This window comes from Streptomyces sp. NPDC002044 (assembly GCF_040296725.1).
Taxonomy (GTDB): domain Bacteria; phylum Actinomycetota; class Actinomycetes; order Streptomycetales; family Streptomycetaceae; genus Streptomyces; species Streptomyces antarcticus.
Map to the genome: position 1 here is coordinate 1 of NZ_JBEOXU010000027.1, position 56,122 is coordinate 56,122.

Annotated in this window: 53 protein-coding genes (1 of these 53 cut by a window edge); 24 read left to right on the forward strand and 29 right to left on the reverse strand. The window is 73.3% G+C overall.

Annotated elements, in window-relative coordinates; translation table 11 throughout:
• The 3 genes from ABT106_RS09955 to ABT106_RS09965 all read left to right on the forward strand — a co-directional run.
• Positions 1-593: serine hydrolase (locus tag ABT106_RS09955; RefSeq protein WP_351274878.1), on the forward strand; the 593-nt coding region annotated here is incomplete at its 5' end.
• Positions 594-696: 103 nt separating this feature from the next.
• On the forward strand, positions 697-1,479 hold the full coding sequence (locus tag ABT106_RS09960) for an SDR family NAD(P)-dependent oxidoreductase (RefSeq protein WP_351274880.1): 783 nt from the start codon (positions 697-699) through the stop codon (positions 1,477-1,479).
• Between the two features lie 2 nt (positions 1,480-1,481).
• Positions 1,482-2,255 carry a TylF/MycF family methyltransferase gene (locus ABT106_RS09965; RefSeq protein WP_351274882.1) on the forward strand — a complete coding sequence of 258 codons (774 nt, stop codon included), beginning with the start codon at positions 1,482-1,484 and terminating at the stop codon, positions 2,253-2,255.
• 87 nt (positions 2,256-2,342) lie between these two features.
• Here ABT106_RS09965 and ABT106_RS09970 read toward each other — a convergent pair whose 3' ends face one another.
• On the reverse strand, positions 2,343-2,855 hold the full coding sequence (locus ABT106_RS09970; protein WP_351274883.1) for a hypothetical protein: 513 nt from the start codon (positions 2,853-2,855) through the stop codon (positions 2,343-2,345).
• 134 nt (positions 2,856-2,989) lie between these two features.
• Entirely contained in the window at positions 2,990-4,309 is a 1,320-nt protein-coding gene (gene codA / locus ABT106_RS09975; protein WP_351274885.1) for a cytosine deaminase, read from the reverse strand.
• 62 nt (positions 4,310-4,371) lie between these two features.
• Between codA and ABT106_RS09980 the strand changes: the two genes are divergently transcribed.
• Positions 4,372-6,291, forward strand: coding sequence for a S9 family peptidase (locus tag ABT106_RS09980; RefSeq protein WP_502979290.1), 1,920 nt, complete (start codon positions 4,372-4,374; stop codon positions 6,289-6,291).
• Positions 6,292-6,349: 58 nt separating this feature from the next.
• Positions 6,350-7,165 (forward strand): SURF1 family protein, encoded by an 816-nt coding sequence (locus tag ABT106_RS09985; protein WP_351274887.1) that lies wholly within the window; start codon positions 6,350-6,352, stop codon positions 7,163-7,165.
• 75 nt (positions 7,166-7,240) lie between these two features.
• Here ABT106_RS09985 and ABT106_RS09990 read toward each other — a convergent pair whose 3' ends face one another.
• From ABT106_RS09990 to ABT106_RS10020, 7 genes are all read right to left on the reverse strand, one after another.
• A complete protein-coding gene (locus tag ABT106_RS09990; RefSeq protein WP_351274889.1) occupies positions 7,241-8,356 on the reverse strand; it encodes a hypothetical protein in 1,116 nt (371 codons plus the stop codon).
• Positions 8,353-9,165: a SigE family RNA polymerase sigma factor gene (locus ABT106_RS09995; RefSeq protein ID WP_502979291.1), complete on the reverse strand. Its 813-nt coding sequence runs from the start codon at positions 9,163-9,165 to the stop codon at positions 8,353-8,355. The genes ABT106_RS09990 and ABT106_RS09995 overlap by 4 nt, the downstream gene beginning before the upstream one ends.
• A gap of 171 nt (positions 9,166-9,336) precedes the next feature.
• Entirely contained in the window at positions 9,337-10,410 is a 1,074-nt protein-coding gene (locus ABT106_RS10000; RefSeq protein ID WP_351274893.1) for an aspartate-semialdehyde dehydrogenase, read from the reverse strand.
• Positions 10,407-11,681 carry an aspartate kinase gene (locus tag ABT106_RS10005; protein WP_351274895.1) on the reverse strand — a complete coding sequence of 425 codons (1,275 nt, stop codon included), beginning with the start codon at positions 11,679-11,681 and terminating at the stop codon, positions 10,407-10,409. Before ABT106_RS10005 ends, ABT106_RS10000 begins: the two co-directional genes overlap by 4 nt.
• Before the next feature lie 167 nt (positions 11,682-11,848).
• On the reverse strand, positions 11,849-12,496 hold the full coding sequence (locus tag ABT106_RS10010; RefSeq protein WP_351274897.1) for a DUF5063 domain-containing protein: 648 nt from the start codon (positions 12,494-12,496) through the stop codon (positions 11,849-11,851).
• Complete coding sequence (gene recR / locus ABT106_RS10015; RefSeq protein WP_351274899.1) at positions 12,489-13,088, reverse strand: recombination mediator RecR; 600 nt, start codon at positions 13,086-13,088, stop codon at positions 12,489-12,491. Before recR ends, ABT106_RS10010 begins: the two co-directional genes overlap by 8 nt.
• A gap of 51 nt (positions 13,089-13,139) precedes the next feature.
• Positions 13,140-13,484, reverse strand: a complete 345-nt coding sequence (locus ABT106_RS10020) for a YbaB/EbfC family nucleoid-associated protein (protein WP_351274901.1) — start codon at positions 13,482-13,484, stop codon at positions 13,140-13,142.
• 255 nt (positions 13,485-13,739) lie between these two features.
• Here ABT106_RS10020 and ABT106_RS10025 point away from each other — a divergent pair, with 255 nt between their 5' ends.
• Complete coding sequence (locus ABT106_RS10025; protein ID WP_351274903.1) at positions 13,740-14,486, forward strand: SLATT domain-containing protein; 747 nt, start codon at positions 13,740-13,742, stop codon at positions 14,484-14,486.
• A 75-nt stretch (positions 14,487-14,561) separates the two neighbouring features.
• Here ABT106_RS10025 and ABT106_RS10030 read toward each other — a convergent pair whose 3' ends face one another.
• The 3 genes from ABT106_RS10030 to ABT106_RS10040 all read right to left on the reverse strand — a co-directional run bounded on the left by ABT106_RS10030 (position 14,562) and on the right by ABT106_RS10040 (position 17,476).
• The gene (locus tag ABT106_RS10030; protein WP_267721135.1) at positions 14,562-15,212 is read right to left on the reverse strand and encodes a putative DNA-mimic protein; all 651 of its coding nucleotides are present in this window, start codon (positions 15,210-15,212) and stop codon (positions 14,562-14,564) included.
• A gap of 133 nt (positions 15,213-15,345) precedes the next feature.
• Positions 15,346-16,011 (reverse strand): GntR family transcriptional regulator, encoded by a 666-nt coding sequence (locus ABT106_RS10035; protein WP_351274906.1) that lies wholly within the window; start codon positions 16,009-16,011, stop codon positions 15,346-15,348.
• A 97-nt stretch (positions 16,012-16,108) separates the two neighbouring features.
• Positions 16,109-17,476 (reverse strand): aspartate aminotransferase family protein, encoded by a 1,368-nt coding sequence (locus tag ABT106_RS10040; RefSeq protein WP_351274907.1) that lies wholly within the window; start codon positions 17,474-17,476, stop codon positions 16,109-16,111.
• Positions 17,477-17,783: 307 nt separating this feature from the next.
• On the opposite strand from ABT106_RS10040, the gene ABT106_RS10045 reads away from it, so the two are divergent.
• The 4 genes from ABT106_RS10045 (at position 17,784) to ABT106_RS10060 (ending at position 21,534) form a co-directional block, all read left to right on the forward strand.
• On the forward strand, positions 17,784-18,413 hold the full coding sequence (locus ABT106_RS10045; protein WP_351274909.1) for a type 1 glutamine amidotransferase family protein: 630 nt from the start codon (positions 17,784-17,786) through the stop codon (positions 18,411-18,413).
• Positions 18,406-18,918 carry a MarR family winged helix-turn-helix transcriptional regulator gene (locus ABT106_RS10050; protein ID WP_351274911.1) on the forward strand — a complete coding sequence of 171 codons (513 nt, stop codon included), beginning with the start codon at positions 18,406-18,408 and terminating at the stop codon, positions 18,916-18,918. Before ABT106_RS10045 ends, ABT106_RS10050 begins: the two co-directional genes overlap by 8 nt.
• A gap of 360 nt (positions 18,919-19,278) precedes the next feature.
• Entirely contained in the window at positions 19,279-21,063 is a 1,785-nt protein-coding gene (locus ABT106_RS10055) for a serine/threonine-protein kinase (protein ID WP_351274913.1), read from the forward strand.
• Between the two features lie 81 nt (positions 21,064-21,144).
• Positions 21,145-21,534 carry a nuclear transport factor 2 family protein gene (locus ABT106_RS10060; RefSeq protein ID WP_351274915.1) on the forward strand — a complete coding sequence of 130 codons (390 nt, stop codon included), beginning with the start codon at positions 21,145-21,147 and terminating at the stop codon, positions 21,532-21,534.
• A gap of 13 nt (positions 21,535-21,547) precedes the next feature.
• Here ABT106_RS10060 and ABT106_RS10065 read toward each other — a convergent pair whose 3' ends face one another.
• Positions 21,548-22,030 (reverse strand): HIT family protein, encoded by a 483-nt coding sequence (locus ABT106_RS10065; protein WP_351274917.1) that lies wholly within the window; start codon positions 22,028-22,030, stop codon positions 21,548-21,550.
• 273 nt (positions 22,031-22,303) lie between these two features.
• Between ABT106_RS10065 and ABT106_RS10070 the strand changes: the two genes are divergently transcribed.
• The 7 genes from ABT106_RS10070 to ABT106_RS10100 all read left to right on the forward strand — a co-directional run bounded on the left by ABT106_RS10070 (position 22,304) and on the right by ABT106_RS10100 (position 30,171).
• Positions 22,304-23,368, forward strand: a complete 1,065-nt coding sequence (locus ABT106_RS10070) for an alpha/beta hydrolase (protein WP_351274919.1) — start codon at positions 22,304-22,306, stop codon at positions 23,366-23,368.
• The gene (locus ABT106_RS10075; RefSeq protein ID WP_351274921.1) at positions 23,361-24,668 is read left to right on the forward strand and encodes an acyltransferase family protein; all 1,308 of its coding nucleotides are present in this window, start codon (positions 23,361-23,363) and stop codon (positions 24,666-24,668) included. The genes ABT106_RS10070 and ABT106_RS10075 overlap by 8 nt, the downstream gene beginning before the upstream one ends.
• Positions 24,669-24,678: 10 nt before the next feature.
• Positions 24,679-26,013 carry a histidine kinase gene (locus ABT106_RS10080; RefSeq protein ID WP_351274923.1) on the forward strand — a complete coding sequence of 445 codons (1,335 nt, stop codon included), beginning with the start codon at positions 24,679-24,681 and terminating at the stop codon, positions 26,011-26,013.
• Between the two features lie 5 nt (positions 26,014-26,018).
• Positions 26,019-26,690 (forward strand): response regulator, encoded by a 672-nt coding sequence (locus tag ABT106_RS10085; RefSeq protein WP_351274925.1) that lies wholly within the window; start codon positions 26,019-26,021, stop codon positions 26,688-26,690.
• An 88-nt stretch (positions 26,691-26,778) separates the two neighbouring features.
• Positions 26,779-28,146: a sensor histidine kinase gene (locus tag ABT106_RS10090; protein WP_351274927.1), complete on the forward strand. Its 1,368-nt coding sequence runs from the start codon at positions 26,779-26,781 to the stop codon at positions 28,144-28,146.
• Positions 28,143-28,802, forward strand: a complete 660-nt coding sequence (locus ABT106_RS10095) for a response regulator (RefSeq protein WP_351274929.1) — start codon at positions 28,143-28,145, stop codon at positions 28,800-28,802. Before ABT106_RS10090 ends, ABT106_RS10095 begins: the two co-directional genes overlap by 4 nt.
• Positions 28,803-28,947: 145 nt before the next feature.
• Positions 28,948-30,171: a cytochrome P450 gene (locus ABT106_RS10100; protein WP_351274931.1), complete on the forward strand. Its 1,224-nt coding sequence runs from the start codon at positions 28,948-28,950 to the stop codon at positions 30,169-30,171.
• A 195-nt stretch (positions 30,172-30,366) separates the two neighbouring features.
• Here ABT106_RS10100 and ABT106_RS10105 read toward each other — a convergent pair whose 3' ends face one another.
• Complete coding sequence (locus tag ABT106_RS10105) at positions 30,367-31,227, reverse strand: diacylglycerol kinase family protein (protein ID WP_351274983.1); 861 nt, start codon at positions 31,225-31,227, stop codon at positions 30,367-30,369.
• A 184-nt stretch (positions 31,228-31,411) separates the two neighbouring features.
• On the opposite strand from ABT106_RS10105, the gene ABT106_RS10110 reads away from it, so the two are divergent.
• Entirely contained in the window at positions 31,412-32,695 is a 1,284-nt protein-coding gene (locus ABT106_RS10110; protein WP_351274933.1) for an adenylosuccinate synthase, read from the forward strand.
• Positions 32,696-32,969: 274 nt separating this feature from the next.
• Positions 32,970-36,917: a hypothetical protein gene (locus tag ABT106_RS10115; RefSeq protein ID WP_351274935.1), complete on the forward strand. Its 3,948-nt coding sequence runs from the start codon at positions 32,970-32,972 to the stop codon at positions 36,915-36,917.
• A 75-nt stretch (positions 36,918-36,992) separates the two neighbouring features.
• On the opposite strand, the gene ABT106_RS10120 is transcribed toward ABT106_RS10115, so the two are convergent.
• Together ABT106_RS10120 and ABT106_RS10125 are read right to left on the reverse strand one after the other, a co-directional pair.
• The gene (locus tag ABT106_RS10120; RefSeq protein ID WP_351274937.1) at positions 36,993-37,223 is read right to left on the reverse strand and encodes a DUF397 domain-containing protein; all 231 of its coding nucleotides are present in this window, start codon (positions 37,221-37,223) and stop codon (positions 36,993-36,995) included.
• Complete coding sequence (locus ABT106_RS10125) at positions 37,220-38,071, reverse strand: helix-turn-helix domain-containing protein (protein WP_351274939.1); 852 nt, start codon at positions 38,069-38,071, stop codon at positions 37,220-37,222. The genes ABT106_RS10120 and ABT106_RS10125 overlap by 4 nt, the downstream gene beginning before the upstream one ends.
• Before the next feature lie 227 nt (positions 38,072-38,298).
• Between ABT106_RS10125 and ABT106_RS10130 the strand changes: the two genes are divergently transcribed.
• Entirely contained in the window at positions 38,299-38,673 is a 375-nt protein-coding gene (locus tag ABT106_RS10130) for a hypothetical protein (RefSeq protein ID WP_351274941.1), read from the forward strand.
• Here ABT106_RS10130 and ABT106_RS10135 read toward each other — a convergent pair.
• From ABT106_RS10135 to trpC, 5 genes are all read right to left on the reverse strand, one after another.
• Positions 38,598-39,476 carry an alpha/beta hydrolase gene (locus tag ABT106_RS10135; protein ID WP_351274943.1) on the reverse strand — a complete coding sequence of 293 codons (879 nt, stop codon included), beginning with the start codon at positions 39,474-39,476 and terminating at the stop codon, positions 38,598-38,600. The genes ABT106_RS10130 and ABT106_RS10135 overlap by 76 nt on opposite strands.
• A gap of 171 nt (positions 39,477-39,647) precedes the next feature.
• A complete protein-coding gene (kynU, locus tag ABT106_RS10140; RefSeq protein ID WP_351274945.1) occupies positions 39,648-40,913 on the reverse strand; it encodes a kynureninase in 1,266 nt (421 codons plus the stop codon).
• Positions 40,906-41,751 (reverse strand): tryptophan 2,3-dioxygenase, encoded by an 846-nt coding sequence (locus ABT106_RS10145; protein ID WP_351274947.1) that lies wholly within the window; start codon positions 41,749-41,751, stop codon positions 40,906-40,908. The genes kynU and ABT106_RS10145 overlap by 8 nt, the downstream gene beginning before the upstream one ends.
• A gap of 197 nt (positions 41,752-41,948) precedes the next feature.
• A complete protein-coding gene (locus ABT106_RS10150) occupies positions 41,949-42,362 on the reverse strand; it encodes a DUF3151 domain-containing protein (RefSeq protein WP_351274949.1) in 414 nt (137 codons plus the stop codon).
• A gap of 50 nt (positions 42,363-42,412) precedes the next feature.
• The gene (gene trpC, locus ABT106_RS10155; protein ID WP_351274985.1) at positions 42,413-43,210 is read right to left on the reverse strand and encodes an indole-3-glycerol phosphate synthase TrpC; all 798 of its coding nucleotides are present in this window, start codon (positions 43,208-43,210) and stop codon (positions 42,413-42,415) included.
• 639 nt (positions 43,211-43,849) lie between these two features.
• Between trpC and ABT106_RS10160 the strand changes: the two genes are divergently transcribed.
• Positions 43,850-45,028 carry an IS701 family transposase gene (locus ABT106_RS10160; RefSeq protein ID WP_351274951.1) on the forward strand — a complete coding sequence of 393 codons (1,179 nt, stop codon included), beginning with the start codon at positions 43,850-43,852 and terminating at the stop codon, positions 45,026-45,028.
• A 107-nt stretch (positions 45,029-45,135) separates the two neighbouring features.
• On the opposite strand, the gene ABT106_RS10165 is transcribed toward ABT106_RS10160, so the two are convergent.
• Positions 45,136-47,220 (reverse strand): helix-turn-helix domain-containing protein, encoded by a 2,085-nt coding sequence (locus tag ABT106_RS10165; RefSeq protein WP_351274953.1) that lies wholly within the window; start codon positions 47,218-47,220, stop codon positions 45,136-45,138.
• Between the two features lie 289 nt (positions 47,221-47,509).
• On the opposite strand from ABT106_RS10165, the gene ABT106_RS10170 reads away from it, so the two are divergent.
• Positions 47,510-48,208, forward strand: a complete 699-nt coding sequence (locus ABT106_RS10170; protein ID WP_351274955.1) for an FAD/NAD(P)-binding protein — start codon at positions 47,510-47,512, stop codon at positions 48,206-48,208.
• Here ABT106_RS10170 and ABT106_RS10175 read toward each other — a convergent pair.
• A complete protein-coding gene (locus ABT106_RS10175; RefSeq protein WP_351274957.1) occupies positions 48,185-48,565 on the reverse strand; it encodes a winged helix-turn-helix transcriptional regulator in 381 nt (126 codons plus the stop codon). The two genes, ABT106_RS10170 and ABT106_RS10175, sit on opposite strands and share 24 nt — an antisense overlap.
• Positions 48,566-48,666: 101 nt before the next feature.
• Between ABT106_RS10175 and ABT106_RS10180 the strand changes: the two genes are divergently transcribed.
• A complete protein-coding gene (locus ABT106_RS10180) occupies positions 48,667-49,074 on the forward strand; it encodes a RidA family protein (RefSeq protein ID WP_351274959.1) in 408 nt (135 codons plus the stop codon).
• 55 nt (positions 49,075-49,129) lie between these two features.
• Here ABT106_RS10180 and ABT106_RS10185 read toward each other — a convergent pair whose 3' ends face one another.
• From ABT106_RS10185 to ABT106_RS10200, 4 genes are all read right to left on the reverse strand, one after another.
• Positions 49,130-49,936, reverse strand: a complete 807-nt coding sequence (locus ABT106_RS10185) for an AfsR/SARP family transcriptional regulator (protein WP_351274961.1) — start codon at positions 49,934-49,936, stop codon at positions 49,130-49,132.
• Between the two features lie 308 nt (positions 49,937-50,244).
• Positions 50,245-51,003 carry a ScbR family autoregulator-binding transcription factor gene (locus tag ABT106_RS10190; protein ID WP_351274963.1) on the reverse strand — a complete coding sequence of 253 codons (759 nt, stop codon included), beginning with the start codon at positions 51,001-51,003 and terminating at the stop codon, positions 50,245-50,247.
• Between the two features lie 143 nt (positions 51,004-51,146).
• Positions 51,147-51,938: a glucose 1-dehydrogenase gene (locus tag ABT106_RS10195; protein WP_351274965.1), complete on the reverse strand. Its 792-nt coding sequence runs from the start codon at positions 51,936-51,938 to the stop codon at positions 51,147-51,149.
• 83 nt (positions 51,939-52,021) lie between these two features.
• Positions 52,022-52,762: an HAD family phosphatase gene (locus ABT106_RS10200; protein ID WP_351274967.1), complete on the reverse strand. Its 741-nt coding sequence runs from the start codon at positions 52,760-52,762 to the stop codon at positions 52,022-52,024.
• A 377-nt stretch (positions 52,763-53,139) separates the two neighbouring features.
• Between ABT106_RS10200 and ABT106_RS10205 the strand changes: the two genes are divergently transcribed.
• Positions 53,140-54,135, forward strand: a complete 996-nt coding sequence (locus ABT106_RS10205) for a ScbA/BarX family gamma-butyrolactone biosynthesis protein (protein WP_351274969.1) — start codon at positions 53,140-53,142, stop codon at positions 54,133-54,135.
• A gap of 192 nt (positions 54,136-54,327) precedes the next feature.
• Here ABT106_RS10205 and fbaA read toward each other — a convergent pair whose 3' ends face one another.
• Together fbaA and pyrE are read right to left on the reverse strand one after the other, a co-directional pair.
• Positions 54,328-55,350 carry a class II fructose-bisphosphate aldolase gene (gene fbaA, locus ABT106_RS10210; protein ID WP_351274971.1) on the reverse strand — a complete coding sequence of 341 codons (1,023 nt, stop codon included), beginning with the start codon at positions 55,348-55,350 and terminating at the stop codon, positions 54,328-54,330.
• A gap of 308 nt (positions 55,351-55,658) precedes the next feature.
• Positions 55,659-56,122, reverse strand: the 3' portion of a protein-coding gene (gene pyrE / locus ABT106_RS10215; RefSeq protein ID WP_351274973.1) for an orotate phosphoribosyltransferase. It continues 76 nt past the right edge of the window; 464 of the gene's 540 nt are visible here — the last part of the coding sequence; its start codon lies beyond the right edge, outside the window; the stop codon is at positions 55,659-55,661.

Sequence of the window (56,122 nt, forward strand, 5' to 3'; positions counted from 1 at the left end):
TCGGCCTCACCGACCCCGCCGACGCCGCCGGCGCGCACCTCGCCACCATGCTCGAATCCAAAGCCGAAGCCCTCATGAACGGCGAGGACCCCGGCACCGAGCTGGACATGCTGGTGGCCCTCGGCGACCCGGACTCGCTGACCTACCGGTCGATGATCGGCAGCATGTCGCTCGACGAGGCGCTCGACCCCGGGGTCGAGGACCCCTCGTACGGCGGCCTGGGCAGCGCCCAGTCCCTGGCCCGCCTCTTCGCCGCCCTCGTCGGCGAAGTCGACGGCGTCCGGCTGCTCACCCCCGGCCGCCTCGCCGAGCTGACCCGCCCGCACTCCCGCGGGAACTGCCGCGTCATCCTCCTGCCGAGCACCTGGGGCCTGGGCTTCATGCTGCCCGACAGCCCCGTCTTCCCCGCCTCCGCCGGACTGACGCCCCGCGCGTTCGGCTTCGACGGGGCGAACGGCACCTTCGTCTTCGCCGACCCGGACCACGACCTGGCGTTCGCCTACGTGCAGAACGCGGGCTCCCGCGTGATCGGCCGGATGAACGACCGCGCGCACCGCCTGGTGGAGGCCGCGTACCGGGCCGTCGGCCTCTGAGCGTCCTCAAGGGGTACTCCACCGCTCTCCATATGCCCTGCGAGGGGTCTTCGAGGGGTGTCTGTGACGGTGCAGCCATTGATCCGACGACCGGGGAGGAACCATGGCCCAGCCCGTACGCACCGCATTGGTGACCGGAGCCACCAGCGGAATAGGACTGGAAATCGCCAGGCGCCTCGGCCAGGCGGGAAATAGCGTCTACATATGCGCACGCAAGCCCGATGCGCTGGAAGAAACACTCACCCTGCTGCGTTCCGAGGGGCTGGAAGTCGACGGGCAGACCTGTGATGTGACGTCGCCCGATGACATTCGCTCGTTCGTGAAGGGTGCGACCGACCGGTACGGCCCCGCGGGAATTCTGGTGAACAATGCGGGCCGCTCGGGGGGCGGCATCACCCGCGACATTCCGGACGAGCTGTGGTTCGACGTCATCAACACGAATCTGAACAGCGTGTTCCTGATGACCAAGGAAGTGCTCAACCACTCCGGAATGCTGGAACAGGGCTGGGGCAGGGTCGTCAACATCGCCTCCACCGGAGGAAAGCAGGGCGTCCTGCACGGCGCCCCGTACTCGGCGTCCAAGCACGGCGTGGTCGGGTTCACCAAGGCGCTGGGCCTGGAACTGGCCAAGACCGGCGTCACCGTGAACGCGGTCTGCCCGGGCTTCGTGGAGACCCCCATGGCCGAACGGGTCCGGGAGACGTACGCGCAGCTGTGGGACGTGCCGGCGGACGAGGTGCTGGCACGGGTCAGCGCGCGCGTGCCGATCGGCCGCTACGTGGCGGCCGAGGAGGTCGCGGCGATGGTGGAGTACCTCGTCGGCCCCGCCGCCGGCGCGGTGACCGCGCAGGCCCTCAACGTCTGCGGCGGCCTGGGCAACTACTGATCATGGCCATTGGAGAGGACATCATGGAGCCGAACGCACACCTGTACCTGGACCTTCTGGAGAAGGTCGTCACCAATCTCGTCTACGGTGACGCGCCCATCGCGAACGAGTGGTTCCCCGAGCGGGACTTCCGCGAGGAGAACCGCGAGAACGGCTCGGACTGGCCGAGCACGGCCCACACCATGGTCGGGCTGAAGCGGATCAGGAACGTACGCGACGTACTGGACCAGGTGGTCGCCGATCAGGTGCCCGGGGACTTCATCGAGACCGGCGTCTGGCGCGGCGGCGTGTGCATCTTCGCGCGCGGGTACCTCAAGGCCCACGGCATCACCGACCGCACGGTCTGGCTCGCCGACTCCTTCGAGGGCATCCCGGACACCGGTGAGAGCGGCCACCCGATGGACCGGGAGATGGCGCTGCACCACTCCAACCACGTGCTCGGCGTCACCGCCGACACGGTCAGGGAGAACTTCCGGCGCTACGGCCTCCTCGACGACCAGGTCCGGTTCCTCCCGGGCTGGTTCAAGGACAGCCTGCCGGACGCCCCGGTCGAGCGGCTGGCGGTCATGCGGCTGGACGGCGACCTCTACGAGTCCACGATGGACGCGCTGGAGAACCTCTACGGGAAGCTGTCCCCGGGCGGCTTCGTCATCATCGACGACTACTTCATCCCGGCCTGCCGCAAGGCCGTGGACGAGTTCCGCGAGCGGCACGGCGTCACCGACCCGGTGGAGACCATCGACGAGTACAGCGCCTACTGGCGCCGCTCCGCGTAGGCCCCCGCACGGACGCGGTACGGGTCAGGCCACCTGCCGGACCGGCGGGTGGCCTGACCCGTCCCCGGCGGGATCCGAAGGAGACCCCTAGGGCAGGGCGCTGCTCACGCCGTCGGCGATCATCATCCACATCGGCTGCCCGCCCGTCCCGAAGGCCGAGGCGAGCGCGTAGCCGACCGACGCGTCCGCCGGGCGGAGTTCGGCGTCCTCCTTCCAGTCGGCGAGGACCAGCTCGTCGCCGTCGGAGGAGAAGTCGCCGAGGTGCGCGCCGTCGCGGGTCAGCCGGCTGCTGGGCACGGAGTCGGGGACCAGCCGGTAGCGCGCCCCCTCGTACTCCACGTCCACCCGGTACGAGCGCCTGGTCAGGCCGCCCTTGGCGGGCTTCAGCCCGACCTTCCGGCCGTCTATCCGCATCGTGAGGTGCTCGGCGTCCCGGGTGCCGATGGCGGTCTGCGGGTCCGCCGCGGAGCCGGGGTCGCGCTCCAGGGTGACGCGGGGGATCGCCTCGCCCTCGACCTGGAGGGACAGCTGACCGTCCTGACGGACGGTGATCTCGCCGAAGCGCGTGTCCTCGATGGGGGTTCGGTCCGGGTCGTTCATGAGTCGAGTCCTTCGGTGCGGTCGGAACCCGCGGTGCGTCACGGGCGGTACGGCCGTCTCGCGCCGGGCCCCTGACCGCGGCGGGACCGCTCGAACGGGGTCACGCGCGGCACCTCGCCGACGGACCGGCCCCCTCAGGGTAGGCGGACGAAGTCGACCTCGGACGGGGCCTCTCCGGGCCACGACAGCCGGGCCGGGGCCGGGGGGTTCTCCGCGAGGACGCGCCCGCGCGCGACGACGTACCGGGGGCGGACCTGGCGGCGGATCGCCTCCAGCGGCGTCGGGGCCGGGAGCAGGACGAAGGAGGCGGGGGCGCCCTCCGCGATGCCGTACTCCGCCTCCGGCAGGCCCAGGACGCGCGCGGCGCGGTCGGTCACCATCGCGAAGGCCGCCGGGATCTCGTCGGCGCCGGTGAGCTGGGCCGCGTACACGCCGACGAGGGCGGTCTGGAGCGGGTTGCCGGTGCCGAGCGCGTTCCACGGGTCCATCACGTCGTCATGGCCGAAGGCGACGTTCACCCCCGCCGCCAGCATCTCCTTGACCTGGGTGAGGCCGCGGCGCTTGGGATAGGCGTCGAAGCGGCCCTGGAGGTTGAGGTTGGCGAAGGGGTTGGAGACCAGGTTGATCCCCGAACGCGACAGCAGGCGCTGGAGTTTGTAGCTGTACGCGCCGCCGTAGGAGCCCATCGCCGTCGTGTGGGAGGCCGTGGCGCGGCCGCGCAGGCCCGAACGCAGGGCCAGGGTGGCCAGCACCTCCACGAAGCGGGACTGATCGTCGTCGATCTCGTCGCAGTGCGCGTCCACGCGCAGCCCGTGCTCCTCGGCGAGCGCGAAGGCGATGCCCAGCGAGGCGACCCCGTCCTCCCGCGTGTCCTCGAAGTGCGGGATCGCGCCGACGACGTCGGCGCCGCGCCGGACCGCCTCGCGCAGCAGCGCCTCGCCGTCGGGGAAGGAGACGATGCCCTCCTGCGGGAAGGCCACGATCTGGAGGGTCATGAAGTCCCGTACCCGGTCCCGCACTTCGAGCAGCGCGTCGAGGGCGGTCAGGGCCGGGTCGGTGGTGTCGCAGTGGGTGCGCACGTGCAGCACGCCCTGCGCCGCCTGCCAGCGCAGTACCTCGGTGGCCCGGCCGACGACGTCGTCGCGGGTCAGGGTCCGCTTGCGCTCGCTCCAGCAGGCGATGCCCTCCCACAGGGTGCCGGAGACGTTGGGGCGCGGCTCACCGGCGGTCAGTGCCGTGTCGAGGTGGATGTGCGGTTCGACGAAGGGGGCGCTGAGGAGCGACCCGTGGGCCTCGATCAGGACGCCGGTGGCCGGGGGTTCCTTCTGGTCGTCGTGCGGCAGGACGCGCGCGATCCGGCCGTCCTCGCCCACCTCCACGTCCCAGAGGCCGTCCCGGCCCCGCTCGTGGCCTTCGGTGTGCAGCAGCCGGGCGCCCCGGACGATCATCCGCATGCCGCCAGCGTACGTCCGGCGGGGTCGTCGTTCGGGGACCGTGTGTGGCAAGAATGGGAGGCATGACCAGCGACAGCGATGTGACCGGCAACGATGTGACCGGCAACGGCGAGACCGGCGGCGGCGAGACCGGCGGCGGAGCACACGGCGCCGGAGCGCCCCCCGGCACCGCCCCCGACAGCGCCTCCGACACCTCCCCCGACGCGGTCCCCGAGTGGGAGAAGCGGTTCCGCGCCCCGCGCGTCGGTCTGCCCGAGTGGGCCGAGGACGCGCCGGACCGCTCCCTCTTCGTCTCCAACGCGACCGGCACCTTCGAGCTCTACGCCTGGGACCGCTCCACCGGCGCCCAGCGGCAGGCCACGGACCGCCCCAACGGCACCACCGACGGGACGCTCTCCCCCGACGGCGAGTGGATCTGGTGGTTCTCCGACACCGACGGCGACGAGTTCGGCACCTGGGTGCGCCAGCCCTTCGCGGGCGGCCCCGACGAGCCGGCCACGCCCGGACTGGAGCCCTCGTACTCGGCGGGCCTGGCCATCGGGCGCGACGGGACGGCGGTCGTGGGCCGGTCCACCGACGAGGACGGCACGACCATCCACGTGGTGCGGCCGGACGGGAGCGCGCCCGCGGTCGTCTACCGGCACCGCGAGTCCGCCGGAGTGGGCGACCTGTCCCGTGACGGCTCCCTGCTCGTCATCGAGCACACCGAGCACGGCGACGCCATGCACTCGGCGCTGCGCGTCGTCACCCTCGACGGCGCCACGGTCGCCGAGCTCGACGACTCCAGGGGCGGCACCGATGACCTCGGCCTCGCCGTGCTCGGCTTCGCCCCCGTCGACGGCGACACCCGGCTGCTCGTCGGCCACCAGCGGCGCGGCCGCTGGGAGCCGATGGTGTGGGACGTGTCCACGGGCACCGAGACGGAACTCGGCATCGAGCTGCCGGGCGACGTCAGCGCCGAGTGGTACCCGGACGGGTCGGCGCTGCTGATCGTGCACAGCTTCGAGGCGCGCAGCGAACTGTGGCGCTACGACCTGGCCGAGCGGGCCCTGGTCCCGGTGGAGACCCCGGCCGGAACCGTGTCCGGGGCGACGGCCCGCCCCGACGGGACGGTGGAGTACCAGTGGTCCTCGGCCGCCGAGCCCGCCTCCGTACGGTCCACCGCGGGCGGGGTCGTCCTGGACCCGCCCGGCTTCCGGCCGCCGGGCTCGGTGCCGGTCGAGGACGTGTGGGTGCAGGGCCCCGGCGGGCGGATCCACGCGCTCGCGCAGCGGCCCGTGGGCCACGGCGACGGCCCCTTCCCGACCATCTTCGAGATCCACGGCGGCCCGACCTGGCACGACAGCGACGCCTTCCTGGCGACCCCGGCGGCCTGGCTCGACCACGGCTTCGCGGTCGTCCGCGTCAACTACCGCGGCTCGACCGGCTACGGCCGCGAGTGGACCGACGCCCTCAAGCACCGCGTCGGCCTGATCGAGCTGGAGGACGTCGAGGCGGTCCGCGCCTGGGCGGTGGAGTCCGGCCTCGCGGACCCGGCGCGCCTGGTGCTCTCGGGCGGCTCCTGGGGCGGGTACCTGACGCTGCTGGGCCTCGGCACCCGGCCGGACGCCTGGGCGGTGGGCCTGGCCGCCGTACCGGTCGCCGACTACGTGACGGCGTACCACGACGAGATGGAGGCGCTGAAGTCCCTGGACCGCACCCTCTTCGGCGGCACCCCGGAGGAGGTCCCGGAGCGCTTCGAGGCGTCCTCGCCGCTGACGTACGTGGACGCGGTGACGGCCCCCGTGTACATCGCGGCGGGCGTCAACGACCCGCGCTGCCCGATCCGGCAGATCGACAACTACGTCGACCGGCTGGCGGCGCGCGGCGCGGAGCACGAGGTGTACCGCTTCGACGCGGGTCACGGCTCGCTGGTCGTGGAGGAGCGGATCAAGCAGGTCCGGATGGAGCTGGAGTTCGCCCTGAAGCACCTCCCCCGCTGACCCCGGAGAACCGAGCCCCGGCAGACGGAACCGGCCGCACCCCCCGTACGGTGGTGGGGTGCACCGGTTTCTCCTGACCCCGCGCTGGTGGGGGATCAACGTCTTCGTCGCGCTCGGCGTCCCCTTCTGCCTGTTCATGGGGACCTGGCAGCTCGGCCGGTTCGAGGACCGCGTCGACTCCCACCGCGAGGCGACCGCCGAGCGGCCCGCCGACCTGGTGGCCGCCCCGCTGGACTCGCTGCTCCCGGTGGACAAGAGGACCTCCGGGCAGCCGGCCGCCGTCTCCGGGGAGTACGCGGAGCAGTTGCTGGTCCCCGAGCGGACGCTCGACGGGAAGCCCGGCTTCTATGTGCTGACGCTGCTGAGGACCGACTCCGGCAAGGCCGTCCCGGTGGTACGGGGCTGGCTCCCGGGGACCGCGGACCCGGCGGCGGCGCCGGCCGCGCCGGCCGGGCGGGTGGACGTCACGGGGGCGCTGCAGCCACCGGAGAACTCCCGCACCAAGGGGGTCCACTCCGAGGGCGGGCTGCCCGCCGGACAGCTCGGGGTGATCGGCGCCGCGTCGCTGGTCAACATCGTCCCGTACGACCTGTACGACGCGTGGCTGACGGTGCGGACCCCGGCGGACGGCATGCTGCCGGTGCCGCCGCAGGCCCCGAACGACACCGGGCTCGACCTGAAGGCGTTCCAGAACCTCGGCTACACCGGCGAGTGGTTCGTCTTCGCCGCCTTCGTGCTGTTCATGTGGTTCCGGCTCTACCGCCGCGAGATCGAGACCCTCCGCGACGCCGAGGCCGGTCTCCTCCCCGCGGAGGAGACCACCGCCGGGACCACCACGGAGACCACCGCCGGGGCCGCCCCGCAGCGCGCCTGACGGGTCGGTACGGCTGACGGCGCGGTACGGCTGACGGCTCGACGGACCCGGCCCGGCCCCGCGGTGCCCGCGCCGCTACGGCGCCGGCGCGTCCAGCGGGATCGAGCCCGTCCGGTACAGCGTGCCCCCGCACGCCTCGGGGATCGTCGTCCGGGTGGTCGGCGACCCCGCCACCGGAGTGTGCGCGACCGCGACCCCCGCCGGGTCCGGGGGCGGCGGGCCCGTCTGCGGGTCCGAGCCCGCGCCCGCCGTACCGTCCGCGCCGCCCGGCCCGGCGGCGCCCGCGCCGTCCCCGGAATCACCCTGCGGCGGCTTGGCACCCGCCGGGGTCGCCGCCGGGCAGGGCTCCCCGGAGGGGACCCAGGCGAAGCGCACCTCGTACGCCGTGTTCGGCTGGAGCACCAGCAGCGGCGGCGCCGCCGACGGGTCGGGCAGCAGCCCGCTCGCCGGATCGCCCGCGGTGTGGCCGACGACGGCGGTGCCCGTGCCCGTACCGGGCGCGGCGGCCGCGGCCGTCACCCTGTCCGCGCCGGAGACGATGCAGCCGCGCACCGACACGTTGGTGACCTTGAAGCTGCCGTACACCTTGCCGTCGGCCTCGGGGGCGCGGGCCGAGGCCACCACGCCGAGCTGGTCGGCGCCGCAGCGGCCCACCCCTTGCGCGGCGGGCGGCTGGGGTCCGGTGACCGGGAGCTGCCCGCTCTGGCCCAGCGACGAGCCGGACGGCGTGCCCGCGCCCGAGGGTCCGGCGGAGGCTCCGGTCCCGCCGGCCGGCGACCCGGTGGCGGCCGGGTCGGGCTCCCCGGTGGTGCCGCCCGCGTCGGGGGCGGCGCCCGTGGAGCGGGTGGCCCTCGGGTGGGCCCCGGCGCCGTTCTGGTGCGGGTCGGAGGAGCCGGTGCCCGTGGTGGCTCCGGACCGCTCGCCGTGCCCGGCCATCGCCGAGCGGTCGGCGGCCGTGTTACCGCCGCCGCTCAGGTGCACGGCGGCCGGGATCCCGGCGCCGGCCAGCAGCGCGGCCGCGGCGGCGCCCACGACGGCCCGGCGCCTGCGGGTCCGGCGCGCGGGGACCGCGTACCGCAGCCGCTCCAGCGCGCCCCCGGAGGGCTCCAGGCCCTCGACGGCCCCGTGCAGCAGGCCCCGTAGCGCCTGTTCCTCGCCCGCCCCGCACAGCGGGGTGTGGTCGTCCGTCATGACTGCGCAGCCTCCATCGCCACCCGCAGCGCGGCAATCCCCCGCGATCCGTACGCCTTCACCGAGCCGATCGATATCCCGAGCGTCTCGGCGACCTGGGCCTCCGTCATGTCCGCGAAGTAGCGCAGCACCAGCACCTCGCGCTGTCTGCGCTGGAGTCCGCGCATCGACTTGATCAGGTCGTCGCGTTCCAGCTGGTCGTAGGCGCCCTCTTCGGCGCTGGCCATGTCCGGCATCGGCTTCGACAGCAGTTTGAGACCGAGGATGCGGCGGCGCAGCGCGGACCGGGACAGGTTGACGACGGTCTGGCGCAGGTAGGCCAGTGTCTTGTCCCGGTCGCGGACCCGGTTGCGGGCCGAGTGGACGCGGATGAACGCCTCCTGGACGACGTCCTCGCAGGAGGCGGTGTCGTCGAGGAGCAGCGCGGCCAGGCCGAGGAGCGAACGGTAGTGGGCCTGGTAGGTCGCCGTGAGGTGGTCGACGGTGGTGCCCGCCACCACCGGCGCGGCCCCGGCGGTCGCGTTCCCGGCCCCGGCGGCCGTGTCGCCGCCCGCCGTCGTGTCGTTGCCCGCCGTCGCCCCGTCGCCGGCCGTCTCGTCGTCCGCCGCTGTCCCGGCGCCGTCGCGCGGTGCGGGCACGCGCCCGCCCCGGGGCGGCGCGGGGGCTCGTACGAACGCCTCGGAGGGCCCCGTCGGCGGGACGGGAACGATCACGGGGAAACCGCCGCCGGGTGCGCGGGATCCCCGGCGCGACGGAACGATCCCCGTGCGCGCCGGTAGGACGGCCAGGTCGAGAAGTGCCTCTGCCACGCCTGTAGGACGCACGTCCCCCCGCGAGGGTTGTACGCGCCGGGCAACCTCGCCCGCGATATCCCCATTGCCCTCATGCGTTCCCGCTCTTCCCGATTGCCCCGGTCCTATCGAGACGGCAGTCGGGCCATCACCTTGATCAAGGGATCAGCACCGATCCTACAAAGCGAATTACGCAAATTCACCCGCGATCAGTTCCGCGATGTGGGTGGCATTCAGAGCGGCGCCCTTGCGCAGATTGTCGGCGCACACGAAGAACTCCAGCGCGCGCGGGTCGTCGAGCGACACCCGCACCCGCCCCGCCCAGGCCGGATCGGTCCCCGCGGCGTCCGCGGGAGTGGGGAACTCGCCCGCCGCCGGGTCGTCCACGAGCACCACGCCGGGCGCGGCCTCCAGGATCTCCCGGGCGTGCGCGGCGTGCACCGTGTTCTCGAACCGGGCCCGCACGGTCAGCGAATGCCCGGTCACCACCGGCACCTGTACGCAGGTCACCGACACCGGCAGCCGCTCCAGGTCCAGGATCCGGCGCGTCTCGGCCCGTACGGCCAGCTCGTGCGAGGACCAGCCGCCCTCGCACAACTCGCCCGACCAGGGCACGACGTTGAGGGCGAGCGGGGCCGCGAAGGGGCCGGTGTCCTCGCCCACGGCCCGGCGCACGTCGCCGGGGTGCTCCCCCAGGGAGGTGCCGGCGACCAGCGACAACTGGCGCCGCAGCGCCTCGGAGCCGGCCCGGCCGGCGGCGCCCGCGGCCTGGTAGGAGGAGACGGCCAGCTCGGTCAGGCCGTACTCGGCGTGCAGCGCGCCGAGGGCCGCGCTCATCGCGGCGGTCACGCAGTCCGGGCCCGCGACGATCCCGCGCGGCCGGATCCGTACGGCGTGGGCGTTGACCTCGGGCACCACCAGCGGCACTTCGGGGTCCGCGCGGAACGCGGCGGACTGGTCCACGACGACGGCCCCGCGCGCGGTGACGACGGGCGCCCACCGGGCCGAGACCGCGGCGGGCGTGAGGAAGATGACGACGTCGCCCGGCCCGAGGCCGTGGAAGGCGTCCTCGGTGAGGGCGAGCACCTCGACCTGCTCCGCGCGGACGGCCAGCACGCGGCCGGCCGAGCGCGCGGAGGCGATCAGGCGGATGTCGCCCCAGACGTCCGCCCGCTGGGAAAGGATCCGGAGCAGGACGGTACCGACCGCTCCGGTCGCCCCGACCACGGCGAGAGCCGGGCCGGAGGACCGGGGCGCGGTCATCGTCCGGTGCCTCCGTAGACGACGGCCTCGTCGGTGTCGGAGTCGAGGCCGAAGGCCGTGTGCACGGCGCGGACGGCCTCGTTGACGTCGTCCTGGCGGGTCACGACCGAGATGCGGATCTCCGAGGTGGAGATCAGCTCGATGTTGACGCCGGCGTCGGACAGGGCCTGGAAGAAGGAGGCGGTGACGCCCGGGTTCGTCTTCATGCCCGCGCCGACCAGGGAGATCTTGCCGATCTGGTCGTCGTAGCGCAGGGAGTCGAAGCCGATCCGGTCCTTGGACTTCTCCAGGGCGTCGATGGCCTTGTGGCCCTCGGCCTTGGGGAGCGTGAAGGAGATGTCGGTGAGGCCCGTCGAGGCCGCCGACACGTTCTGCACGATCATGTCGATGTTGATCTCGGCGTCCGCGATGGCGCGGAAGATCGCCGCGGCCTCGCCCGGCTTGTCCGGGACGCCGACGACGGTGATCTTGGCTTCGGAGACGTCGTGCGCGACTCCGGAGATGATGGCGTGCTCCACCTGCGCGTCCCCTTGCGGATTCTCGTTGCTGACCCAGGTGCCCGGCAGTCCCGAGAAGGACGAGCGGACGTGGATCGGGATGTCGTAGCGGCGTGCGTACTCGACGCAGCGGTGCAGGAGCACCTTGGAGCCGGAGGCCGCGAGCTCCAGCATGTCCTCGGAGGAGATCCAGTCGATCTTCCGGGCCTTCTTCACGACGCGGGGGTCCGCGGTGAAGACGCCGTCGACGTCGGTGTAGATCTCGCAGACCTCGGCGTCCAGCGCGGCGGCGAGCGCCACGGCGGTGGTGTCCGAGCCGCCCCGGCCGAGGGTGGTGATGTCCTTGGAGTCCGCGGACACGCCCTGGAAGCCGGCGACGATGGCGATGTTGCCCTCGTCCAGCGCGGTGCGGATACGGCCCGGCGTGACATCGATGATGCGCGCTTTGTTGTGGACCGAGTCGGTGATCACGCCTGCCTGGCTGCCGGTGAACGACTGGGCCTCGTGGCCCAGGTTCTTGATCGCCATGGCCAGCAGGGCCATGGAGATCCGCTCCCCGGCGGTCAACAGCATGTCGAACTCCCGCCCGGCAGGCATCGGGGACACCTGCTCGGCGAGATCGATCAGCTCGTCCGTCGTGTCGCCCATCGCGGAAACCACGACGACCACCTGGTGGCCGTTCTTCTTGGCGTCCACGATCCGCTTGGCGACACGCTTGATGCCTTCGGCATCGGCTACGGAGGAACCTCCGTACTTCTGCACGACAAGGCCCACGTGCGCTCCTCGCTCAATCCGTCTCATTGCTGGTGCAGTCTAACGAGCGGCCGCGATCCGACCGCTTCGTACCACATCATGAGACGAAAAGATCAGCCGAGAAGTTCCCGCGCCGGGACATCCGAACGGGCCGCCACCAGGCCGCCACCAGGCCGCCTGCACGCCGCTCACCTGCGGCCGAGGCCGCCGAGCTCCTCCGCCATGACCACCCCGGCCTGCTCGGCCAGGTCGTCCTCGGCCAGGTCCTCGTCGGTGTCCAGCCCGTCCAGGGCCGCCAGCGGCTGGTCCAGGCGCACGTGGGCCACCAGGGACTGCAGGGCCCGCAGGGTCGCCGAGGCCGTCGGGCCCCAGTTGGTGAAGTACGAGAACTGCCACCACCACAGCGCCTCGGTGATCCGCCCCGCCTGGTAGTGGATCAGCCCGTGCCGCAGGTCGGCCACCACGTCGGCCACGTCGTCGGAGATCCGGTGCGGGACCGGGGCCTTGCGCGGCTCGTAGGGGTCGAAGACCTCGGAGTAGACGTCGACCGGCTCCAGCATCACGGCGAAGCGCTCGCGCAGGTCGTCCACGTCCGGCTCCGGGCCCAGATCGGGCTCGTAGCGCTCGTCGGGCAGTACGTCCTGGTAGGCGCCCAGCCGGCCGCCCGCGAGCAGCAGCTGCGAGATCTCCAGCAGCAGGAACGGCACGGCGCGGTCCGGATCCTCGCCCTTGGCCACCTCGGTGACCGCGACGATGAACGAACCGATCTGGTCCGCGATCTGGACGGCGAAGTCGCCCGGGTCCGGGCCCGCCGCGTGCAGGGTTGCGTCAGACATCGAGAAGTCGCCTTCCTTCAAAGGCCCGCCCGAGCGTGACCTCGTCCGCGTACTCCAGATCTCCCCCGACGGGGAGCCCGCTGGCCAGGCGGGTGACCTTGAGGCCCATGGGCTTGAGCATCCGGGCGAGGTAGGTGGCGGTCGCCTCGCCCTCCAGGTTCGGGTCGGTGGCGAGGATCAGCTCGCTCACCACCCCGTCCGCGAGGCGTGCCAGCAGCTCGCGGATGCGCAGGTCGTCCGGTCCGACGCCCTCGATCGGGCTGATCGCACCCCCGAGGACGTGGTACCGGCCCCGGAACTCGCGCGTCCGCTCGACCGCGACGACGTCCTTGGGCTCCTCCACGACACAGATGACCGTGGTGTCGCGGCGCGGATCGCGGCAGATCCCGCACCGCTCCTCCTGCGCCACGTTCCCGCACACCGCGCAGAACCGGACCTTGTCCTTGACCTCCAGCAGCGTGTGCGCGAGGCGGCGGACGTCGGTGGGCTCGGCCTGCAGGATGTGGAAGGCGATCCGCTGCGCGCTCTTGGGCCCGACGCCGGGCAGCCTGCCCAGTTCGTCGATCAGGTCCTGGACCACGCCTTCGTACAACGGACTGCCTTCTTTCGTTTCGGTTTCCCGCCGCGGGGCGGGTGCGGGGGACTAGAAGGGGAGGCCGGGGATGCCGCTGCCGCCGCCCAGGCCCTGGGCCAGGGGGCCCAGCGCCTGCTGCTGGAGCGCCTGGGCGTTCTCGTTGGCGGCCTGGACCGCCGCGACGACCAGGTCGGCGAGGGTCTCGGTGTCCGCCGGGTCCACGGCCCTGGGGTCGATCACCAGCGCGCGCAGCTCACCGGAACCGGTGACCGTCGCCCGCACCAGACCGCCGCCGGCCTGGCCTTCGACCTCGGTGCGCGCGAGTTCTTCCTGGGCCGCGGCGAGGTCCTGCTGCATCTTCTGGGCCTGCTGGAGCAGCTGCTGCATGTCGGGCTGGCCACCACCGGGAATCACAGGTCATTCACTCCGTACCGTCGGGACGCTTGGTCAATCCGAGCCTACGTGCTCCCCGCGCGCAGCGCCCTACGCCGTGAGGACCAACTCTTTCGAGTGAGGGAGCGGGCGTGCGCGTACCTGCTGGAGACCTCCTTGCGGGCGGAAATCCCGGGAATCGTCGTCCGCCGCCCGTCATTCGAAGGTAGGAAGAGCATGCGCACCATTGCGCACACGCGCACCACCAGTCGTCAGCGCAGGCAGAGGGAGTGCCGGGTGAGCCAGCCGGAGATGCAGCCCGAAGGGCCACCCCGGGATCCCCGGGAGGAGGTCGACGGGCCGGTGGCGGCCGGCGACCTGATCGGCCGGCCGTTCCCCCTCGGGGACTGGGGCGAGCCCGCCGAGCGGCTCGACGAGCTGTACCGGCGCGTCGAGGCCGACGCCCTGCGCACCGCCGAGTGGTACCTGAGCGACCGGACCTGGAAGCGCCGGGGGGCGCGGGCGCTGCGCGGGAGCGCTGCCGTGGGCGCCGTCACGGGCGCCGTGATGCCACTGCTGGACCTGACGGGCTCGGCGCCCGGCGCGGCCTCGTACGGATACCTGGCGCTGCTGCTGGGCGCGGCCGCGCTGGCGGGCGACCGGTTCTTCGGGCTGACGTCCGGCTGGATGCGCGACGTGGCGACCGCGCAGGCCGTGCAGCGCCGGCTCCAGACGCTCCAGTTCGACTGGGCCTCGGAGAACGTACGGGAGGTGCTCGGCCCCACCGAGGGCACGGCGAGCGAGGCCGCCGAGCGCTGCCTGACCGTGCTGCGGCGGTTCTCCGAGGACATCACCGAGCTGGTGCGCTCGGAGACGGCGGACTGGATGGTGGAGTTCCGGGCCGGGCCCGCGCCCCTGGTCATGCAGTCCCTGGGCGCCTCGGCGGGCCGGGTGGAGGCGGGCGTCCCGCCGGCCCGGTTCCCGCTGCCGCCGGGCACCCGGCCGAACATGCCGCGCCAGCGCCCGCCGGAGCAGCCGAGGTAGCCACCGCTCCGGGGTGGGGCGCGGGTCGGGCGGGTCCGGGGCGCGGGTCCGGGGCCGCGGGTCCGGGGTCCCCCGTCAGCTGAAGATGATCATCGAGCCCTGGCCGAGGCTGCGGGTCGCGGCCGCGTGCAGCCCGAGCCAAACGTGGCGCTCCCGGGCGAAGGGGCTGTCGTCGTACGGGATCGGCCCCGCGGGCTCCTCCAGCGAGGTCGGACGGCCGGGCGGCGCGGGCGGCGCGGGCGGGTTCCCCGGGTCTATCCCGATCGCCGGAGCCACGAAGAGCAGCTCCCGCAGCAGCCCCTGCGCGGACCCCAGCGGGCCCCCTCCGGCGAGCAGCTCCTCGTTCGCCAGCGGAGCCGCGAAGTCCACCGGGACGTAGGCCCCGGCGTGGTCGTAGTGCCAGACCAGGTGGGACTGCTGGGCCGTCGGCTCGAACATCTCCAGCAGCTGCTCGTAGTCCCCGCCCAGCTCGTCCACCGGCGTCACCGGCAGCCCGCAGAGCTGGAGGAGGTACGCCCGCCGCAGGAAGTGCAGGGCGTCGTAGTCGAAGCCGGCGACCGGGGCGACGTCCCCGCTCAGACCCGGCATGTAGGAGAAGACGGGCACGGACGGCAGCCCGGCCTCGCCCAGGGCCTTGTCGTACGAGGCGATCTCTTCCGCGAAGGGGTTGTCGGGGCTGTGGCACAGCACGTCGACAAGGGGGACCAGCCACAGGTCACAGGCCACGCGGGCTCCGATCAGTCGTTGCCGCCGATCGGCCAAGCGTAGTGCGCCGGGCACCCTCCGCGAAGGGGTGCGCAGAACCCGGTCGGCGTCCGGCCGGTTCCGTACCGCTCCGACCGGCGCCCCGCCCCGCCCCCTACAGCCCGGCGGCCCATTCCAGGCCGTGCCGGTTGTAGTCGAGCACCAGGCCGCGCACGGTCTCGGCGTCCGCGAGGGTCACCGCGTCCACCAGCTCCCCGTGCCGGTCCCACAGGGCCGCCCGGAGCTGCGGTTCGCGCTGGAGGTGCGGGACGGCGAAGACCCAGCACTGGACCCGGATGCGGTGCAGGAACTCGGAGATGTAGGTGTTGCCGACCAGCGCGCTCAGCTCCCGCCAGAAGCGCAGGTCGTAGCCGATGAGCACTTCGAGCGAGCCGCTCTGCGCGGCCCGCCGCGCCTCCTCGGCCCGGCGGCGCACCGACACCAGCATCTCGCCGGAGCCGGGCGCGGTGCCGCGCTCGGCGAGCCGGCGGAATATCCCGTCCACGATCAGCGTGCGGGCCTCGATCATTCCGCGGAAGTCGTCGACGGAGAAGACGCGGACCCGGAACCCCCGGTGCTGGACCAGTTCGAGCAGCCCCTGCGCGGAGAGGTCCACGAGGGCCTCGCGGACCGGGGTGGCCGAGACCTCGTACTGCTCGGCGATCTGCTTGACGGTGAACTCGGTCCCCGGCGGCAGGCGTCCCGCAAGGACCTCGTCCCGCAGCGCGTCCGCGATCTGCTGGCGAAGGGTGTTGCGGGTGACAGCTCCGCTGCCTGGCATAGGGGTCCGTTTCCTCAGTGTGAACTTCGGACACCTTAGGCCAGGCAGCGCGGCCGAAACCGAGCGGTCGAGGATCGTTATGCGGATTTAGGGCCCGTTATGCGGACGCCCCCGTGGTGTGCCGGTCGGCCACCGTCAGCGCCTCGTCGAGCAGGGCCAGTCCCTCCTTGGCCTCGGCCTCGGAGATGGTGCACGGGGGGACCACGTGCGTGCGGTTCATGTTGACGAAGGGCCACAGGCCCGACGCCTTGCAGGCGGCCGCGAACTCGGCCATGGGCGCGTTGTCGGCCCCGGCCGCGTTGTAGGGGACGAGCGGCTCGCGCGTCTCCTCGTCCCGTACGAGCTCCAGCGCCCAGAAGGCGCCCAGCCCCCGCACCTCGCCGACCGACGGGTGCCGCTCGGCGATCTCGGCGAGCGCCGGGCCGATCACGTTCTCCCCGAGGTGGGCGGCGTGCGCGACGACGCCCTCCTCCTCCATCGCGTTGATCGTGGCGACGGCGGCGGCGCAGGCCAGGGGGTGGCCGGAGTACGTGAGCCCGCCCGGGTAGGGACGCGTGGCGAAGGTCTCGGCGATGGCGGCGGAGATGGCGACGCCGCCGAGCGGCACGTAGCCGCTGTTCACGCCCTTGGCGAAGCAGATGAGGTCGGGGGTGACGCCCCAGTGGTCGGCGGCGAACCACGCGCCGGTCCGGCCGAAGCCGGACATGACCTCGTCGAGGATGAAGACGATGCCGTGGCGGTCGCAGAGCTCGCGCACGCCCGCGAGGTACCCGGCGGGCGGGGTCATGATCCCGGCGGTGCCGGGGACGCTCTCCAGGATGATCGCCGCGATGGTCTGCGGCCCCTCGAAGGCGATCGTGTCGGCGAGGTGGGTGAGGGCGCGCGCGCACTCCTCGGCCTCGGTGGTGGCGTGGAAGGCGGAGCGGTAGAGGTACGGGCCCCAGAAGTGCACGACGCCCGCGGCGGCGGTGTCGGAGGGCCAGCGGCGCGGGTCGCCGGTCAGGTTGATCGCGGCGGCGGTGGCCCCGTGGTAGGAGCGGTAGGTGGACATCACCTTCTGGCGGCCGGTGTGCAGCCGGGCCATGCGGACGGCGTTCTCGACGGCCTCGGCGCCGCCGTTGGTGAAGAAGATCTTGTCGAGGTCGCCGGGGGTGCGCTCCGCGATGAGGCGTGCGGCCTCGGAGCGGACGTCGACGGCGAAGCCCGGGGCCAGGGTGCAGAGCCGGGCGGCCTGCTCCTGGACGGCGGCGACGACCTTGGGGTGCTGGTGGCCGATGTTCGTGTTGACCAGCTGGGAGGAGAAGTCGAGGAAGCGCTTGCCCTCGTAGTCCCAGAAGTACGAGCCCTCGGCCCCGGCCACGGCGAGCGGGTCGATGAGGGCCTGGGCGGACCAGGAATGGAAGACGTGCTTCCGGTCGGCGTCCTTCACGGCGGCAAGGGTGTGCGGGGAGGCATGAGGGGTCATGGCGCCACGCTAGAAGTGCGCAGGTGGGGAGGGATATCGGCGGACTGTATGGGGGTGGGGGGCAGGTCTCGGCAGTCTGTCTGCGCGGAGGCGCCCACCGGGGCGTCCGGGAAGGGGCGGGGCGGGGGCGGGCTCGCGGCCGCGGGCTTGGGCGGCGGGCTTGGGCGGCGGATCCGGCCGAGTGTGCGATTGACAGCATGCTGCCTTTATGACAGTCTATTGTCATAGCAAGTCGGTGCCGGAAACGAGGCGGACGGAACATCGCCCCTCGCGTTCGCCACCGGAAACGATGTTGGAGGCGAGCACCATGAGCGAGACCCCCCGTAAGCCCGTCCACCTCGCGGTCTACGACACGTACGCCGACTGGGAGACCGGCTACACCACCGCGCACCTGACCCAGCGCGGCCACCAGGTCCGTACGGTCGGCACGGCCGCCGGGGAGCCGGTCACCACCATGGGCGGTGTCCGCATCCAGCCTGACCTGGCGCTGGCGGAACTGCGACCGGAGGACTCCTCGCTGCTGATCCTCACCGGCGCCGAACTGTGGGACTCGGGCGAGGAGCTCGCCCCGTTCGCGGCGAAGGCCCGCGAGTTCCTGGCCGCCGGAGTGCCGGTCGCGGCGATCTGCGGGGCCACCGCCGGCCTCGCCCGGGAGGGCCTGCTGGACGGCCGGACCCACACGAGCGCCGTCTCCTTCTACCTGGCGGAGCAGCCGGGCTACGGCGGCGCGGAGCACTACGTCGACGCCGACGCGGTCACGGACGGCGACCTGATCACGGCGGGCCCGACGGACCCGGTGGCCTTCGCGCGCGAGGTCTTCGCACGGCTCGACGTCTACGAGCCGGACGTCCTGGACGCCTGGTACCGCCTGTTCCGCGACTCGGACGCGAGCGCCTACCCGGTGCTGATGGCGGCCGCGGCGGCCGGCAATGCCTGACCTGGCGACGAGCCCGCCGTCCGAGGCGGCCGCAGGCATACCGGCCCGGCCCGACCGCGCCCGGCAGGACCTGCTGAGCAGCACCGCGCTGGAGGTGTTCCGGCTGAACGGCCAGTTCCTCGCCCTCTCGGAGGAACTGGCCCGGCCGGCCGGGCTGACGGCCGCGTGGTGGCAGGTGCTGGGGGCCGTGCTCCGGGAGCCGCTGCCCGTCTCGGGGATAGCGCGGACCATGGGCATCACCCGGCAGAGCGTCCAGCGCATCGCGGACCTGCTGGCGGACAAGGGGCTCGCGGAGTACGCCCCGAACCCGGCGCACCGCAGGGCGAAACTGCTCCGCCCGACGGAAACCGGCCGCGCGGCGATCTCCCGCATCGCCCCGGGCCACGCGGCACTGGCGAACCGGCTGGCGGACGCGCTGGGCGACGACGCCTTCGCGGAGACGGTACGCGTCCTGGAACGCCTGACCGCAGCCCTGGACACCCTCCCGGATCCCACCCACCCCTGACGAACAGGCCCCGCCGGGGCCACCCCGGCTTGCGGCGCGGCCCCACCAGCCCCTCCAGCCCCGCCGGCGTTTGAGGCGCGGGTGCGGGCAGAGCCCGACGGCCCCGGCGCACAACCGGTACGGGCCCACCCCACCCCCGACACCGGAGGCGCGGCCCCACCAGCCCCGCCGGGGCCAAAGGCACGCCCCCTCCAGCCCCGCCGGCGTTTGAGGCGCGGGTCCGGGCAGAGCCCGGCAGCCGGGCCGCCGCGCAGGGGTGCGGGGACCGGCCCGCCGGGACCTCGCGTTCCGGCCCCCCGCCGAAGCCCGCCCCACTAGGCTCGGATCCACGGCCAGTCCAGGGGGAGGGGCCACCCGGCCATGGAGCAACTGCACCCGCACGACCCGCACCGCATCGGCCCGTACCGCCTGCTGTCCCGCCTCGGCGCCGGCGGCATGGGCCAGGTCTACCTGGCGCGGTCCGACCGCGGCCGCACCGTCGCCGTCAAGCTCGTGCACCCCGAGCTCGCCGCCCGCGAGGAGTTCCGGATCCGGTTCCGCCAGGAGGTCGCCGCCGCCCGCCGCGTCGGCGGTGAGTGGACGGCCCCGGTGCTCGACGCCGACACCGAGGCCCCGACCCCCTGGTTCGCCACCGGCTACATCGCCGGCCCCAGCCTCCGCCAGGCCGTCGCCGGCGACTTCGGCCCGCTGCCGGGGCGTTCCGTACGGATCCTCGCCGCGGGCCTCGCGTACGCCCTCCAGGACATCCACCGCGCCGGGCTCATACACCGTGACCTGAAGCCCTCGAACGTCCTGCTCACCCTCGACGGCCCCCGCGTCATCGACTTCGGCATCGCCCGCGCCCCGGCCGAGCCCGACGCCGGTCTGACCCGGACCGGCGAACTCATCGGCTCCCCCGGGTTCATGGCCCCCGAACAGATCAACGGCGTTCCGGTCACCGCCGCCTGCGACGTCTTCTGCCTCGGCGCGGTCCTCGCGTACGCCGCCACCGGCCGGCTCCCGTTCGGCGACAGCGAGCGGCCCGGCGGCATGGCCGCGCTGCTGCTGCGCATCACCGAGGCCGAGCCGGACCTGACCGGCGTACCGGCGGACCTCCACGACCTCGTACGGGACTGCCTGCGCCGGAACCCCGCCGAGCGGCCGGGGCCCGCGGAGGTGCTGGCCCGGGTCGGCGCGGGCGACACCGTGGCCGACGGAAGGGCCCTGGAACCGTGGCTTCCGGGCCCGTTGGTGGCCCAGCTCGGGCGGCACGCCGTACAACTCCTGGACCGCGAGGACGCCGGCCCGGACCGCGCGGAGCCGGAACCGGAGCCCGTGCCCCCGGCCCCTGCCCCTGCCCCGCCCCCGTACGTTCCGCCGTATCAGCCCTATCAGCCGTATCACCCGCCGTATCCGGCCCCGTACGGGCTCCCGTCCCCGGCGCCCCACCCGGGCGGCAACGGCGCGGCGCCCCGACCGGCGCCGCCCCGGCTCCCGGCGCCCCCGCCACCGCTCCACCCGTCGACGCTGCCGACGCGTTACGGCGCCGGGACGCCGCCGACCGGCCACCCCGCGTACGGGCCGCCCCGGGCGGAACCGGCCCCGCGTCCCCGGACCGCGTCCACCGCCTTCCTCCTCGCGGTGGCCGCGGTCGTCGCGGTCTCGGCGGGCGGCACGGTGTACGCCGTGATGAGCGGGGACCAGGGCGTACGGGCGCCCGGCAGCACTACCCGTACGCCCACCGTCGCCGCGCCGTCGGACCCGGCCGCACCCTCAGACCCCGCCGCCGCGGCGGACGCGCCCGCCGCGGCGGGCGCGTCCGGGGCCGGGGCCTCCGCCGCCGCCGGCCGCCTCCCGGACGCCTACCTCGGCACCTGGCGCGCCACCAACGGCACCCAGACGTGGCAGCTCACCCTCGCTCCCGGCTCGGTCGGCGACACCGTGATGTCCCTCTCCGTACGGGACCCCGCCTTCGCCTGTTCCTGGGAGGCGCCCCTGCGCAGCGCCTCCGAACCGGTGGAGCTGGACGGCTCCACCGTCACCTCGGGCGACCCGGTGACCTGCGCGCCCGGCGGGTGGAGCCGACTGCGGCTGCTGCCCGGCGGAAGCCTCCAGCGGGAGCTGGTCGGCAGCGACAGTCCGCCGCTGACCTATCGCGAACAGTGAGCATCACCGAATTGTGTCGAAGTCAATAAGCCTGCAAGCAGAGCTTGTTACGTATGACGGCGGCGTCGGACACTGCCGCACATGGAGCCGTTGAACGTAGTGGCACAACTGTGGGAGCGGATCGAGGCACGCGACTGGGACGGGGTGGCCAAGCTCATCGCCGAGGACGCGGTCATCGAATGGCCCGTGAGCGGTGAGCGCATCGTGGGGCGTGCCAACTTCATCGCCGTGAACAGTGACGACGGCTATGCGGACGAGAGACCGGTGGAACTGCTGCGCATCCTGGCGGACGGGGACCTCGTCGTCACCGAGGTGGAGATACCTCAGGACCACGTCGTCTACCGGGCCGTTTCCCTGTGGACCGTACGGGACGGGGAGATCGTGGGCGCGAGGGAGTACTGGACCAGCCCCGGTCAGGACCCCGCACCGCGCTGGCGGGCGGGGTACGTGGAGCCCCTGGTCGCGGACTGAGCCGCCCGCTGCCTCAGGCGGCGCCGAGCCGGTCCAGCTCCTCCCCGATCGCGGCGCGCAGGCCGTCGTGGCGGGCGGCCAGGGCGTGTTCCTCGCCGCGCCAGTACGCCTCCCGGTCGTACAGCCAGACCGGCATCCGGACGAGGCCGTCGGGCTCCCAGTCGTAGCGGGGCCAGATGTGGGCGTGGAGGTACGGGTCGGTGTTGCCCAGGATCTCGATGTTCACGCGGCGGAAGGCCGGGTCGAGCCGGCGGCAGGCCAGCTCGACGGCCTCGGCGAGGCGCTCCATGTCGGAGAGGTACGCGATCCTGCGCGCCCGTGGCAGGTCGGAGAGCCGGGTGACGGCGGGGTCGTCGGTCAGCAGCACCGAGTACCCGGGCAGGAACTGCCGGTCGCCGATCACGGCGAAGCCCGTGTCGAGGCGGCGGAGGACGGTGGGGTTCTCTCCCCGGTGCGCGCTGTTGATGCGGTCGTGGCGCCACGCGGTATCGATCATGACGAGACCCTAACGAACGGCCGGGCGCCGTGTCGGCCGGTCGGCCGGTCGGCCGGGCGGCCGGGCGGTCGGCCGCCGCAACTCGTCCCCGCTCGCCGTGACTCGGCTCGACTCGCCGTGACTCGCCTCAACTGGCCTCTCGTGTCACCCCTGTCATACCTGAGAGCCACGTACGAACACGGCTCCGCAGCGGGACGCGAACCACGGGCCTGGATTTCTAACTTCGGAACGGAGAGGGGCGGGGACGGCTCTTCCGGACCGAAGGAACAGACGATGGCGGGGACGACGGGTACAGCGGGCAGGACTTCGGGAGCGGCGGGTACGGCGGGCGCGGGGGGCGTCGCCGGGGCCGTGCGGGCGGGTGGGCGGGCCGGCGGGCGGGTGTGGCGCACGGCGCTGGCCGCCCTGGTCGCCTCCGCCGTCGCGATACCCGTCACCGCCGCGGCCTCCCCCGATGTACCCGCCCCGCCGCCCGTGGTGTTCGCGCGGGACGCCCCCGCCGAGGGGCGGTACGCCGCCAACCTCGCCAACCTCGCCGAGGCGGCCCGTACGGCCCGGGGCGCCGGCCGCACGGGCCGGGGCGCGAAGCTCCGTGCCATGGAGGCGGGCGGTGCGGCCCGGTTCCTCGCGTTCGACGGCCGTGGGAAGGGGCGTGCCGTCGAGGTGTTCGGCAGCCTGGAGGGCGCCGACCGCGTCACCGTGCTCGTGCCCGGGTCGGACACCACGCTCGACACCTACCAGCGGTTCCGCGCCGGGGCCGTCGCCCTTCGGCAGCGCCTCCAGGCCGAGCACCCGCGCTCGGCCGTGGTCGCCTGGCTCGGGTACGACACTCCGGGCACGGTCAGCGCCACCGTCCTCACCACCCGACGGGCGGACGAGGCCGCCGTCGAACTGCGGTCCTTCCTGGACCGGCTGCGGGGGCTGTCGGGCCCGGATGCCCGGATCTCCCTGCTGTGCCACTCCTACGGGTCCGTGGTCTGTGCCCGGACCGCCACCGGGCCGGGGGTCACCGATGTGGCCCTGTTCGGCAGCCCGGGCACGGGGGCCGACTCCGCCGGCGACCTGCCGACCGGGGCCCGGGTGTGGGCCGGCCGGGGCACCGGCGACTGGATCGGCGGCGTTCCGCACGTGCGGGTCGCCGGGGTCGGCTTCGGCGCCGATCCGGTCGACCCGGCCTTCGGGGCCCGGCCCTTCGCCGCCGGCTCCGCCGGGCACAGCGACTACCTCAAGCCCGGCACCGAGTCCCTCGACAGCCTGGCCGCCATCGTCCTCGGCACCCGCGGCGGCACCGGCGCCACCGCCGCCACCGTGTCTGCTCCGGGGGTGCCCCGTGCGTAGCCTCCGCTCCCGCCGGTCCGTCCTGGCGGACCGTGTCGACGGTGCCACCCCGGCCGGGCGGGACCGCGCCGTGGACGCGCTGCGGGCCCTGGCAATCGTCGGCGTGGTGCTCGGCCACTGGCTGGTCACCGCCCTGACCACCGCCAACGGCGGTCTGAGCGGCACGAGTCCGCTGGCGTACATGCCCTGGCTGGCCCCGGTGTCCTGGGTGTTCCAGACCCTCGCCGTCTTCTTCCTCGTCGGCGGCCATGTCGCCGCGGGCGGGTACGCGTCGGCCCGGGCGCGGGGGATCCCGTACGGCACCTGGGTCGGGCAGCGGCTGGGCAGGCTGTTCCGTCCGGTCGCCGCGGTACTGGTCCTGTGGACCGTGGCCGCGGGTGCGATGCTCCTCGGCGGGGTGCCGCTGGACACCGTGCGGACGCTGGTCACGCTGGTGCTGTCGCCGCTGTGGTTCCTGCTGGTGTTCGCCGCGCTGACCGCCGTGACCCCGCTGGTGGCGCGGCTGAACCCGCTCTGGCCGCTGGCCGTGGTGGCCGGCGTCGACGTGTGGCGGTTCGGCTCCGGCGGGCCCGGGGCGATCGGCTGGGTCAACGTGGCCGCCGGCTGGCTCGTGCCGTACGCCGTGGGCGCCGCGTGGTCCCGGGGGGCGTTCGCCCGGCGCGGGCCGGCGTTGCTCCTGCTCTGCGGCGGGGCCGCCGCCACCGCCTCGCTGGTGTTCTGGGGCGGGTACCCGGCGTCGATGGTGGGTGTTCCCGGCGCCGCGGTGTCGAACCTGAACCCGCCGACGCTCGCCTGCGTGGCCTTCGGTCTGGCCCAGTGCGGGCTGGCGCTGCTGGTCCGCGAGCCGCTGGCCCGGGCCATGTGCCGGCCGCGGGCCTGGGCGAAGGTGGCCCTGGTGAACCTGTCCGCCATGACGGTCTTCCTCTGGCACCAGACCGCCATGATCGCTGTCACCGCCGTAGGGCTGCTGGTCCCGGCCGACCTGCCCGGGCTGCACACGGTGCCCGGCTCGGTGGGCTGGATGGCCGCCCGGCTGTTGTGGCTGCCGGTGTTCGCCGCCGCGCTGGCGGTGTGCTGGTCCGCGTTCCGCGCGTACGAGCGACCCCGGTCGCGACGCTCACCCCGGACGACCCCGCTGCCGTCCCCGCCCCGGCGGGCATCGGGGGCCGAGCGGGCATCGGAGGCCGAGCGGGCGTCCCGGCCGCCGCGGGCCGCCCGGGTGGCCGGGTCCGGCCCGGCTGCCGCGCGGCGGACGGACGGTGCTTGTCCGGACCCCGTCAAGGAGGCGACCGGTGCCTAGGGTGACCCCTGTGACTCCGAAGCCCCCGTCCCCGGCCGAACCGCCGCTCCCTGCCCCCGTCCTGGGGGACACCACCTGGCGGGGGGTGCCGCGGGAGCTGTTCACCCTGCGCCGGGACCCGCTTCCCCGGATGTCGCGGCCGCGCTGGCTGGCCCGGCTGCCGCACGTGCTCGTCGTGCTCGCGGCCGTGTTGTTCGGCCTCCTCACGGCGACGCAGCTCTTCGACCCCTACCAGGTCAGCGGCGACCTCGCGTTCTTCCAGGCGGTCCTGACCGGTCTGGCCATCGGACTGGCGCTGTTCCGTCCGATCGCCGCCTGGTGGCTCGGGCTGGTGGCCGCGGCCCTGATCGCCTGGACGATCCCCCTCCCCCTGGGGCCCGGGGCGACCTGGCCCTGGACGCCCGGCGGACTGTTCGCCTTCGCGCCGCTGATCCTCCTGGCCGCCCTCCGGGTACCGCCCAGGGTCACCATCGCGGTCGTCGGCGTCTCGCTCGGCTACACCGCCCTGACCGAGGCGCTCTTCAAACCGGTGAACGGCCAGAGCACCTTCGTGGGGGCCGCACTTCTCTTCGGCTTCGCCGGCCTCCTCGGCTACGCGCTGCGCGCGCTGCGGCTGGCCCGCGGGAAACTCGTGGAGCAGGAGACCCTCACCGAGGAGGAACGCGCCCGGCGCACCCTGCTGGAGGAGCGCAGCCGGATCGCCCGCGAGCTCCACGACGTGGTCGCGCACCACATGTCGGTGATCTCCATCCAGGCCCAGGTCGCCCCGCACCTCGTGGAGAACCCGTCCGAGGAACTGAGGGAGAACCTGTCCGGCATCCGGGAGAACGCCCTGGAGGCCCTGACCGAGCTGCGCCGGGTGCTGGGCGTCCTGCGTTCCGAGGATCCGGAGGATCCCGCGAACCCGCACCATCCGCAGCCGACCCTCGACGAGCTGGACGGTCTCGTGGACAACGTGCGGGGGGCCGGGCTGGACGTCACCACCGAGATCGCGGGCCTCCGGCGGCCGCTGACCCCCGGCGTCGAGCTGACCGCGTACCGGATCGTGCAGGAGGCCCTGAGCAACTGCCTGCGCCACGCGCCCGGCTCACAGGTCGAGGTCGGCATCGCCTACGGGCCGCACGAGCTGCACCTGTGCGTCGCCAACACCGCGCCGACGCGCCCCGTCCCGTCCTCCCCGGGCGCGGGACACGGGCTGTTGGGCATGCGGGAGCGCGCGGGCATGCTGGGGGGCGAGCTGGCCGCGGGGCCGCGCCCCGGCGGCGGGTACGAGGTGAGCGCCGTGCTCCCGATGGACCCGCGGCAGCCGGCCGGTGGATCCGCCCCTGACACGAAGAAGGACTGACCGCCATGACCAGCCCCATCAAGGTGATGATCGCCGACGACCAGATGATGGTCCGGCAGGGGTTCACCGTGCTGCTCAACGCCCAGCCCGACATCGAGGTGGTCGGCCAGGCGGTGGACGGCGCCGATGCCGTGGCCCAGGTCGCCGCGCTGGCCCCGGACGTCGTGCTGATGGACATCCGCATGCCGGGCATGGGCGGCATCGAGGCCACATCCGTCATCACCGCCGTCCCGGGCGCCTCCGTGAAGGTGCTGGTGCTCACCACCTTCGACCTCGACGAGTACGTGTACGAGGCGCTGCGGGCCGGGGCCTCCGGCTTCCTGCTCAAGGACGCCTCGGCGGACCAGCTGGCCGAGGCGGTGCGGGTGGTGGCGGCCGGGGAGGCGCTGCTCTCGCCGAACATCACGAAGCGGCTGATCACGGAGTTCTCCCGGATGGGGGCTCCCCGCGGCCCGTCCCGTGCGCGGATCGACGAGCTGACCGAGCGGGAGACGGAGGTACTGTCGCTGATCGCCCAGGGGCTGTCGAACGCGGAGATCGCCGCGCACCTGGTCCTGGCCGAGCAGACGGTGAAGACCCATGTGGGCCGCATCCTGGTGAAGCTGGGCCTGCGGGACCGGACGCAGGCCGCCGTCTTCGCGTACGAGACGGGTCTGATCCGCCCGACGGGCTACTGACGGACCCGGGTAGTACTTGAGGGGGATCCCCGGATATCCCCATCAGCGGCGACGCGGGCCACGGGGGCGGCGACCTACGGTGGGGTGCATGACCGAGACGACCGCCGGGGGGACAGCCCGGACACCCGAGTTCCGCATGGCAGCGGGGGTAGTGGCGACCCTGCGCCAGGACATGATCACCGATGCCTTCGCCTACCGGCCGCTGCCGCTGGTGGCGGCCCCGGGGCGCTTCATGCGGCGGATGCCCGCAGTGATACGCAGGCAGTCGCCATGGAGCCAGTACGCGGCGGTGACGGCGCTGGCCGCCTTCGCCGTGATCTTCACGGCCGGCTCCCAGCAGACCTTCCTCGGTGATCTGGGCCGGCTCGCCGCGGGACTCATCGCCGGGATCCCGATCCTGATGACGCTGGTGCGGCCGGTGGGTGCCTGGTGGGCGGCCGTCGCGATGACGCTGGTCCTGGCCGTGCTCGGCGGATCCTGGAACTGGCCCTGGACTCCGGGCAGCTTCTTCTCCTACATCGTCGTCCTGGTCCTGGTGACCCTGCGGACCGGGCCGCGGATCGCGGCCTGGATGTGGGCGCTGACCTTCGCCCTCGGTTTCGTGATCGCGATGGTGTTCGGCAACCGGTCGGGGATGAACCTTCCGGAGATGGCGGTGGCCTCGGCCATCGCGCTGGCGATAGCGAGCAGCGTCCAGATACGCCGGCACGCCACGGCGGAGGTGACGGCGCAGCAGGAGGTGACGGCCGTCGAGCGGGACAAGCGGACGCTGCTGGAGGAGCGGACCACGATCGCCCGCGAGCTGCACGACGTGGTGGCGCACCACATGTCGGTGGTGGCGATCCAGGCGGAGGCTGCGCCGTACCGGGTGAAGAATCCGCCGCCGGAGCTGGAGGCGGCGTTCGTCACCATCCGGGAGAACGCGGTGGCGGCCCTGACGGAACTGCGGCGGGTGCTCGGGGTGGTGCGCTCCGCGGACTACGAGGCCCCCGACGCCCCGCAGCCGACGCTGGCCTCGCTGGACGGGCTGCTGGCGAATGTGCGGGAGGCCGGGCTGAGCGTGGACAAGACCGTCACGGGCGCGGTCCGGGAGCTGCCGCAGGGCGTGGAGCTGTCGGCGTACCGGATCATCCAGGAGGCGCTGAGCAACACGCTGCGGCACGCGCCGGGTGCGCAGGCCGGTGTGGAGGTGTCCTACGTGCTCGGCGGCCTGGGGATACGCGTCGTCAACGGGGCGGCGACGGGAGACGTCCGTCCCTCGCCCGGGGCCGGGCACGGGATCACGGGGATGCGGGAGCGCGTGGCCATGCTGGAGGGGGAGATGACGGCCGGCGGCACGGCCGGCGGCGGGTACGAGGTGGCGGTGTTCATCCCGGTGCGCGGCCGTGACGGGTCGGCGGCCGAGGACGCGTCCGCGCCGGGCTCCGCGCGGGGCTCCGGGGCGGGGACGCCATGACGATCAGGGTGTTGATCGTCGATGACCAGATGATGGTCCGCGAGGGCTTCTCGGTGCTGTTGAACGCCATGGACGGCATCGAGGTGGTCGGGGAGGCCGTCGACGGCCGGGAGGCCATCGCGCAGGTGGCGGCGCTGCGGCCGGACGTGGTGCTGATGGACATCCGGATGCCGCTGATGAACGGGCTGGAGGCGACGCGGGAGATCGTGGCCGCCGACACGGACGCGAAGGTGCTGGTCCTGACGACCTTCGACCTCGACGAGTACGTGTACCAGGCGCTGCGGGCCGGGGCCTCCGGGTTCCTGCTCAAGGACGCCTCGGCCCGTCAGCTGGCCGACGGGGTGCGGGTGGTGGCGGCCGGGGAGGCGCTGCTGGCGCCCTCGGTGACCAAGCGGCTGATCGCGGAGTTCTCCAAGCTCGCCGAAAGCCCGCGGCTCGCCGACCCGGCGGGCGTGGGAGAGCTGACGGAGCGCGAGACCGAGGTGCTCGTACTGATCGCGCAGGGGCTCTCCAACGTCGAGATAGCCGACCGGCTGGTCGTCGCGGAGTCCACGATCAAGACCCACGTGAGCCGGATCCTGGTCAAACTGGGCCTCCGGGACCGGACACAGGCCGCGGTGTTCGCCTACGAGACCCGCTTGGTGCGGCCCGGCTAGGCAGCGGAGAGGTGCGGGGCCTCGCACCCACCAGGGGACAGGGCCCGCACATAGGGGGAATCGCGTCTGGCCGTACGGGGGTTGCTCCAGCCGGCCCGCCCCGTCGCGCCGGCTGCCGCGCCGGTCACGGCATTAGGGTGCGGGGATGGGCTTTGATCCGTGGGACCCCGCGTTCGTCGCCGATCCGTACCCGGCCTACCGGGAGTTGCGGGAGCGGGGACGGGCCGTGTGGTACGAGGCCACCGGGCAGTGGCTGGTGCCGCACTACGCCGATGTGAGCGCGCTGCTGCGGGACCGGCGGCTGGGGCGGACCTATCTGCACCGGTTCTCGCACGAGGAGTTCGGCCGTACGGCCCCTCCGGCGGAGCACGAGCCGTTCCACGTGCTCAACGGCAACGGCCTGCTGGACCTGGAGGACCCCGCGCACGCGCGGGTGCGCGGGCTCGTGGCGAAGGCGTTCACCCCGCGGACCGTGGAGCGGCTGGTCCCCGCCGTGCGGCGGCTCGCGGGGGAGCTGGTGGGGCAGTTGGTCGCGGACGGCGGCGGGGATCTGCTCACCGCCGTCGCCGAACCCCTTCCGGTGGCGGTGATCGCCGAGCTGCTCGGCATCCCGGAGGCGGACCGGGGGCTGCTGCGGCCCTGGTCGGCGGACATCTGCGGCATGTTCGAGCTGCGGCCGGACGAGGAGACGGCGCGGCGCGCGGTGCGGGCGAGCGAGGAGTTCAGCGCGTACCTGCGGGCGCTGATCGCCGAGCGGCGCGCCCGGCCCGGGGAGGATCTGATCTCCGGGCTGATCGCCGCCCACGACGAGGCGGGCCGCCTCAGCGAGCAGGAGATGATCTCCACCTGCGTGCTCCTGCTGAACGCCGGTCACGAAGCGACCGTCAACACCACCGCCAACGGCTGGTGGACGCTGCTGCGGCACCCGGAACAGCTCGCGGAGCTCCGGGCACGTCCGCACTCCGGGGACGCGGCGTCCAAATACTTGTCCACAGCTGTGGATGAACTCCTGCGATTCGATACACCCCTACAAATGTTCGAACGCTGGGTGCTCGACGACATCGAGGTCGGTGACACCGTCATCCCCCGCGGAGCCGAGGTGGCGCTGCTCTTCGGCTCGGCGAACCGGGACCCGGCGCGGTTCGCCGACCCCGACGTCCTGGACCTCGTACGGGCCGACAATCCGCATCTGACCTTCGGCGCCGGAATCCACTACTGCCTCGGAGCCCCCCTGGCACGACGGGAGTTGGAGGCGTCCTTCGGGGCGCTGCTGGCGCCCGGGGTCCCGCCGCTGCGGCTCGTGAAGGAGCCGCGGTGGCGGGACGGGTACGTCATCCGGGGGCTGGAGGAGCTGATCGTCGCCTTCTGATCGTCGCCTTCTGATCTTCGTGCTCCGGCCGCCGCGTTCCGGCGGGAGCGCCCCGGCCGCCGCGTTCCGGCGGTCAGGGGCAGAGGCCAGGGGCGGGGGTCAGGGGCCGGGGCCAGGGGCCGCGTTCCGCCCGGCGCACCGTGCCCCCGGGGGCCGGACGGGGTGACCGTGCCGTTCCCGCGGGGGCACCGGGTGTCAGCGCGGCCGGGTGAGGGCCCAGGCCCCGGGGTGCAGGGTCCACGTACGGCGGCGCACCGGGCCCGCCACGGTGGCGTCGGCGCGGTAGCGGAAGTCCGCGCCGGACACCGTCACCGTCTTGGCGCGGGCCCGCACCACCGTGCCCGCGCCCGCGCCGCCCGCGCCCCCGGCGGTCCGGACCGCGACCTCCGCGAGGCCGCCGTCGTCCCGCGTCGACAGCGAGACGTCCTCCACCGGGCGGTCCACGTCGACCAGGACCACCCCGTCGGCCTCCACCCGCAGGCGGCGCGGCACCGGTCCCCCGCCGCCCACCGGGTGGACCAGCGACCGCACCAGCGACCGGTACGCGCTCCACACCGACGGCCCGGTCCCGGCCCCGCGGGGGCCCCGGGCGGCGGCGCCCGACCCGGCGCGCAGCGGCGGGATCCGCAGCTCCCCCAGCACCACCCCGTCGCTGTCGTCGACCAGCAGGTCGCACAGGCGCACCGACCCGTCGAGCACGGCCCGCGCCGCCGTGACGGCCGACTCGGGCACGCCGAGCGACCGGGCCAGCGCCAGGTTGGCCGGCTGGCCCACCGGGATCAGCGAGACGGCCCCTCCGGCGAGCCCCCGCTCGCGGTGCAGCAGCCCGACGGCCCGGACCAGCGCCCGGTCGTCGCCCACGATCACCGGCTGCCGATGACCCCGGCGGGCGAGGGCCCGCGCAAACTCCTCCTGCGAATCCGGAAGGCAGATTTTCGCCGCCGCACCGGCTGACAACACATCTTTCGCGATCCGCACGGACTCGCCGTCAAGACGGCGGGCGACCGGGTCGACGAGCACCAGCAGGCCGCCTACCGGCGCGCCCGCATGGCTCATGGTGGGCTCTGGAGCCGACACCTCGGTCCTTCCTCGGGTAGCATCTTTGTGCAAGAGGCCCTTGCGCTATTGCGCCAGGGCCTTCGTCTATTCCGGGGTACCGGTCCGACGGCTCAGCCTGCGGTGTACATCGTCGTACGCCCCCTGACCTTGGACATGCCCCATCCGGAAGAGGTGTACGCCTGTGCCCGCTCTTGTGCTGCTCGGAGCTCAGTGGGGTGACGAGGGCAAGGGAAAGGCCACCGACCTGCTCGGTGGATCCGTTGACTATGTAGTGCGCTACCAGGGTGGCAACAACGCCGGCCACACGGTCGTCGTCGGCGACCAGAAGTACGCACTGCACCTTCTCCCCTCCGGCATCCTCTCCCCCGGATGCACCCCTGTCATCGGCAACGGCGTCGTCGTCGACCCGGCCGTCCTGCTCTCCGAGCTGCGCGGCCTGAACGAGCGCGGCATCGACACGTCCAAGCTGCTGATCAGTGGCAACGCGCACCTGATCACTCCGTACAACGTAACCCTCGACAAGGTCGGCGAGCGCTTCCTCGGCAAGCGCAAGATCGGTACGACCGGCCGCGGCATCGGCCCGACCTACGCGGACAAGATCAACCGCGTCGGCATCCGTGTCCAGGACCTGTACGACGAGTCGATCCTCATCCAGAAGGTCGAAGCGGCGCTGGAGGGCAAGAACCAGCTCCTCGCGAAGCTGTACAACCGCCGCGCCATCGAAGCGGGCGCGATCGTCGAGGAGATGCTCCAGTACGCGGAGCAGATCAAGGGCTACGTCGCCGACACCACCCTGATCCTCAACAACGCGCTGGACGAGGACAAGGTCGTGCTCTTCGAGGGCGGCCAGGGCACCCTGCTCGACGTCGACCACGGCACGTACCCCTTCGTCACCTCCTCGAACCCGACCGCCGGCGGCGCCTGCACCGGCACCGGCGTGGGCCCGACGAAGATCAGCCGTGTCATCGGCATCCTGAAGGCATACACGACCCGCGTCGGCGCCGGTCCGTTCCCGACCGAGCTGTTCGACAAGGACGGCGAGGACCTGCGCCGCATCGGCGGCGAGCGCGGTGTGACCACCGGCCGTGACCGCCGCTGCGGCTGGTTCGACGCGCCGATCGCCCGCTACGCGACCCGCGTGAACGGCCTGACGGACTTCTTCCTCACCAAGCTGGACGTGCTGACCGGCTGGGAGCAGATCCCGGTGTGCGTCGCGTACGAGATCGACGGCAAGCGCGTCGAGGAGCTGCCCTACTCGCAGACCGACTTCCACCACGCGAAGCCGATCTACGAATACCTCCCCGGCTGGTCCGAGGACATCACCAAGGCCAAGACCTTCGAGGACCTCCCGGCGAACGCCCAGGCGTACGTCAAGGCCCTGGAGGAGATGTCGGGCGCCCCGATCTCCGCGATCGGCGTCGGCCCCGGCCGGACCGAGACGATCGAGATCAACTCCTTCCTCTAGCAGCACCGGGCCGCCGGCTCACAGGCCCACGGACCCACAGGCCCACCCGGAGGGGCGGGACGCGCACCGCGCGTCCCGCCCCTCCGGCGTATCCGGGCACCGGACACCGTGCGCCGGGCTCTCGCGCGGGGGTGCGGCGGGGCGTCGGAAACCCGGTGCGTTTCCAGCCAGACGAAACGTTAAACTCCGCCTACCCGCAGCCCCTGTGCAGATCACGGAGCGCGGGCCTGCTTGAACTGGGGGGTTCATGAGCTTGCTGCCACTGGGCAGAAGAATGTCCAGCAGACGGGGGAGAAGCCGCACCGCGGTCGCCTCGGGCGCCCTGCTGCTGGCGGTCCTGGCCTCGTCCGCCGGCCAGACCGGGTCCGCCCTCGCGGCCCCGGCACCGCCTGCCACCACCGACACCGCGGCGGCCGCGGCCGCGGCGCCGCAGGCACCCACCGGCCCCGCGGCCGCACCGAAGCCGGACCCGAAGGCCGACCACGCGGCGGCCGTACGCGCGCGGCGCGCGAGCGACCCGGCCGGCGCCTGCCCGCCGGCCCTGACGCCGCACACGGTCGTGAACTGCACCGTCCCGGCGAGCACGACGACCGAGTTCACGCTGAACCTGCCGCAGCAGAAGGACCTGGTCCTGATCCAGGCCGTCGCCGCGCAGGGCTCGCTGTGGCCCCGGCTCACGGCGCCGGACGGCTCCGCCGTCACCTGCGAGAACGTACGCGGCAGCGGCAACGCCGACGGAGCACTGCGCTGTCCCACCACCGGGGCGGGCACGTACCGGCTGTCGCTCCTGAACAACAGCGGTACGGAGACCGGTGCCTCGGTCGCGTACACCCCGCTGCTGTCCACCACCGCCTGCAAGCCGGTCGGCCCCGCCGACCGCAAGCTCGGCGCCCCGACGGTGTTCAAGGGCTCGCTGGCCGCCGGCTCGGCCGGCGACTGCTACACCCCGGCACTCGCCGCGAACGACGTGCTGCGGACCTACGCCACCTCGTACCGCGTCCTGCACTCCGTCTACGACGCGACGGGCAAGGAGCTCTGCTCCTCCCTGAACCGCGAGGGCGACGCGCTCGACTGCACGCTCGCGGGCACCGCGCCGTTCCGCGTGTCGGTCCTGCAGAGCGGCGGAGCCGCCGAGTCCTACGACTTCACCGCCGCCCGGCTCTCGAAGCCCGAGGGCTGCCCGGTGATCGAGCCCCAGGCGTACGGGACCTCCCCGGACCTGGGCTCCACCGCCCGCTGCCGCGTGCTGCGCGTTCCGGCGGCCGCCCGGTACTCCGTCACCCCGGTCTCCGCCGGGTCCGTGCCGTACGGCACCCTCTTCACGGCCGCCGGGGCTCCCGCCACCGGCTGCTCGGAGGGCGTCTGCGACCTGACCCCCGGGGACCACACCTGGGTGGTCGACCCGCGGAACACCGACGCCGGCGCGTTCGGCATCGCCTTCCACTCCCCCAAGGAGACCCGGGGCTGCACCGCGACCCACGACAACGGCCTGGTGGCCGGCGCCGTCACCGGCACCTTCGCCAATCACGGGCAGCTGCACTGCCTGACCCTGCCGACCGCCACCGGCAAGGGCGTCTACCTGCTCAACCGGCCGCCCGCCGACGGCACCTACGCGTCCCCGAAGGTCTACGACGCGGCGGGCGCCCTGCAGTGCGACGGTTCCCCGGAGAGCGTCTGCAAGCTGACCGGCACCGCGCCGTTCCGCGTGGTCCTGACGGGCGACCCCGGCGCGTTCGGGCTGGTCGTCCACCGCACCGGTGAGGCCGCGGGATGCACGCCGTGGCCGCAGACCTCCTTCGGCGCCTCGACGGGCGCGCGGGTCCAGCTCCCGGCGGACGTCCGGCAGGCTTGCCTGAGCCTGCCCGCCGACCAGCACTCGGCCGCCGAGATGCTCGACTACACGAACCTCCAGAACAAACTGAACGCCACGGTCCGGGTGGTCGACCCGGCGGGCAACGAGGCGTGCGCGACGGGCTACTCCAGCACCACCACGTCGTGCGCGCTGACCCCGGGCGTCCCGTACACGGCCCTGCTGGTCGGCTGGGGCGGCGAGGACGCGTACACCCTGGTGCGCCGCGACGTCTCCCCGGCGGCGAACTGCACCACCCCGGCCTCGACGAAGGTGGGCGGCCCGTCCACCCCCTTCGACCTGACCTCCGCCCTCGACGCCCGCTGCGTCAAGGTCACCGCGGCCGCCACCGACAAGCTGTGGTTCAGCTCGCGGACCCTCGGATCGCGGTACGAGCCCACCACGACGCTGGTCGTCGTGGACCCCAGCGGCAAGATCGCCTGCTGGCAGCACGGCGTGTCCTGCCAGGTCACCGGCTCGACCTCGTACGTCGCGGTGGTCACCGCCACCGGATACGAGGACAAGCCGATCCACTCGAACGTGGACACCTGGAAGGTCGCCACGGCGGCCGGCTGGGCCCCCGAGTGCACGGCCAACCAGGTCTCCCCCGAGGGCTTCCCGGTCCGCGGCGCGGTGCTCTCCGAGACCTCGACCGCCTACTGCGCCGTGCTCGACATGAAGGCCGGACAGTCCTTCAACGTCTACGGCACCAGCAGCGCCACCAACGGCGAGCACCCCTGGACGGACCTGCTCAGCGCCTCCGAGTGGAGCGCCCAGATCCGCCAGTACACCTGCCTCGGCACGATGGGCCAGTTCGCCACGCGCTGCAGCACCGGCAGCGACGCACCCGCCGGCCAGGCGCTCCTGCTGGTCAGCCCCCGCAAGGCGACGACCCCCGTCGAGTTCTCCATGCAGGGCGTCTGCGACCGCGGTTGCACACCCCCGCAGAACCAGCTCCCGACGGGCATCAGCCCCTCGGCCAGCGCCACCGGCACGAAGTCGCAGGCCGTCGTCAGCGGTACCGGGCTCACCCTCGGCACCAAGCTGCGGCTGGTCCGCGGCAACGGCGTCGAGCGGGCCCTCGCCCCGGTCTCCGTGAACCCGGCGGGCACCGCGCTCACCGTCCAGGTCGACGCGGTCGCACTGGACCCGGGCGTGTACGACCTCGTCCGCGAGGGCGTCGGCTACACGAGCGGAGTGCCCTCCCCGGGCTACCTCCCGAACGCGTACACCGTCACGGCCGCCCCCACCACGGGGAAGTCCCGCTTCGTGCCGCTCACCCCGGCCCGGTTCCTGGACACGCGTGACGGCACCGGCGCCACCAAGCAGCGGGTCGGTCCCGGCGGCGTGGTCACCCTCCAGGTCGCCGGTCTCAAGGGCGTTCCGGCCACCGGCGTCACCGCCGTCGTCATGAACGTGACGGCCGTCGACCCGACGCACGCCGGCCACGTCAAGGTCTACCCGAACGGCCGGCCCGTCCCCGGGGTGTCCAACCTCAACTTCGCCGCCGGCCAGATCGTCCCGAACCTGGTGACGGTGTCGGTCGTGAACGGGAAGGTGGACCTGCGCAACAACGCCGGTTCCGTCGACCTCATCGCCGACGTCACCGGCTACTACACCGACAAGGCCGACACCGGTTCCGCGTACAAGACGATCACGCCGTCCCGGTTCCTGGACACGCGTGACGGCACCGGCGCGAAGCAGCAGCGGGTCGGTCCCGGCGGCATCGTCAGCCTCCAGGTCACCGGCGTCAAGGGCGTCCCGGCCAGCGGGGTCACCGCCGTCGTCATGAACGTGACGGCCGTCGAGCCGACCACCGCGGGCCACGTCACGGTCTACCCGAACGGCCAGACCGTTCCGGGGGTGTCGAACCTCAACTTCACCGCCGGCCAGATCGTGCCGAACCTGGTGATCGTGCCGGTGGTGAACGGGAAGGTGGACCTGCGCAACAACGCCGGTTCCGTCGACCTCATCGCCGACGTCACGGGCTACTACTCGGCGACGGGCTCGACGTACTCGTCGGGCAGTCCGGTACGCCTCCTGGACACCCGCGACGGCACCGGCGCCCGTGCCGGGGCCGTGGGCCAGGGCGGGACCGTCAGCCTCCAGGTGGCCGGGACCGAGGGAGTGCCGGCGGCCGGGGTGACCGCGGTCATCCTGAACGTCACGGTGACCAACCCGACCACGGCGGGACACCTCATCGTCCACCCGTACGGGGTGACGCGTCCCAACGTGTCGAACCTCAACTTCACCGCCGGCCAGACCGTCTCCAACCTGGTCGTGGTCCCGGTGGTGGACGGCAAGGTGACGTTCTACAACCACTCGGGCAGCGTGGACGTGATCGCCGACCTGAGCGGCTACTTCACGGGCTGATCCCCCGGGGTGTGCGTACGAGGGGCCCGTCCGGTCGCCAGACCGGACGGGCCCCTCCGCGTTTCCCCGCCGCCGCTACGGCCGCGCCGCCGCCCACCCGGCGAACACCCCCCAGGCCCCGCCGGCCAGGCGGAGCGTGGGCCCGGGGTTCTTGGAGTCCCGGACGTGGACGGCGCGGCCGTCCCCACAGTCCGCCACCTCGACGCAGTCCCCGCCGCCGCCATCGCTGTAGCTCGACTTCCGCCAGGCGTGGGCCACCTCGACGCAGTCCCGCGCGCCGCTGTCATTGCCGTGGCTCGACATCATTGCTGTTCTCCCGCCAACCGCTGTATGAGGCACAGGGAATCATCAGGACTCAGGGCCTGTGCGCGGATCTTTGCATACCGCTGGGCAAGCTGCCCCACCTTCGCCCGGTCGCTGATGAGGATGGTCTCGTCTTCGTTCTCCATGTAGACCACGTGATCGTGATCCTTGGTCTCGACCAGTTTCATCGGGCCGCGTTCACCCGCGTGACTACCCCTCAGTCCTCTGTTCAGGGGCAGGACCTGCACGCTGACGTTATCCCGCAACCCGTCCCTCACCAGCGAATCCAGCTGCTCACGCTGCACCGTCCAGCTGCCGAAGGGCCGCCGCAGGACTGACTCATCGACGATCAACTGGATCATCGCAGTCGGATCGCGATCGAAGAGCGCTTTGCGCGCCATGCGTCTCTGGACCAGTGCCTCGGCCATCTCCTCGGTCACCGGCGGGTAGCTTCCCTTGATTACCGCGCGAGCATAGGTCTCCGTCTGGAAGAGCCCGTCGACCAGCACGGTCTGATAGGAGCTGAGCATGTACGCCGATGCCTCGATCGGTGCGAACTGGCCGAACCTGACCGGGTACTTCTCCATCCGGATGTACTTGCGTGCCATCTCGAAGATGCCCCGCTCATCTCCGATCGCCTCCTCCATCCTCTCCAGCATCTGATCGCTCACGGGCTGCGCACCGGTCTCCATGGCGCTTACGGCCGAGCCGGTGTAGCCGATGAGCTTGCCCAGCGCTTCCTGGGTGAGTCCCTTCTCCTTCCGGACCTGGCGCGCGATCTCGGCGATGAACCGGGATGTCGGCCGTTCTTCACCCTTGCCATCGGCCTTGTTCGCGTCTCCCTTGGCCATACAGGACACCCCCGAACTCAAACGGACTCAAACGGACTCCACCGCGCACTGGCGCGTTCCCAGACTTCCGAATCCTCAAGTCCGGGACATGGAAAACGGTAGACCTGAGCCGCCACAGTGAAGGCGTGAACACTGAAAGTGACGCCCTCAACTCCCCCGCCCCGGACTGGATTCCGGCCGCCGGAATCGGAATGCGCAAGGCAGGAGTGCTATTTGACGCAGTACGTGTGGACGGTGACACCGGACGGAGCCTCGCCGATCTCCTCGTCACGCTCACAGCCGGTGACCCCGGGCCGATCGTCACACAATGCAACGGCCGGCGGCCGACCTACTTCCTGATCCCCGTCGGCGGCGCCGCGTACCGGATGTGGCCCGAGGGGTTCACCCGACTGACCTCCGGGCCGCTGCGCAGCAGCTACGTACCCGTCCCGGCACTCGACGGCTGCTGGCCGCTCGCCTGGCGGTGCCCCCCGGGCCCCGGGGGCCGGCTCGTGCACGCCGTACTGCTGCACCGCGCGGCCGGTCTCTACCAGGCCAGTTGCGAGATCTCCTCCAAGACCACCGCGCACGCGTCCGCCGCCGGGTCGATCAGCGGGAAGTGACCGACGCCGTCCAGCAGCGTCAGCCCGACCAGCTCGCCCGCACGGGCCGCCGCGGCCACGTACGACTCCGCCACCCGTTCCGGGACCACGATGTCGTCCCGGCCCTGGACCACCGCCGTGGCGATCCCGGTCGGCAGCAGGGCCGAGGGGTCGACGTACGGCAGCCGCTCCGTGAAGTGAGCGGGCCCGCCCAGCAGTTGCGCGCTCGCGCCCCCGCACACGCCCAGCTCCTGCGCCACCGCGAAGTCAGCGATGGGGGCCAGTGCCACCACGCCGCGCAGCAGCGGCGCGGAAGGCAGCCTCCACGGCGATCCCGGCGGCAGGACGTGCCGGGCCGCGGCCCACAGCGCGAGGTGGCCGCCGGCCGAGTGGCCCGTGACGACCGTACGGCGGACGTCGGCGTCCGGGAGCGCGGCCGCGGCGAGGTCCGGGAGGGCGTCCAGCGCGGCGGCGACGTCGTCGAAGGTCTCGGGCCAGCGTCCCGCGACGGGGCCGTCGGCGTTCTGGTGCGGAACCGGACTGCCGCGCCGGTACTCGACATTGGCCACGGCGTAGCCGCGCCGGGCCAGGAAGTCGGCGAAGGGGGTGACGTGCTGCCGGTCGTACGGGGCCCGCCAGGCCCCGCCGTGCAGCAGGACCACCAGCGGGACCGGGCCGCGGGCCGCGCCGCGCGGGGCGTAGAAGTCGACGACCTGGTCGGGGTGGTCCCCGTACGCGGCGGTGGTGTCCGGTGCGACGGGCGGGTGGGCGAAGGCCGAGGCGGCCTCGGCGGCGTCCCGTTCCACTGCGGCGGGGTCCGTCATCGGCTCAACCTCTCGGTAACGCGTGGGGCAGCGGGGACAGATGTCCCGGTGTTCCGGCAGAGCGGGACCGTATCAGTCTGGAACGGCGCGTTCCGTGCGGGGGCGTGGATGTACGACGGCGGGCGGAGCCGTAGCCCCGCCCGCCGCGTGAGGTGACGTTTCGCTACCGGGTCACCCGAAAATGTGACCCAGGGTGCGCGCGGCACGCTCGACATCGGCGAATCCGACGTAGAGCGGGGTGAAGCCGAAGCGCAGGACGTCGGGGGCGCGGAAGTCCCCGACGACGTCGCGGGAGATGAGCTCCGCCATGATCGCGCGGGCGTTCTCGGCGCGCAGGGACACCTGGCTGCCGCGGTGGGCGTGCCGGACCGGGGTGACCGACTCGACGCGGCCGCTCGGGACGTACGCCGCCACGCATTCGAGGAAGAAGTCGCTCAGGGCGAGGGACTTGGCGCGCACCGCCTCGACGGAGACCCCGTCCCAGACGTCGAGCGCCGCTTCCAGGGCCAGCATGGACAGGATGTCCGGGGTGCCGACCCGGCCGCGCCGCGCTCCGTCGGCCGGGACGTAGCCCGGGGTCATGGCGAAGGGGTCGGCGTGCCCGGTCCAGCCGGGGAGCGGGGAGTCGAAGGCCGTCTGGTGACGCTCGGCGATGTAGAGGTACGCGGGGGAACCGGGGCCCCCGTTGAGGTACTTGTACGTACAGCCGACCGCGAGGTCCGCACCGTGGGCGTCGAGGCCGACGGGCAGGGCGCCCGCGGAGTGGCACAGGTCCCAGACGACGACGGCCCCGGCGGCACGGGCCGCCGCGGTCAGCGCGCCGAGGTCGTGCAGCCTGCCGGTGCGGTAGTCGACGTGGTTGAGGAGGACGACGGCGGTGTCCGCGTCCATCGCCTCCGCCGCGTGCGTGGGGTCCACCGGGGTGACGGTCAGGCCGGTCATCCGGGCCGCCGAGGCGGCTATGTAGCCGTCGGTGGGGAAGGTGGCGGCGTCGACCAGCATGGTCGTGCGGCCGGGGACGGCGAGGCGGGCCGCGCCGACGAGGGCCTTGAAGAGGTTGACGCTGGTGGAGTCGCCCACCACCACCTGGCCGGGGGCGGCGCCGATGAGCGGGGCGAGCTTGTCGCCGATCCGCTCGGGCGCGGTCCACCAGTCGGATTCGTCCCAGGAGCGGATGAGGAGCTCGCCCCACTGCCGCCGGGCGACGTCCTCCAGGGTGCCGGGCACGCCGGACGGCAGGGCTCCGAGGGAGTTGCCGTCCAGGTACACGAGGCCGTCGGGCAGGGTGAAGCGGTCGCGGAGCTTGCCCAGCTCGTCGGCGGTGTCCAGCAGTGCGGCGCGGGCCGCCAGGTCCCCCGTGAGGGGGGCCGCAGCGGGCGCGGCAGCGGCGGGGGCGGCGGTGCGGTCGGGGGCCTCGGGGGCCGTCGGCTCAGACATGGCTGCGCGCCGTCCACAGCTCCGGGAAGACGTTCTTCGTCGCGCGCTTCTCCAGCCAGGCCACCCCGGCGGAGCCGCCCGTGCCGGTCTTGGCGCCCATCGCTCGGCGGGTCGCCACCAGGTGGTCGTTGCGCCAGCGCCAGACCAGCTCGGCGACGTCCGTGAGGACCTCGCCGAGGCGGTGCAGGTCCGCGTGGGCGTCGGGGTCGGCGTACAGGGCCGTCCAGACGGCCTCGACCTCGGCGGAGGGCTCGTAGCGCTGCGAGAGGTCGCGGTCCAGGACGGCGGGCGGGACGGGCAGGCCGCGGCGGGCCAGGAGGCGCAGGACCTCGTCGTACAGGCTGGGCTCGTGCAGGGCCTTCTCCAGCTCCGCGTGGACGCGCGGGGCGCCGCGGTGCGGAACCAGCATGGAGGCGGACTTGTCGCCGAGCAGGAACTCCATCCGGCGGTACATCGCCGACTGGAAGCCGGAGCCCTCGCCGAGGGCGGAGCGGTAGGAGTTGAACTGGCCGGGCGTGAGCTGGGCGAGCGGGCGCCAGGAGGCGTTGAGGGCCTCCAGCTCGCGGAGGGAACGTTTCAGCGCGTCCATCGCGACCGGCAGCCGGTCCTCGCGGACGGCCTTCGCTGCGGTCTCCCACTCGTGGACGATGACCGTGAACCACAGCTCCATGACCTGGGTGGTGACCAGGAAGACCATCTCGCCGGGGTCGTCCGAGCGGAGGTGCTGGAGGTGGGTGAGGACGTCCGCCTGGACGTAGTCCTCGTACGGGGTGGTGCCGTCGAAGTCGAGGTTCGGGGTGTCCGAACCGGCTCCGGAGGCATCAAGGGTGTTCGACATCGCTGTCTCCTCGACACGTGCTTCCGGGTAGCGGTCCGCTCCTTCCGTTGGGTGAGTGGAGCCCCGGTCCCCTGCCCGCATCATAGGACGCGCTCGCGGCGGCGCTCCAGCGGGGAGTGACGCAGGTCACACGCATGTGTCCCGCGTCACCCGCCGGCGACCCGCCGCCGGCTCGTCGCCGACCCGCCGCCGGACGCTCAGGCGCCCAGCGCGTCCGCCGCCGCCGGGGAGGAGTCGCGCAGGAAGGTGGAGCAGCGCTCGTACTCCTCCTTCTCGCCGATCGCCCCGGCCGCGCGCGACAGGGCGCCGAGGGCGCGCAGGAAGCCGCGGTTCGGCTCGTGCTCCCACGGGACCGGGCCGTGGCCCTTCCAGCCGGAGCGGCGCAGGGCGTCCAGGCCGCGGTGGTAGCCGGTACGGGCGTAGGCGTACGACTCGACGGTGCGGCCGGCGGCGAACGCCTCGTCGGCCAGGACCGCCCAGGCGAGCGAGGAGGTGGGGTGCGCGGCCGCGACCTCGACGGCGGGGGTCCCGGCGGCGATGGCCTCGCGGCCCGGCTCGTCGGGGAGGTGGGTGGGGGCGGGGCCCCCGAGGAGGTTCTGGTGAATGGACATGGGCACAGTCTGTCGGAACGGGTACGGGGACGTACCGCCGACCGGGTCGGTCAGCGGGGCGGGTGGGAGGCCGGGCGGCGGCGGGCCCCCGCGGCGACCAGGGCGGCCACCGCGCGGCGGGGTGCGCGGGAGGTCACCAGGGCCTCGCCGACCAGGACCGCGTCCGCGCCCTCGGCGGCGTACGCGGCCACGTCACCGGCGTCGCGGATCCCCGACTCGGCGATCCGGACCACGTCGTCGGGTATCGCGGCGGCGAGCTTCGCGAAGGTCCGGCGGTCCACTTCCAGGGTGCGCGGGTCGCGGGCGCTGACCACGGCCAGGCGCGCTCCGGCGGCGACCGCGCGGACCACGTCCTCCCGGGTGTGCACCGCGACCAGTGGGGTCAGCCCGATGTCCTCGGCGAGCCGTACCAGCACGGCCAGTTCGGCCCCGGATGTCGCGGCCGCGGTCAGCAGCGCGAGATCGGCCTGATGGGCGCGGGCCTCCCACAGCTGGTACGGGGAGACGACGAAGTCCCGGTGCAGGACCGGTACGCCGACCCGCGCGCGGACCGCGTCGAGGTCGGCCAGGCCGCCGCGGAAGCGGCGCTGCTCGGTGAGGACGCTGACGGCCGCGGCGCCGCCCGCCTCGTACGCGGCGGCCAGCGCGGCCGGGTCGGGTACGCCGGCGAGCGGTCCCGCGGAAGGGCTCGCCCGCTTGATCTCGGCGATGACCTGGACGCCCTCGGGCCGGCGCAGGGCGGCCACCGCGTCGATGGGCGGCGGGCCGACGGCGGCCAGGCTCTTCAGGTCGCCGAGCGGCACCCGGAGTTGACGTACGGTCAGGTCGGCGCGGACGCCCTCGACGATGGCGGCGAGCGCCCTCCCCGTACTGCCCGCGCCGACCGCACGGCCCGCGCTGCCCGCGCTTCCCGTGCTTCCCGCGCTTCCCGCGCTGCCCGGCCCGCTCGTGCGGACCGGCCCGCCCGTGCGGACCGCCGCGGTCCGCGGCCCGCGGTCCCGGATCGTGCTCAAAGGAGTCCTCCCGCTTTCCGTGCACGGCGTGCCCCCGGCACCCGGGCACGGCGATCGGCCGATGTGTCACGTACCGCGATCCTCGGGCCCCCGGTTCCGGCGGGCAACGTCCACCCGGCCCGTATGTCACCTCCGCGGTGGTCCGGCCACCGCGGAGGTGACCCCCGGGCCCGTGCCGCCCCGGGGGGTGGTGACGGGACACCACCCCCGGCCCCCAGCCCGGTGGCCGCAACACCTCCCCCGCCCGCGGGCCGCCGGTGGACGGTGGGACCGCAGAAGACTCAGCCAAGGGGGCAGGTCGTGACCACCGTCATGAACACCATCGTCCGGAAGGAAGGAACCGCCGCGAGGGCGCAGGGGGCACAGGCGACGCGGGGGGTGCAGGGGGCACAGGCGATGCCAGGGGTGCAGGGGTCCTCAGGGGTACCGGGGGCGCAGGAGGCCCCAGAGGCGCAGGGGGGCCGTGCCCGCACGGTGCGCGCCCGGCGCGACCCCCTCGACGAGGTGACCGAGGACCTGTGCGCCACGGTCCTCGCCTCGCTCCCCCGCAAGGACCAGCGGGAGAAGGGCCTGCGGTACGTACGGGGGCTGCTCACCACCAGTGGACGCAAGTCGATCCGCGGCATCGCCGCGCAGGACGGCGGGCCCGCCGCCGAGCAGAGCCTGCACCACTTCATCTCCAGTTCCACCTGGGACTGGCAGCCGATCCGCACGGCCCTCACCCGCCACCTCGCGGCCAACGGCCCGCTCGCGGCCTGGGTCGCCCAGCCGATGGTCATCCCCAAGGGCGGCGAGCACTCGGTGGGCACGGGCCACCGGTTCGATCCGCACCAGGGGCAGATGTTCCGCGGGCAGCAGGCGTTCGGCACCTGGTTCACCTCGCCCGAGATGGCCACCCCCGTCGGCTGGCGGCTGTTCCTGCCGGACTCCGAGGGTCCCGCGGAGGTACGGGCCAACACCGCCCGCCACACCACCGCCGGGGACGCGCCCGCGCACGCCGCGCCGTACGAGGAGTGCGCCGCCCTCGGCGTCATCGAGACCGTCCGCGGCAGCGGCCTGCCCGTCCGCCCCGTGGTCCTCGACATCCGGGACATCGGCACCCGGCTGACCATGAACCGCTTCGCCGAGGCCCGCGTGCCCGTCATCGCCCGGATCAGCCCGGCCGGCAGGCTCCTGGTCACCGATCCGTCGCTGCCCGGCTACGGCTCCGGCGCCCTGAACGCCGGGGACCTCCTCCAGTCCGTCAAGGGCCTGCGCATGCCCGTCGAATGGCCCGACCCGGCCGGCTCCCCGGCACAGCGCAGCACCCTCGCCGCGGCCGTCCGCGTGATGATGCCGGACCCCTCGCCGGCCCGCCGCCGCCAGCTGCTGCTCATCGGCGAGTGGACCGACCCGCGCAGGCCGCCGTCCCAGCTGTGGATCACCGACCTGACCCGGCCGGCCGTCGGGCCGCTGCTGCGGATGACCAAGCAGGCCCGCCGCGTCGCGCACTGCGCCCAGCACACCGGGCGGGACGTGGGCCTGCGCGACTACGCCGGCCGCTCCCTGCACGGCTGGCAGCGGCACGTCACCCTGGCCTCCGTCGCCCACGCCGCCCACGCCCTGGCCGGGCAGGAGCGGCAGCGGCCGTACCCGGTGCCCCCGCCGCGCTGACCCGCCCGGGGCGGGGGCCCGTACGGGGGCGGACGTACGGGGGCGGGGCGTACGGGGACGGGGACGGGGCGCGGTCCGTGCCGGGCCCGTACTGCGGTGGGCCGCGCCTACGCCGTGCCGGACCGCTGCCGGTCCGCTTCCGTACGCCGGTCGTGCAGCACCCCGCGGGCCTTGCGCAGCCGCAGCGCCATCTGGATCTCCAGGGCGCGGTCCGGCTTCTGCCAGAGGGGGCCGAGCAGTTCGGCGATCCGGTCCAGACGGCGGGAGACGGTGTTGGCGTGGACGTGCAGGACCTCGGCGGCGTGGGTGGGACTGCCGCCCGAGTCGAAGTACGCCTCCAGGGTGCGCGTCAGCTCCGTGACGCGGACCGCGTCGTACGCGAGGACCGGCCCGACCGTCGCTTCGATGAACGCGTCCACATCGTGGTCGGTGGACAACAGCAGCCCCAGGAAGCCCAGTTCGCTGAGCGAGGCGGTACCCCCGGCACCGTCCAGCGCGGTCAGGGCGTCCAGGCAGCGCACGGCCTCCGCGTACACCCGGGCCACCTCGCCCGCGCCCGCCGAGGGCCCGGCCGCCCCGGTGGACACCGGGTGCCCCAGCATCGGCGACAGCTCGGCCGAGACCCGGCGGGCGGCGGCCGAGGCGTCGGAGCCGGGCAGCACCAGCACGATGCAGCCGCGGCGCACGCCCTTGAGGCCGTTCATCCGGTACGCGTACGAGGACGCCCACGCCACGGCCTTGCCCAGCTCGCCGCCCTCGGGCCGGGCCACCACCACGACGTGCGGCTCCTCCAGCTCCACGCCCAGACGCCGGGTGCGCTCCAGCAGGTGCCGGTCGGAGCGCTCGGAGCGGTCGGCGCGGCCGGACCGGTCCAGCAGGTCCTGGAGGAGTTCCTCGTGGACCGGGCCCTCCGCGGCCGCCGTGCCGCGCTGGATCAGGACCAGCGCTGCCACCGTCTGCGCGGCCATCTGCAACAGCCGTACGTCCTCCGCCGTCAGCGGGGCCGAGGCGTGCAGCACCAGGACCCCCAGGTCCTCGGCGCCGGCCAGCACCGGGGCCAGCCACACGTCGCCGGGCAGTTCCACCGGCCGCCGGTCGGTGTGCACCACCAGCGCCGCCCGGGCCACGGCCTCCTCGTCGAGGCCGGCGGGCAGCGGCCCGGTGGAGACCAGCGGGCGGCCGCCCGGATCGCGTACCTGAAGGACGCCGTCGAGCGCGTCCGCGGTGGCCCGGGCCACCGTCGGCAGGCCCGCACCGTCCAGGACCAGCCCGGCCAGCCGGGCGTGGCACTCCCACAGGTAACGCACCCGGGTCAGTGCCGTGTTGGTGCGGGAGCCGAACCGTTCCAGCTCGCCGGCCTCCGCACGGACCCGCTCCAGCTGCCCGGCGCGCTCGACGGCGACGGCCGCCAGGTCCGCGAGGGACAGCAGCAGCCCGGTCTCGTCCGGGGTGAAGCGGCGCACCGTGCGTACGGCCCCGCAGAGCGCGCCCAGGGTCGAGTCCCCGGCCGCCCGCAACGGCACCGCGACGACCGCCCGCAAGCCCTCGGCCCGGACCGCCCCGTCCACGGCGGGCCCGCGCGGGACGGCCCCGTCGGCCGGGTAGTCGGCGGTCCACACCGGCGCGCGGCGGGCCTGCGCCATCCCGCCCAGCCCGGTACGGGCGCCCAGGTCCAGGCCCGCGCTCAGCACGGTGGTCCCGCCCTCGGAGGCCCGTACGTACGCCGTGCCGTCCGGCCGGTCCAGCGCGATCCAGGCCACGTCCAGGCCGAGCAGCCGGCCGGCCCGGCGCAGGACCACGCGCAGCAGGGCGTCCAGGTCGTACGCGGAGGTGAGGTCGTGCGCGGTGTCCGCGAGCGCGGTGTGCGCCGCCGCCCGGGCCGGGCCCACGTCAGTGGTGGGGGTGGTGGGGGTGCCGGTGCCTGTGGTGCCGGTGCCTGTGCCTGTGCCTGCGGTGCCCGGGCCGCTTGTGCCGCTCGTGCCGCTGTCCGCGTCCCTGGCCGTCCGGACCGCGCGGGCCAGCTTCAGCGCCCGGGTCAGCCCGTCGAGCCGCACCCCGTCCGCGCCCGAGGCGCGGGCCTCGTCCAGCAGGGCGTCGAACCGGGCTTGCGGGGCGTCCTGGGCGAGCAGCTCCAGCACGGCGAGCGCCCCGCCGTTCCCCGGCCCGACGGCGGCGCCGATGTCCCGATGCATCTCTGTCTCCCCCCGGCTGACCAGTACTTTCAGGCCAGATGACCCGAACCTAGGTTCCGGGTGCCGAGGGGTCAAGCGGATCCGTCGCAGGTGAGGGGCGTCCGCGGGGCGCTCCCCGGCCGCCGGGGCCGCCAGGAGTGACGCCGGGTCCCGTGCGCCACCGGGCCCCGGGCCACCACCGACCTGACGGACCATCGGATCGGCCTTTGACCGTACCGCGCACGGAAAAGCACCCTTCCGGCGATGCCGCACGCGGCCCCACTGCCCCTCCGCGGAACGGAGCCCCCGCATGACCTCCCTCCACTCCCCCACCGAGCTGTGTCTGGTCGGCGCGGGCGCCCGCGGCCTCTCGGTCCTGGAGCGGCTGCTCGCGCGGGAGCGCGGCGCCGCACGCCACGGCTCCCTGCTCATCCACGTCGTCGACCCGGCCGCTCCGGGCGCGGGCCCCGTTCGGCCCGCGGGGTGGTCCGGCCGCGAACCGCGCGTGGAGACCGCCGCGTCGGAGATCACCGTCTACGCGGACACCGGCACCGGATCCGGCGGCCCGGCCGGGCGCGGCCCGAACCTGTACGAGTGGGCCCGGTCCCTGGCCCGGTCGGCCGAAGCGGGCGAGCAGGGGGCGTACGGCGGGCACGGCGAGCACCCCGCGTACGGCGAGCACGGCGCGCGGACCCTCGCCGAGGCCCGCCGCCTCGGCCCCGGGAGCCATCCGACGGCCGCCCTCCACGCCGCCTATCTGCGCGACGCGTTCGAGCACCTGATGCGGAACACCCCCGCGCACGTCGCGGTCGAAGTGCACCGCGCCCGGGCCGTGTCGGTCACCGGCGTCCACGACGGCCACGGCGTCCACGGCGTCCACGGCGTCCACGGCGTTCCGGACGGCCCCCGGGCCGTCCGCCTGGACGACGGGACCCACCTCGACGGGCTCGACGGCGTCATCCTCGCCCTCGGTCCGAAAGAGGCGCTAGCCGCCGAAGCCGCGCCGTGAGGCTTCGATGTGGCCGAGGTACCGGTGGGTCCAGTCGCACATCCGGTGGACGGTCTCGCGCAGGGCGCGGCCCGGCTCGGTGAGGGTGTACTCGACCCGCGGCGGCACGGTGGGGTGGACCTTCCGCTCGGCCAGGCCGTTGCGCTCCAGCATGCGCAGGTTCTGGGTGAGCATCTTGTGGCTGATCCCCTCGATCTCGTCGCGCACCTCGCTGAAGCGCAGCGTCCGCTCCCCCAGCGCATCGATGATCAGGAACGCCCACTTGTTGGCCACGTCCGAGAAGATCTCCCGTGCCAGGGAGTCCGCGCGCGTCAGATCCGCGTCGTCCGGCGAGCCGCTGAACTGCTTGGTCACCATGAGGTTCCCCTGTCACCAAAAAGTGCGTTCTTCCATGTCAGCGGCCACTCTCTTACGGTTCCCGAGTAACCACAAGTGACCACGACGAGGAGGCGGGCAGCATGGCCATCACCCTGGTGAACCCCGAGGGACTACCGGAAGTCGGCGCGTACCGTCAGGTGTCGATCGCGACCGGTTCGAAGCTGGTCTTCATCGCCGGACAGGTCGCCTGGGACGCCGACGGCGCCACGGTCGGCGAGGGCGACCTCGCGGCTCAGGTCGAGCGGTGCTACCTCAACGCCGGCACCGCCCTGGCCGCCGCCGGCGCCACCTTCGACGACGTGGCGAAGCTGACCGTCTACGTCGTCGACTGGACCCCCGACAAGATGCCCCTCTTCCTGGAGGGGGTGGCCCGCGCGGCCGCACGGCTCGGCGGCACCCCGGTACCTCCCGGCACCCTGATCGGCGTCGCGGCCCTGGACGTCCCCGACCACCTGGTGGAGATCGAGGCCACCGCGGTCATCGACTGAGCCCCGGGCACCCGGAACGGCCCCCCGGAGCGCACGGGGCGGCTCCGGCTTCGGCTCAGGCGCACCGCGCGCCGGGCGGGCCCATCAGCACGGCCCGGCGCAGGGCGCGTACGGCCGCCGCGGGGCTGCGGCCGCCGTCCGCGTCGAGCGCGGCGGCCAGGGAGTGCAGGTGGCGCAGCGACCCCACGCGCCGCCCGGAGCGGCGCAGGGCCGCCAGGTACGGTTCGTCCGGCTGCTCCCGGCCGCCGGACCGGGACTCCCGGCCGCCGTGCCGGGCGAGGAGCACGGAGAGTTCGGTGTGCAGCTCGCGGTGGCGGCCCAGGACGAGACCGGCTTCGACCCACTGCCCGAGGACGGCGAGCCGGGACTCCTCCAGGAACGCGATGCGGGCGCCCAGCCAGCGCCCCGCCTCGACGCCCGCGAAGGCCGGGCCGGTCCACAGGTCGAGGGCTCCGCGCAGCCGGCGGACCGCGGTGTCGAAGTCGCCCCGGGCCATGGCCCGGTAGCCCGCGCCCGCGCCGCGCTCGAACTCGTCGAGGTCGCAGCGGCCGCCGCCGGTGTCGAGAAGATACCCGCCGGGTACCGACGGCAGGACGTCCTCGGCGGTGCGCGCCGCATCCGGACCGGCGTCCAGCGCGGCGGCCAGCCGGTCGCGCAGGACGCGCACCGCGGAGTGCGCGACGGCCCGGGCGTGTTCGGGCGGTACCCGGCCGGCCAGCTCGTCGGCCAGTACGGACACGGGAACCACCTGGTTGGCGTGGGCGGCGAGGACGGCGAGGACGTGCCGGGCCGCCGGGGTGGGCGCCACGACGGGCACACCGTTCTCGGTGACGCGGAGCCCTCCGAGTACGTCGATGTCCACAGTTCGCTCCCCCAGAGATGGCCGGACACGGCGACGATGGCGACGCCGTTCCGGGAAAAAATAATACCGGGAAGGATTTTTTGGCAACCCGTCTCCGCCCACCGGACACGAAACAGCCCCGGACCGCCCGTGGAAACATCCACCCGCGCCCTGCGAGCACCCCACCCGCAGCCGGCCCCGAACCGCCCCCGGACATGCGGACGCCCCGGACGGAGCACCCCCTCGCGCGGGGTCCCCTCGTCCGGGGCGTCCGCCCGGCCCTCAGGCGCGGGCGCGCACGGCGGGCCGTCCGGCCGGCGCCGGACCCGTCAGGCGCCGGCTCCGGCGCCGGCCTCCGCGGTCACCCGCGGGCCGGGTTCCCCTCCCCCCGTCGCGAGGACGGGAACTCCCGAGGCACATCCGTAGGCGCAGGGGTGCGTCCCCTGCGGGCCGTAGAGCGCCCGCGCCCCCCGGCCCGGGGCGGTGTCCAGCCGGATCGCCAGCGACGGCACCACGACGTTGGGCATCACGTGCGTGTACAGCGCCGACACCTGCTCGTCCAGGTCCAGGTCCAGCATCTGCGACATCATGTTGAGGCCCGCGTACGACCCGACGATCAGCTGCGACGGAACGACCGGATCGACCGTCGGCATCAGCTCGCCACGTGCCTTGGCCTGCGTCATCAGGGAAACGTGCATCTCGATCCACGCGGCGTACGGCGAGGCCCGGTCCAGGCTCAGCGTGGTCTGGTCGAGGGTGAGCCGGGCGCTGGCCCGCATCAGCGAGTCGTGCCGCAGCCGGTGCGAGAAGATCATCCCGATGTCGACGAACTCCTGCACCTTGTACTCCTGGGGCGCCGCGTTCGGGGCCGACGCCACCTGGGCGTCGACCACCGCCTGCGCGAGGTGCTCCTTGGAGTCGAAGTGGAAGTAGAGCGCGCCCTTGGTCACCCGGGCGATGTTGACGATGTCGGAGAGCTTCGCCGCCTCGTACCCACGCTCCTCGAACACCACCGCCGCCGCCTCGAGGATCGCCTGCCGGGTTCGCACCGCGCGGTCCTGCTTGACCTGGGGTCGTTCTGTCCTCATGTGCCGAGCCCTCTCCTGCCCCCGTCGGTCATGCCGCTGCGCTCAGAGTTCCCCCGGCAGCCGGCGGGTGAACCGTCCTCACCCACCATCCCCCGTACCCGGTATCTTTTCATGCCCCCGGGTACGTTCCTGTGCGTGCAGTTTCACACCATCACGAAGCCGCCGTCCACAGGCATCGTGACTCCTGTGACGAAAGACGCCCTGTCGCTGCACAGCCAGGCGGCCGCCTCGGCGATCTCGGCCGGCTCCGCCGTCCGCGGCTGGGGCGTACCGGCGTGCAGCTGGGCCTCGATCCCGGGCACCGCCGCGAACCACTCCTGGACCACCTCGGTCCGCGTGGTGCCCGGCGCCACCGCGTTGACCCGGATGCCCCGGGCCGCGTACTCGGCCGCGGCCGCCTTGGTGAGGCCGATGACCGCGTGCTTGGCCGCGACGTACGGCGCCGCCACCGGGGTGGCCAGCAGTCCGCCGACGCTGCTGTTGTTGACGATCGACCCGCCGCCGGTCTCCAGCATCGCGGCGATCTCCGGGCGCAGGAAGTTCCACACCCCGTCGACGTTGACCCGCATGATCCGCTCGTACAGGTCGTCGTCCATCTCGTGCAGCGGCGTCCGGCCGGTCCCCCAACCGGCGTTGTTGAAGGCGCAGTCGAGCCGGCCGAAGGACTCGACCGCCAGGGCCACCGCCGCCTCGGCATCCGCGCGTACGGTCACGTCCGCCACCGCGTAGCGCGCCTGCGCGCCCTGCTCCGACAGCTCCGCGACCAGCTCCCGGAGCAGTTCCTCGCGCCGCGCGACGAGAACGACGCTCGCGCCCTCCCGCGCGAAGACCCGGGCGGCGGCGGCTCCGATGCCGCTGCTCGCCCCGGTGATCAGCGCGACCTTGCCCTCCAGCAGACCCTGCCGCTGTCCCTGCGCCTGTATCCGCACCTGCATGCCGCTCCCCTTCACCCGTTCACCCGTTCGCCCCTCTGCGCGTTCACCATGTCACCGGCTGACCGGTTCACCGGTTCACCGGCTCACACGTACGTCCTCGCACCGCGCTCCGCGCCCGCCACACCCGCCGCGTCCGTCGCACCCGCCGCGTCCGCCGCCTCGGCGTCCACCGCGCGCAGCAGTTCCTCGTCGATCTCGTCGAGCGAGCCGACCAGGTGGCGCACCCCCGCCTCGCGCATCTGCTGCCCCTGGAAGCCGTGTTCGAAGGGGCTCGGGTGCCCGATGAACGACGCCCCCAGGCCGAACGCCGCCTCGGCGACCCGTGCCACGTCGTCCACGAAGAGCGCCTGCCCGTGGTCGAGACCGAACACGTCGACGGCGATCTCGTGCACCCCCGGGCGGAAGGAGTCCGTGCTGACGTACCCGGGGCCGTCGAAGAGGTGCGCGAGGTGGCCGAGGTAGTGGTCGAAGTGCCCCTTGTCGAGACCGCCGTAGCAGACGGTCCGCAGCCCGAGCCCGCGCAGCCGGTGCAGCAGCTCCGCGACCCCGGGCAGCACGTGCAGCGGATGCCGCTCCAAGTGGGCGGCCCGCTCCTCGAAGTAGACCTCCAGCACCTTGTCCGCGGTCCAGTCCACCCCGGCCGCGCGGCCCATCGCCAGCGCCGCGACCGCACGGGGCTGGGAGAAGATCCCGCGTTCCACTTCGCCGTCGTAGGACCCGCCGCGGCTCGTGACGAAACCGTGGATGACCGGACTGAAGGTGTCGTTGAGGAGGACGCCGTCGATGTTCAGGGCGGCGAGCCGCAGTTGCCGCAGGGGCTGCATGGCGCTCCGATCGTGCGGGGGAGGCCGGCACGGGCTGTTTTCGGGCAGATGTGGCCCGCGCGCCTGGCGGGCCCCCCGAAAAATACCTACCAGTACGCGGAGTGCCGCGCGTTGAGAAAGATACCGGATGCCGGTTCCGCCATCCGGCCCGGCAGCTCTCGGACTCTATGGCGTAGACCACATCAGAAACCGGATCTGACCTGGGCAATCTTCACAATTGAGCCACCCGGGCATTGAATCGGGCTATGGCCTGCGTCACTCTGTACGGACGGGCGTGGGTTCCTCGGGTAATCATCTGAGAGATAATCAAACCCTGAAGTACGTACTTTGTTGGCAGTAGAAGTTTGTTGTATCCGGCCATGATGACGAGGGACTTCATGATCACGACTCTGGAACCGATGGACTTCAGTACCTCAGCCTCGACCACGAGCTGTGTCTGTCCGGCCGGCTCGGACGACGGCCGGGCGACCACGGTTCCGAGGGCGCTGGTCCACCGCGCGGCCTTCGCCGAGGTCTTCCTGACCGGCATGTGCCGCCCCGCGGAGAACCTCTTCCACATCACCGCCCAATGGCCGCGCGGGCACTGCTTCTTCACCCCCATCGGGGGCACGCACTACGACCCGATGCTGATCGCCGAGACCGTCCGGCAGGTCGGCTCGTACCTCGCCCACGAGGCTTTCGGCGTGCCGCTCGGACACCAGTTCCTGCTCTGGTCCCTGGAGTACTCCACCGTTCCCGAGAACCTGGTGATCGGCAGGGCTCCGGCCGACCTCGACCTGACGGTCACCTGCCCCGAGATACGCCGCCGCGGCAACCGGCTCACCGCGCTCTGCTACGAGGTGGTGATCCGTCAGCACGGCCGCGTCGTCGCGACGGGCCGCGTGGGCTACACCGTCACCTCGCCGGCCGTCTACCGGCGGCTGCGCGCCGAGCAGCTCGCCAAGGAGCCCGTGGCCTCGCTCCCGCCGGCCTCGGTCCTGCCCGCCGCCGTCGGCCGGCTCTCGCCGTTCGACGTCGTGCTCGCCGACGGTCCCCGTCCGGGGGTCTGGCGGCTGCGCTACGACACCCGCCACCCCGTGCTCTTCGACCACACCGGCGACCACCTGCCCGGCATGGTCCTCCTGGAGGCCGCCCGGCAGGCAGCGGTGGCCCTCGGCGGCGGGGGCGACGTACTGCCCGTCTCCGTCATCAGTAGCTATCAGCGCTACGCCGAGTTCGGCAGCCCCCTGTGGATCCACGCGGAACCCGCCCCGACCGGGCTGGGCGACGCGGACACCCGGTCGGTGCGGGTGACGGGCATCCAGGACGGCGAGCAGGTCTTCGCCGCCCTGGTGGGCACCGAGCCGGTCGACGCCGTCCCGCCGATGCGCTGACGGGACCACCGCGCCGACGGGACCGGCGCCCCGGCGGCGCGCACGAGCGGGCGGGGCGACCCGGCCGGCGCGGCGGACGCGCCACGCCGGCCGCGCCCCGTCGACGACCCAAGGGTCTGCCGGTCCGGGGGGACCGGCAGACCCTTGGTACGTACTGCCTGGTGATGCGGTCTGCCTGGTGGAGCGGTACCGCTACTTCAGCCGGGTACCGGTGGAGCGCAGGTTCGCGCACGCCTCGGTGACGCGCGTGGCCATGCCCGCCTCGGCGGCCTTGCCCCAGGTGCGGGGGTCGTACTTGGACTTCGTGCCGACCTCGCCGTCGACCTTCAGCACCGCGTCGTAGTTGCGGAACATGTGGTCCACGACCGGGCGGGTGAAGGCGTACTGGGTGTCGGTGTCGAGGTTCATCTTCACGACGCCGTTCTCCAGCGCGGTGGCGATCTCCTCGGCCGTGGAGCCCGAACCGCCGTGGAAGACGAAGTCGAACGGCGAGGACGTGCCGTACTTCTCGCCGACGCCGGCCTGAAGGTCCTTGAGGAGCTCGGGACGCAGGACGACGTTGCCCGGCTTGTAGACGCCGTGCACGTTGCCGAAGGAGGCGGCCAGCAGGTAGCGGCCCTTCTCGCCCAGGCCCAGGGCCTCGGCGGTGCGGAGCGCGTCGTCGACGGTGGTGTACAGCTCGTCGTTGATCTCGTGGCTGACGCCGTCCTCCTCGCCGCCGGTCGGAGTGATCTCGACCTCAAGGATGATCTTCGCGGCGGCGGCCTTGGCCAGCAGCTCCTGGCCGATGGCCAGGTTGTCGGCCAGGGTCTCGGCGGAGCCGTCCCACATGTGCGACTGGAAGAGCGGGTTCAGACCGCGGGCCACGCGCTCGGCGGAGACCTCGATCAGCGGACGCACGTAGCCGTCCAGCTTGTCCTTGGGGCAGTGGTCCGTGTGCAGCGCGACCGTGATGTCGTACTTCGCGGCCACGATGTGCGCGAACTCCGCCAGGGCGACGGCGCCCGTGACCATGTCCTTGTTGTACTGGCCACCCAGGAACTCCGCACCACCGGTGGAGATCTGGATGATGCCGTCGCTCTCGGCCTCCGCGAAGCCGCGCAGCGCGGCGTGCAGGGTCTGGGAGGAGGTCACGTTGATGGCCGGGTAGGCGAACTTGCCTGCCTTCGCCCGGTCGAGCATCTCGTTGTAGACCTCGGGGGTTGCGATGGGCATCTGTCCGCTCCTTGGATGTGCGGGGAGTGTGCTTATTGCGGGCCCTGACCTGGGGGCGACGTCATCGTCGCGCCTATCTTTCCAGACTCCGCGCGACACTCCACCCCGCCGGTCACACGAGGCGGGCAGAACGTGCCGGGGTGTTTCACGTGAAACACCCCGGCGGCTCACAAAACAGCAGGTCAGAGCCTACTCAGGGACGTCCGGGGACCTTCGTCACCAGTTGTGACCACGGTCCCGCAGGCCGGAACCCTATGGTCCGGGGCAGCCCGGGGCGGTCCGGACCGGCCCGGCGCGGGACGTCGGACCTAGGACAGGCCGAGGTCCCCAAGGCGGTAGCCGGTGAGGTACGGCAGGCCCGCGGCCGCGATGGCGTCGGCCGCCCCGCGGTCGACGATCGTGGCGACGGCGACGACCTCGCCCCCGGCCTCACGGACCGCCTCGACGGCGGTCAGCGGGGAGCCGCCGGTCGTCGAGGTGTCCTCGACGACCAGGCAGCGCTTGCCCTTCACCTCGGTGCCCTCGATGCGGCGCTGCATGCCGTGCGCCTTCTGCGCCTTGCGGACGACGAAGGCGTCCAGGCGCCCGCCGCGCGCGGCGGAGGCGTGCAGCATCGAGGTCGCGACCGGGTCGGCGCCCAGGGTCAGGCCGCCGACGCAGTCGAAGTCCAGCCCGGCGGTCAGGTCGAGCATGACCTGACCGACCATCGGGGCCGCCTCGCCGTCGAGGGTGATCCGGCGGAGGTCGATGTAGTAGTCGGCCTCACGGCCGG

What these genes read in the sequence shown, in the direction of transcription:
- ABT106_RS10060 (WP_351274915.1), top strand. Translation starts at nt 21,145, where the DNA reads ATGGAGCCGTTGAACGTAGTGGCACAACTGTGGGAGCGGATCGAGGCA.
- ABT106_RS10145 (WP_351274947.1), bottom strand. Translation starts at nt 41,751, where the DNA reads ATGTCGAACACCCTTGATGCCTCCGGAGCCGGTTCGGACACCCCGAAC.
- ABT106_RS09970 (WP_351274883.1), bottom strand. Translation starts at nt 2,855, where the DNA reads ATGAACGACCCGGACCGAACCCCCATCGAGGACACGCGCTTCGGCGAG.
- ABT106_RS10180 (WP_351274959.1), top strand. Translation starts at nt 48,667, where the DNA reads ATGGCCATCACCCTGGTGAACCCCGAGGGACTACCGGAAGTCGGCGCG.
- ABT106_RS10165 (WP_351274953.1), bottom strand. Translation starts at nt 47,220, where the DNA reads ATGCATCGGGACATCGGCGCCGCCGTCGGGCCGGGGAACGGCGGGGCG.
- ABT106_RS10200 (WP_351274967.1), bottom strand. Translation starts at nt 52,762, where the DNA reads ATGCAGCCCCTGCGGCAACTGCGGCTCGCCGCCCTGAACATCGACGGC.
- ABT106_RS10065 (WP_351274917.1), bottom strand. Translation starts at nt 22,030, where the DNA reads ATGATCGATACCGCGTGGCGCCACGACCGCATCAACAGCGCGCACCGG.
- ABT106_RS10010 (WP_351274897.1), bottom strand. Translation starts at nt 12,496, where the DNA reads ATGTCTGACGCAACCCTGCACGCGGCGGGCCCGGACCCGGGCGACTTC.
- kynU (WP_351274945.1), bottom strand. Translation starts at nt 40,913, where the DNA reads ATGTCTGAGCCGACGGCCCCCGAGGCCCCCGACCGCACCGCCGCCCCC.
- ABT106_RS10070 (WP_351274919.1), top strand. Translation starts at nt 22,304, where the DNA reads ATGGCGGGGACGACGGGTACAGCGGGCAGGACTTCGGGAGCGGCGGGT.
- ABT106_RS10100 (WP_351274931.1), top strand. Translation starts at nt 28,948, where the DNA reads ATGGGCTTTGATCCGTGGGACCCCGCGTTCGTCGCCGATCCGTACCCG.
- ABT106_RS10045 (WP_351274909.1), top strand. Translation starts at nt 17,784, where the DNA reads ATGAGCGAGACCCCCCGTAAGCCCGTCCACCTCGCGGTCTACGACACG.
- ABT106_RS09960 (WP_351274880.1), top strand. Translation starts at nt 697, where the DNA reads ATGGCCCAGCCCGTACGCACCGCATTGGTGACCGGAGCCACCAGCGGA.
- ABT106_RS10055 (WP_351274913.1), top strand. Translation starts at nt 19,279, where the DNA reads ATGGAGCAACTGCACCCGCACGACCCGCACCGCATCGGCCCGTACCGC.
- ABT106_RS10150 (WP_351274949.1), bottom strand. Translation starts at nt 42,362, where the DNA reads ATGTCCATTCACCAGAACCTCCTCGGGGGCCCCGCCCCCACCCACCTC.
- ABT106_RS10205 (WP_351274969.1), top strand. Translation starts at nt 53,140, where the DNA reads ATGATCACGACTCTGGAACCGATGGACTTCAGTACCTCAGCCTCGACC.
- ABT106_RS10105 (WP_351274983.1), bottom strand. Translation starts at nt 31,227, where the DNA reads ATGAGCCATGCGGGCGCGCCGGTAGGCGGCCTGCTGGTGCTCGTCGAC.
- ABT106_RS10125 (WP_351274939.1), bottom strand. Translation starts at nt 38,071, where the DNA reads ATGGCCAAGGGAGACGCGAACAAGGCCGATGGCAAGGGTGAAGAACGG.
- ABT106_RS10035 (WP_351274906.1), bottom strand. Translation starts at nt 16,011, where the DNA reads ATGCCAGGCAGCGGAGCTGTCACCCGCAACACCCTTCGCCAGCAGATC.
- ABT106_RS10050 (WP_351274911.1), top strand. Translation starts at nt 18,406, where the DNA reads ATGCCTGACCTGGCGACGAGCCCGCCGTCCGAGGCGGCCGCAGGCATA.
- ABT106_RS10135 (WP_351274943.1), bottom strand. Translation starts at nt 39,476, where the DNA reads ATGACGGACCCCGCCGCAGTGGAACGGGACGCCGCCGAGGCCGCCTCG.
- ABT106_RS09990 (WP_351274889.1), bottom strand. Translation starts at nt 8,356, where the DNA reads ATGACGGACGACCACACCCCGCTGTGCGGGGCGGGCGAGGAACAGGCG.
- ABT106_RS09965 (WP_351274882.1), top strand. Translation starts at nt 1,482, where the DNA reads ATGGCCATTGGAGAGGACATCATGGAGCCGAACGCACACCTGTACCTG.
- codA (WP_351274885.1), bottom strand. Translation starts at nt 4,309, where the DNA reads ATGCGGATGATCGTCCGGGGCGCCCGGCTGCTGCACACCGAAGGCCAC.
- fbaA (WP_351274971.1), bottom strand. Translation starts at nt 55,350, where the DNA reads ATGCCCATCGCAACCCCCGAGGTCTACAACGAGATGCTCGACCGGGCG.
- ABT106_RS10000 (WP_351274893.1), bottom strand. Translation starts at nt 10,410, where the DNA reads ATGACCGCGCCCCGGTCCTCCGGCCCGGCTCTCGCCGTGGTCGGGGCG.
- ABT106_RS10190 (WP_351274963.1), bottom strand. Translation starts at nt 51,003, where the DNA reads ATGAGGACAGAACGACCCCAGGTCAAGCAGGACCGCGCGGTGCGAACC.
- ABT106_RS10095 (WP_351274929.1), top strand. Translation starts at nt 28,143, where the DNA reads ATGACGATCAGGGTGTTGATCGTCGATGACCAGATGATGGTCCGCGAG.
- ABT106_RS10090 (WP_351274927.1), top strand. Translation starts at nt 26,779, where the DNA reads ATGACCGAGACGACCGCCGGGGGGACAGCCCGGACACCCGAGTTCCGC.
- ABT106_RS10085 (WP_351274925.1), top strand. Translation starts at nt 26,019, where the DNA reads ATGACCAGCCCCATCAAGGTGATGATCGCCGACGACCAGATGATGGTC.
- ABT106_RS10120 (WP_351274937.1), bottom strand. Translation starts at nt 37,223, where the DNA reads ATGATGTCGAGCCACGGCAATGACAGCGGCGCGCGGGACTGCGTCGAG.
- ABT106_RS10040 (WP_351274907.1), bottom strand. Translation starts at nt 17,476, where the DNA reads ATGACCCCTCATGCCTCCCCGCACACCCTTGCCGCCGTGAAGGACGCC.
- ABT106_RS09980 (WP_502979290.1), top strand. Translation starts at nt 4,372, where the DNA reads ATGACCAGCGACAGCGATGTGACCGGCAACGATGTGACCGGCAACGGC.
- ABT106_RS10170 (WP_351274955.1), top strand. Translation starts at nt 47,510, where the DNA reads ATGACCTCCCTCCACTCCCCCACCGAGCTGTGTCTGGTCGGCGCGGGC.
- ABT106_RS10115 (WP_351274935.1), top strand. Translation starts at nt 32,970, where the DNA reads ATGTCCAGCAGACGGGGGAGAAGCCGCACCGCGGTCGCCTCGGGCGCC.
- ABT106_RS10175 (WP_351274957.1), bottom strand. Translation starts at nt 48,565, where the DNA reads ATGGTGACCAAGCAGTTCAGCGGCTCGCCGGACGACGCGGATCTGACG.
- ABT106_RS10195 (WP_351274965.1), bottom strand. Translation starts at nt 51,938, where the DNA reads ATGCAGGTGCGGATACAGGCGCAGGGACAGCGGCAGGGTCTGCTGGAG.